Origin of the sequence: Oleiagrimonas sp. C23AA (assembly GCF_011759385.1) — a bacterium.
GTDB lineage: Bacteria > Pseudomonadota > Gammaproteobacteria > Xanthomonadales > Rhodanobacteraceae > Oleiagrimonas.
In genome coordinates this window covers 56,178-113,848 of record NZ_JAARLY010000004.1, presented here as the reverse complement: position 1 = coordinate 113,848, position 57,671 = coordinate 56,178, and the positions used below count along the sequence as shown (strand labels likewise).

Annotated in this window: 49 protein-coding genes and 2 pseudogenes (1 of these 51 only partly in view); 20 read left to right on the top strand and 31 right to left on the bottom strand. The window is 61.7% G+C overall.

Features of this window, described 5'->3' with window-relative positions:
- Positions 1-80: 80 nt before the first annotated feature.
- Together HBF24_RS08390 and HBF24_RS08385 are read right to left on the bottom strand one after the other, a co-directional pair.
- Positions 81-824, bottom strand: coding sequence for a pyridoxine 5'-phosphate synthase (locus HBF24_RS08390; protein ID WP_167171745.1), 744 nt, complete (start codon positions 822-824; stop codon positions 81-83).
- A 74-nt stretch (positions 825-898) separates the two neighbouring features.
- Positions 899-1,546 carry a 4'-phosphopantetheinyl transferase superfamily protein gene (locus HBF24_RS08385; RefSeq protein WP_167171742.1) on the bottom strand — a complete coding sequence of 216 codons (648 nt, stop codon included), beginning with the start codon at positions 1,544-1,546 and terminating at the stop codon, positions 899-901.
- Between the two features lie 115 nt (positions 1,547-1,661).
- Between HBF24_RS08385 and HBF24_RS08380 the strand changes: the two genes are divergently transcribed.
- On the top strand, positions 1,662-5,153 hold the full coding sequence (locus HBF24_RS08380) for a NahK/ErcS family hybrid sensor histidine kinase/response regulator (protein WP_167171739.1): 3,492 nt from the start codon (positions 1,662-1,664) through the stop codon (positions 5,151-5,153).
- Here HBF24_RS08380 and HBF24_RS08375 read toward each other — a convergent pair.
- The 3 genes from HBF24_RS08375 to acs all read right to left on the bottom strand — a co-directional run bounded on the left by HBF24_RS08375 (position 5,150) and on the right by acs (position 8,621).
- A complete protein-coding gene (locus HBF24_RS08375) occupies positions 5,150-5,938 on the bottom strand; it encodes a class I SAM-dependent methyltransferase (RefSeq protein ID WP_167171736.1) in 789 nt (262 codons plus the stop codon). The genes HBF24_RS08380 and HBF24_RS08375 overlap by 4 nt on opposite strands.
- Positions 5,922-6,596, bottom strand: a complete 675-nt coding sequence (locus HBF24_RS08370; protein WP_167171733.1) for a response regulator transcription factor — start codon at positions 6,594-6,596, stop codon at positions 5,922-5,924. Before HBF24_RS08370 ends, HBF24_RS08375 begins: the two co-directional genes overlap by 17 nt.
- Before the next feature lie 81 nt (positions 6,597-6,677).
- Positions 6,678-8,621: an acetate--CoA ligase gene (gene acs, locus HBF24_RS08365; protein ID WP_167171730.1), complete on the bottom strand. Its 1,944-nt coding sequence runs from the start codon at positions 8,619-8,621 to the stop codon at positions 6,678-6,680.
- A gap of 336 nt (positions 8,622-8,957) precedes the next feature.
- Here acs and HBF24_RS08360 point away from each other — a divergent pair, with 336 nt between their 5' ends.
- Complete coding sequence (locus HBF24_RS08360) at positions 8,958-9,530, top strand: acetate uptake transporter (protein ID WP_167171727.1); 573 nt, start codon at positions 8,958-8,960, stop codon at positions 9,528-9,530.
- Positions 9,531-9,624: 94 nt separating this feature from the next.
- Positions 9,625-11,043: a hypothetical protein gene (locus HBF24_RS08355; protein ID WP_167171725.1), complete on the top strand. Its 1,419-nt coding sequence runs from the start codon at positions 9,625-9,627 to the stop codon at positions 11,041-11,043.
- Positions 11,044-11,096: 53 nt separating this feature from the next.
- Here the strand turns inward: HBF24_RS08355 and HBF24_RS08350 are convergent, their stop codons facing one another.
- The gene (locus HBF24_RS08350; protein WP_167171722.1) at positions 11,097-11,327 is read right to left on the bottom strand and encodes a hypothetical protein; all 231 of its coding nucleotides are present in this window, start codon (positions 11,325-11,327) and stop codon (positions 11,097-11,099) included.
- A gap of 100 nt (positions 11,328-11,427) precedes the next feature.
- Here HBF24_RS08350 and HBF24_RS08345 point away from each other — a divergent pair, with 100 nt between their 5' ends.
- The 5 genes and pseudogenes from HBF24_RS08345 to HBF24_RS08325 all read left to right on the top strand — a co-directional run bounded on the left by HBF24_RS08345 (position 11,428) and on the right by HBF24_RS08325 (position 18,528).
- A complete protein-coding gene (locus HBF24_RS08345; protein WP_167171719.1) occupies positions 11,428-12,816 on the top strand; it encodes a coniferyl aldehyde dehydrogenase in 1,389 nt (462 codons plus the stop codon).
- Positions 12,817-12,859: 43 nt separating this feature from the next.
- Positions 12,860-13,111 (top strand): annotated as a pseudogene (locus tag HBF24_RS08340) (radical SAM protein); the annotation flags it as partial.
- A 458-nt stretch (positions 13,112-13,569) separates the two neighbouring features.
- Positions 13,570-14,490, top strand: a complete 921-nt coding sequence (locus HBF24_RS08335) for a tyrosine-type recombinase/integrase (RefSeq protein WP_167171715.1) — start codon at positions 13,570-13,572, stop codon at positions 14,488-14,490.
- Between the two features lie 523 nt (positions 14,491-15,013).
- Positions 15,014-16,384 (top strand): hypothetical protein, encoded by a 1,371-nt coding sequence (locus tag HBF24_RS08330; protein ID WP_167171712.1) that lies wholly within the window; start codon positions 15,014-15,016, stop codon positions 16,382-16,384.
- 29 nt (positions 16,385-16,413) lie between these two features.
- On the top strand, positions 16,414-18,528 hold the full coding sequence (locus HBF24_RS08325; RefSeq protein ID WP_167171709.1) for a hypothetical protein: 2,115 nt from the start codon (positions 16,414-16,416) through the stop codon (positions 18,526-18,528).
- 288 nt (positions 18,529-18,816) lie between these two features.
- On the opposite strand, the gene HBF24_RS08320 is transcribed toward HBF24_RS08325, so the two are convergent.
- The 7 genes from HBF24_RS08320 to umuD all read right to left on the bottom strand — a co-directional run bounded on the left by HBF24_RS08320 (position 18,817) and on the right by umuD (position 28,737).
- On the bottom strand, positions 18,817-19,005 hold the full coding sequence (locus tag HBF24_RS08320; protein ID WP_167171706.1) for a hypothetical protein: 189 nt from the start codon (positions 19,003-19,005) through the stop codon (positions 18,817-18,819).
- 164 nt (positions 19,006-19,169) lie between these two features.
- Positions 19,170-19,394 (bottom strand): helix-turn-helix transcriptional regulator, encoded by a 225-nt coding sequence (locus HBF24_RS08315; protein WP_167171703.1) that lies wholly within the window; start codon positions 19,392-19,394, stop codon positions 19,170-19,172.
- 760 nt (positions 19,395-20,154) lie between these two features.
- Positions 20,155-21,348 (bottom strand): GIY-YIG nuclease family protein, encoded by a 1,194-nt coding sequence (locus tag HBF24_RS08310; RefSeq protein WP_167171701.1) that lies wholly within the window; start codon positions 21,346-21,348, stop codon positions 20,155-20,157.
- The gene (locus HBF24_RS08305) at positions 21,341-23,446 is read right to left on the bottom strand and encodes a DEAD/DEAH box helicase (protein WP_206064247.1); all 2,106 of its coding nucleotides are present in this window, start codon (positions 23,444-23,446) and stop codon (positions 21,341-21,343) included. The genes HBF24_RS08310 and HBF24_RS08305 overlap by 8 nt, the downstream gene beginning before the upstream one ends.
- Positions 23,443-26,214 carry a class I SAM-dependent DNA methyltransferase gene (locus HBF24_RS08300; protein ID WP_167171698.1) on the bottom strand — a complete coding sequence of 924 codons (2,772 nt, stop codon included), beginning with the start codon at positions 26,212-26,214 and terminating at the stop codon, positions 23,443-23,445. Before HBF24_RS08300 ends, HBF24_RS08305 begins: the two co-directional genes overlap by 4 nt.
- 631 nt (positions 26,215-26,845) lie before the next feature.
- Positions 26,846-28,153, bottom strand: a complete 1,308-nt coding sequence (locus tag HBF24_RS08295; RefSeq protein ID WP_167171695.1) for a Y-family DNA polymerase — start codon at positions 28,151-28,153, stop codon at positions 26,846-26,848.
- Entirely contained in the window at positions 28,153-28,737 is a 585-nt protein-coding gene (gene umuD, locus HBF24_RS08290; protein ID WP_167171693.1) for a translesion error-prone DNA polymerase V autoproteolytic subunit, read from the bottom strand. The genes HBF24_RS08295 and umuD overlap by 1 nt, the downstream gene beginning before the upstream one ends.
- Positions 28,738-28,813: 76 nt before the next feature.
- Here umuD and HBF24_RS08285 point away from each other — a divergent pair, with 76 nt between their 5' ends.
- From HBF24_RS08285 to HBF24_RS08275, 3 genes are all read left to right on the top strand, one after another.
- The gene (locus HBF24_RS08285; protein WP_167171689.1) at positions 28,814-29,515 is read left to right on the top strand and encodes an SOS response-associated peptidase; all 702 of its coding nucleotides are present in this window, start codon (positions 28,814-28,816) and stop codon (positions 29,513-29,515) included.
- 141 nt (positions 29,516-29,656) lie between these two features.
- The gene (locus tag HBF24_RS08280; RefSeq protein WP_240922343.1) at positions 29,657-30,412 is read left to right on the top strand and encodes a DNA/RNA non-specific endonuclease; all 756 of its coding nucleotides are present in this window, start codon (positions 29,657-29,659) and stop codon (positions 30,410-30,412) included.
- Between the two features lie 189 nt (positions 30,413-30,601).
- Entirely contained in the window at positions 30,602-31,237 is a 636-nt protein-coding gene (locus tag HBF24_RS08275) for a hypothetical protein (RefSeq protein ID WP_167171684.1), read from the top strand.
- A gap of 162 nt (positions 31,238-31,399) precedes the next feature.
- On the opposite strand, the gene HBF24_RS08270 is transcribed toward HBF24_RS08275, so the two are convergent.
- The 3 genes and pseudogenes from HBF24_RS08270 to HBF24_RS08260 form a co-directional block, all read right to left on the bottom strand.
- Entirely contained in the window at positions 31,400-31,753 is a 354-nt protein-coding gene (locus HBF24_RS08270; protein ID WP_167171681.1) for an MbcA/ParS/Xre antitoxin family protein, read from the bottom strand.
- Between the two features lie 53 nt (positions 31,754-31,806).
- A pseudogene (locus tag HBF24_RS08265) lies at positions 31,807-32,614 on the bottom strand (IS3 family transposase); the annotation flags it as partial.
- Positions 32,615-33,021: 407 nt separating this feature from the next.
- The gene (locus HBF24_RS08260) at positions 33,022-35,622 is read right to left on the bottom strand and encodes an AAA family ATPase (protein WP_167171678.1); all 2,601 of its coding nucleotides are present in this window, start codon (positions 35,620-35,622) and stop codon (positions 33,022-33,024) included.
- Between the two features lie 404 nt (positions 35,623-36,026).
- On the opposite strand from HBF24_RS08260, the gene HBF24_RS08255 reads away from it, so the two are divergent.
- The gene (locus HBF24_RS08255; RefSeq protein WP_167171675.1) at positions 36,027-36,872 is read left to right on the top strand and encodes a PA0069 family radical SAM protein; all 846 of its coding nucleotides are present in this window, start codon (positions 36,027-36,029) and stop codon (positions 36,870-36,872) included.
- Positions 36,873-36,956: 84 nt separating this feature from the next.
- Here the strand turns inward: HBF24_RS08255 and HBF24_RS08250 are convergent, their stop codons facing one another.
- The 9 genes from HBF24_RS08250 to HBF24_RS08210 all read right to left on the bottom strand — a co-directional run bounded on the left by HBF24_RS08250 (position 36,957) and on the right by HBF24_RS08210 (position 44,745).
- Entirely contained in the window at positions 36,957-37,487 is a 531-nt protein-coding gene (locus HBF24_RS08250; protein ID WP_167171672.1) for a DUF4142 domain-containing protein, read from the bottom strand.
- Between the two features lie 237 nt (positions 37,488-37,724).
- A complete protein-coding gene (locus tag HBF24_RS08245; RefSeq protein ID WP_343162733.1) occupies positions 37,725-39,410 on the bottom strand; it encodes an AarF/UbiB family protein in 1,686 nt (561 codons plus the stop codon).
- Between the two features lie 76 nt (positions 39,411-39,486).
- Positions 39,487-39,777 carry a hypothetical protein gene (locus HBF24_RS08240; RefSeq protein WP_167171670.1) on the bottom strand — a complete coding sequence of 97 codons (291 nt, stop codon included), beginning with the start codon at positions 39,775-39,777 and terminating at the stop codon, positions 39,487-39,489.
- A gap of 29 nt (positions 39,778-39,806) precedes the next feature.
- Positions 39,807-40,130: a hypothetical protein gene (locus HBF24_RS08235; RefSeq protein ID WP_167171668.1), complete on the bottom strand. Its 324-nt coding sequence runs from the start codon at positions 40,128-40,130 to the stop codon at positions 39,807-39,809.
- Between the two features lie 92 nt (positions 40,131-40,222).
- Complete coding sequence (locus tag HBF24_RS08230; protein WP_167171665.1) at positions 40,223-41,695, bottom strand: hypothetical protein; 1,473 nt, start codon at positions 41,693-41,695, stop codon at positions 40,223-40,225.
- Positions 41,692-41,976 carry a hypothetical protein gene (locus HBF24_RS08225; RefSeq protein ID WP_167171661.1) on the bottom strand — a complete coding sequence of 95 codons (285 nt, stop codon included), beginning with the start codon at positions 41,974-41,976 and terminating at the stop codon, positions 41,692-41,694. The genes HBF24_RS08230 and HBF24_RS08225 overlap by 4 nt, the downstream gene beginning before the upstream one ends.
- Before the next feature lie 24 nt (positions 41,977-42,000).
- Complete coding sequence (locus HBF24_RS08220; RefSeq protein ID WP_167171659.1) at positions 42,001-43,458, bottom strand: hypothetical protein; 1,458 nt, start codon at positions 43,456-43,458, stop codon at positions 42,001-42,003.
- Positions 43,458-44,360 carry an ABC transporter ATP-binding protein gene (locus HBF24_RS08215; protein ID WP_167171656.1) on the bottom strand — a complete coding sequence of 301 codons (903 nt, stop codon included), beginning with the start codon at positions 44,358-44,360 and terminating at the stop codon, positions 43,458-43,460. Before HBF24_RS08215 ends, HBF24_RS08220 begins: the two co-directional genes overlap by 1 nt.
- A 1-nt stretch (position 44,361) precedes the next feature.
- Positions 44,362-44,745, bottom strand: a complete 384-nt coding sequence (locus tag HBF24_RS08210) for a GntR family transcriptional regulator (protein WP_167171654.1) — start codon at positions 44,743-44,745, stop codon at positions 44,362-44,364.
- 175 nt (positions 44,746-44,920) lie between these two features.
- Here HBF24_RS08210 and HBF24_RS08205 point away from each other — a divergent pair, with 175 nt between their 5' ends.
- The 3 genes from HBF24_RS08205 (at position 44,921) to HBF24_RS08195 (ending at position 46,760) form a co-directional block, all read left to right on the top strand.
- The gene (locus HBF24_RS08205; RefSeq protein WP_167171651.1) at positions 44,921-45,805 is read left to right on the top strand and encodes an aldo/keto reductase family oxidoreductase; all 885 of its coding nucleotides are present in this window, start codon (positions 44,921-44,923) and stop codon (positions 45,803-45,805) included.
- Positions 45,806-45,894: 89 nt separating this feature from the next.
- Complete coding sequence (locus HBF24_RS08200) at positions 45,895-46,503, top strand: hypothetical protein (RefSeq protein ID WP_167171649.1); 609 nt, start codon at positions 45,895-45,897, stop codon at positions 46,501-46,503.
- A gap of 74 nt (positions 46,504-46,577) precedes the next feature.
- Complete coding sequence (locus tag HBF24_RS08195; protein WP_167171646.1) at positions 46,578-46,760, top strand: hypothetical protein; 183 nt, start codon at positions 46,578-46,580, stop codon at positions 46,758-46,760.
- A 7-nt stretch (positions 46,761-46,767) separates the two neighbouring features.
- On the opposite strand, the gene HBF24_RS08190 is transcribed toward HBF24_RS08195, so the two are convergent.
- Positions 46,768-47,772: a class 1 fructose-bisphosphatase gene (locus HBF24_RS08190; protein WP_167171643.1), complete on the bottom strand. Its 1,005-nt coding sequence runs from the start codon at positions 47,770-47,772 to the stop codon at positions 46,768-46,770.
- A 162-nt stretch (positions 47,773-47,934) separates the two neighbouring features.
- On the opposite strand from HBF24_RS08190, the gene HBF24_RS08185 reads away from it, so the two are divergent.
- The 5 genes from HBF24_RS08185 to HBF24_RS08165 all read left to right on the top strand — a co-directional run bounded on the left by HBF24_RS08185 (position 47,935) and on the right by HBF24_RS08165 (position 52,536).
- Complete coding sequence (locus tag HBF24_RS08185) at positions 47,935-48,585, top strand: glutathione S-transferase family protein (protein WP_167171640.1); 651 nt, start codon at positions 47,935-47,937, stop codon at positions 48,583-48,585.
- Positions 48,586-48,644: 59 nt separating this feature from the next.
- A complete protein-coding gene (locus HBF24_RS08180; RefSeq protein WP_167171638.1) occupies positions 48,645-49,358 on the top strand; it encodes a YafY family protein in 714 nt (237 codons plus the stop codon).
- A gap of 90 nt (positions 49,359-49,448) precedes the next feature.
- Positions 49,449-51,221, top strand: coding sequence for a DUF885 family protein (locus tag HBF24_RS08175; protein ID WP_167171636.1), 1,773 nt, complete (start codon positions 49,449-49,451; stop codon positions 51,219-51,221).
- Positions 51,222-51,331: 110 nt separating this feature from the next.
- Positions 51,332-51,751, top strand: a complete 420-nt coding sequence (locus HBF24_RS08170) for an MbcA/ParS/Xre antitoxin family protein (RefSeq protein WP_167171634.1) — start codon at positions 51,332-51,334, stop codon at positions 51,749-51,751.
- A 77-nt stretch (positions 51,752-51,828) separates the two neighbouring features.
- The gene (locus HBF24_RS08165) at positions 51,829-52,536 is read left to right on the top strand and encodes an RES family NAD+ phosphorylase (RefSeq protein WP_167171631.1); all 708 of its coding nucleotides are present in this window, start codon (positions 51,829-51,831) and stop codon (positions 52,534-52,536) included.
- A 381-nt stretch (positions 52,537-52,917) separates the two neighbouring features.
- Here HBF24_RS08165 and HBF24_RS08160 read toward each other — a convergent pair whose 3' ends face one another.
- The 5 genes from HBF24_RS08160 to guaD all read right to left on the bottom strand — a co-directional run.
- A complete protein-coding gene (locus HBF24_RS08160; RefSeq protein WP_167171628.1) occupies positions 52,918-53,538 on the bottom strand; it encodes an OmpW family outer membrane protein in 621 nt (206 codons plus the stop codon).
- 141 nt (positions 53,539-53,679) lie between these two features.
- A complete protein-coding gene (locus HBF24_RS08155) occupies positions 53,680-54,267 on the bottom strand; it encodes an LUD domain-containing protein (RefSeq protein ID WP_167171625.1) in 588 nt (195 codons plus the stop codon).
- On the bottom strand, positions 54,264-55,646 hold the full coding sequence (locus tag HBF24_RS08150) for a lactate utilization protein B (RefSeq protein ID WP_167171622.1): 1,383 nt from the start codon (positions 55,644-55,646) through the stop codon (positions 54,264-54,266). The genes HBF24_RS08155 and HBF24_RS08150 overlap by 4 nt, the downstream gene beginning before the upstream one ends.
- Positions 55,643-56,386, bottom strand: a complete 744-nt coding sequence (locus HBF24_RS08145) for a (Fe-S)-binding protein (protein ID WP_167171620.1) — start codon at positions 56,384-56,386, stop codon at positions 55,643-55,645. Before HBF24_RS08145 ends, HBF24_RS08150 begins: the two co-directional genes overlap by 4 nt.
- Before the next feature lie 87 nt (positions 56,387-56,473).
- Positions 56,474-57,671 carry the 3' portion of a guanine deaminase gene (guaD, locus tag HBF24_RS08140; RefSeq protein WP_167171618.1) on the bottom strand. It continues 134 nt past the right edge of the window, so the window shows 1,198 of its 1,332 coding nt (coding positions 135-1,332); the start codon falls outside the window, past its right edge; the stop codon is at positions 56,474-56,476.

Below are 57,671 nucleotides of genomic sequence, written 5' to 3'. Positions count from 1 at the left end.
CGCCCCGGGCTCGAGTGCCTTCCGGCCAGAGGTCGCTTGTCGTCACCGCCTCAGACCCATCGAACCATGGTCGCCATTTTTCAGCTGAGAATGCGCAGATAGCGCTTCACGGTGGTCGCCAGTCCGTCGTACAGGGCTTCACCGATCAAGGCGTGACCGATGGACACCTCGGCGAGTCCGGGAATGGCACGCTTCAGCGCGCCAAGGTTGGCCTGGCTGAGGTCGTGACCGGCGTTGACGGCCAGTCCTGCCCGGTGGGCATGGCGCGCGGTTTCGGCGCACCGCTCCAGTTCGGCATCGGCCTTGTGCTCGGCGAAGGCCTTGGCATAGGGACCGGTATAGATCTCCACCCGCGACACGCCCGCGCTGGCGGCGGCCTCGAACTCGGTGCAACCGGCATCGACGAACAGGCTGATGCGGCAACCCAGCGCCTGGAGCTCTTTAAGGATGGGAGCCAGGCGTTCGATGTCGCGTGGCAGATCAAAGCCGTGATCGGAGGTAATCTGCGCATCACTGTCAGGCACCAGCGTAACCTGGGTGGGACGCACTTCCCGCACCAGCGCCATGAAGCCTGGGTAGCTGCCGCGCTCGCCGGCAAACGGGTTGCCTTCGATGTTGTACTCGACGCGACCACGGATCAGCGCGGCCAGCCGGCGTACGTCATCGGGTCGGATATGGCGCTGGTCGGGACGCGGGTGCACGGTAATGCCGCCACAGCCGGCTTCCATGCAGACATGTGCCGCACGGCACACATCCGGCTCACCTTCGCCGCGTGAGTTGCGCAACACCGCGATTTTGTTGACGTTGACGCTGAGTAGAGTCATTGCCCCTGAGATCTCATCCATGGGTCTGGGACTTTACTCCCAACTTGGCAAACACGGCCAGCGAAACGCAGCTGTTACCAGCCGTACACGTAATGCAGTTGGCGCGTGACGCCACGCCACGCCACATGGCCGGTCAGGCCGGGCGCATCCAGGGCAGCCAGTTGCCAGTCGGCAGACGGTCCAATGGCACCCTCGAAATTGCCAGGTATCAGGTCGCTCTCCGAAGGCGTGAAGCCGACCATGTTCAGCCCATAGGCCAGTCCTCGCCCATGCGCTTTGAGCACGGCTTCCTTGGCGGTCCATAACTGCTTGAAGCGCTGCTCGCGCCACTGGCTGTCTGCGCGGTCGATCCAGTCCGCCTCTTCCGGGCGGAAATAGCGTCTGGCCAGCTCGGCCGCACGTGGGCGAGGGCGTGGCGCTTCAATATCCACTCCCAGCACAGGCAGTTGGCGTGCCAGTGCGACTACGGCGTGATCGCCGCTGTGCGACCAGTTGAAATCCAGCCAGCGGTGCCGGCCGCCGAGCACGGGTCGGCCATAGGCCTGCTGCTCCAGCAATACCGAAGCTTCACCGAGGCCAAGATAGCGGGCCAGCACGGCATGCAGTCCCATGCGTCCCTCGCAGCGTTGATAGCGCAACCGCCACAGGTGGATGGCATCGGTGTCGAGTGCGGGTGCGGTGGGCAGCTCCATGCGCGTATGCTCGCGTTGTCGTCGGTCCATGGCAAGGGCGACCCGTGTGATGACTGGCGCCGTTGCCCGAGAGCGGTCACCATGCCTTCATGAATGTCGTTTCCTGTTCCCGTGCCAAGGGCGTCGCCATCGGGTGCGTGCGCGAATGATGCACGGCGCGCTGCTGTGGCTGGTGTCGCTGGCGTACGTCGGGCTGCTGTTCGCCATCGCCTGGTTCGGCGACCGTCGTCCGTTGTATCCGAGCCGGCCATTTCTGCGCCCACTGGTTTATGCCCTGGCGATGGCTGTGTATTGCTCGTCATGGACTTTCTACGGCGCCGTGGGCACCGCTGCACGCTCAGGCATAGCCTATTTGCCGATCTACCTGGGACCGGTACTGCTGTTTGTTTTCGGACGTGGTTTGATGCAACGGCTCGCCTTGATCGCGCGCAAGCGCTCGATCACCTCGATCGCCGACTTCCTGGCCGCGCGCTTTGGCAAATCACAAAAACTCGCGGCGCTGGTAACCCTGATCGCCGTGACGGCCTCGGTGCCTTATATCGCGCTGCAGTTCAAGGCGGTGGCCATCTCGGTGAATGCATTCAGTCACCATGGCGTGGCCAGCCCGGGTAGTCTGGGCGACGCCGCGTTGTGGTGTGCAGCCTTACTGGCCGCGTTTGCGATCCTGTTCGGCACGCGCGGCATCGATGCCACCGAGCATCACCATGGGCTGATGCTGGCGATTGCCGTCGAATCGGTCATCAAGTTGCTGGCGTTGGCGGCGGTAGCGGTGTTCGCCTTGCAGCACGGTCCGGGTCTGGCCGCCTCCGTGCAGCGGCCATGGCAGCAACTGGGTCATGGGCTGCCGTCCGGCTTCATGGTGCAGACGCTGCTCGCCTTCTGCGCGGTGTTCTGCCTGCCACGCATGTTTCAGGTCAGCTTTGTCGAATGCGAGGATCCGGGCGATCTGCGGCACGCGCGCTGGATTTTCCCCGCCTATCTGCTGCTGGTCAGCCTGCTGGTCTTGCCAATCGTCGCCGCCAGCGAACAGCTTCCACAGCTGGGGCAGGCCAGCCCTGACAGCTGGCTGCTGCGCATGCCGATGGCGCATGGCTCGCACGGTGTGGCCTTGCTGGCCTATTTGGGTGGATTCTCCGCCGCCACCGGTATGGTCATTGTCGCCACGGTGGCTTTGGCGACGATGGTGTCCAACGATCTGGTGATGCCAGCCCTGTTGCGTATCCGTCGTCTGCAGTTGGAGCGCCGTGAGGATCTTTCCACCATCGTGCTTGGCGTGCGTCGTGTTGCGATCATGGCGCTGGCCGCAGCCGCGTACGTCTACGATCGCGTTACCGCCAGCGTCGAGAATCTGGCCGCGATGGGACTGCTGGCGTTTGTCGCCGTGGTGCAGTTCGCGCCACCGATCCTGTGTGCGTTGTACTGGCGCGGTGCCAGCCGCCGTGGCGTGATCGCCGGCCTGGTGGTCGGATTTGCGCTGTGGACCTACACCCTGGTGTTGCCGACCATGGCCCAAGCCGGCTGGCTGCCAACGCTCTGGCTGGCACATGGCCCGCTGGCTATCGACTGGTTGGCTCCACAGGCGCTGTTCCATGTGCGCGGCTGGGATCCGGTGGTGCACGGAACGTTCTGGTCGTTGCTGGGCAATATCGCCACGCTGGTGTTTGTCTCGCTACGGTTCCGGCCCAGCGTCGACGAGCGTGTGAACGCCGCGGCATTTCTCGATCCCTTCGCCGACATTCCGCACGACGGTGCCGACTGGCGCGGCCGCATTACCGTGGCCGACCTGCGCGTCATTGCCGAGCGCATCGTTGGCGAGCGCGCAGCGCGGCGTGCCTTTGACGACTATGCACGCCGACGCCAGCGAGAACTGCAGCCGCAGCAATCAGCCGATCGCGCGCTGATCCAGCACACCGAGCGCCTGCTGGCCGCGGCTATTGGCGCGGCCAGCGCGCGGCGCATGCTGATGAGTGCGTTGTCCGGTACCGGTGTCGATGTCGCCGAAGCGATGGCCCTGCTCGACGAGGCCTCACAGGAACTGCGCTTCAATCGTGGCCTGTTGTCCACGGCGCTGGAGAACGTATCGCAGGGCATCAGCGTGGTCGATGCCGACATGCGTCTGGTGATGTGGAACCGACCCTATCTGACCATGTTCGACTACCCGGACGGCATGGTCTATGTGGGCCGGCCGGTGGCCGACCTGATCCGCTGGAATGCCGAACATGGCGAGTGTGGCCCCGGCGAGGTCGATGCCATCGTCGCCAAGCGGTTGGCGCACATGCGTGCCGGCACGCCTCACGTGTTCCAGCGCATTCGGCCCGATGGCAGCGTGCTGGAACTACGTGGCCGGGCTTTGCCGGAAGGCGGATATGTCACCACCTACACCGATGTCACCGCCTACAAGCACGCCGAGCTGGCATTGATCGACGCCAACGAGATGCTCGAACAACGCGTAACGCAGCGTACCGCCGAACTGTCACGGGCGTTGCATGCACAGGAGCAGGCCAAGCGCGAGGCCGAAGCCGCCAACGCATCCAAAACACGCTTTCTGGCGGCCGCCAGTCATGACCTGTTGCAACCGCTGAACGCGGCGCGGCTGTTTACCTCGGCGTTGCGGCAGCAACCACAGCTGGACGCCGAATCGGTACGCCTGGCCGAACGCATTGATCTGGCCTTCCGCACCGCCGAGGATCTTCTGGACATGCTGCTGGAGGCCTCGCGACTGGATGCAGGACGCTACCAGCCCGAGCAGATCGAGCTTTCACTGACCGAACTGTTCGAACCATTGCACGCGCAGTTTGCCGTACTGGCCACGCAGCGCGGCCTGTCGCTGCGCATCAAGCCCGGCCGTCTGGCGGTGCGCAGCGATCCGCAGCTGTTGCGGCGTATTTTGCAGAACTTCCTGTCCAATGCGCTGCGCTACACCCGTCACGGCGGTGTGTTGCTTGGCGCCCGAAAGCGCAGTGATCGCGTACGCATCGAGGTATGGGACAGTGGTCCGGGCATCGAGCCCGATCAGCAGCGCTTGATCTTCGATGAGTTCCAGCGTGCCGCCTCGCCTTCGCCCTGGGGTGAAAAAGGTCTGGGTCTGGGGCTTTCCATTTGCGAGCGCATGGCCAACATCCTGGGCCACCACCTGAGCCTGACTTCGCGTCCCGGCCACGGCAGCTGCTTTGCCGTGGAAGTGCCGCTGGCGGCACCACCGCATGAGGCGGTGCGCGAAGCGACCGAATCGGCCACTTGTACGCCGGGGCTGCCGGCCACGGTGCTTTGCATCGACAACGATGAATCCATTCTCGATGGCATGAGCGCGCTGCTGGCGCGCTGGGGCGTGCGCGGTGTGCCGGCTACCGGCCTGGAGCAGGCCGAGGCGGCGCTGCGCTCGCAAGCTATCGATGCGCTGTTGGTCGACTATCACTTAGATGACGGCATGGACGGCATGGCCGTGCTCGAGCAGTTGCGTCAGCGCCTGGGCACGCTGCCGGCCTGCGCGCTGATCACCGCCGACAACAGCGCTGAGCTCAAGCAGCAGGCCCGCATGCTGGATATCCCGATGCTGCGCAAACCGGTCAAGCCGGCGGCGCTACGCGCCCTGTTGGCGGCGCTGGCACGACGCAGCGGAAGCTCCGGCACCGCCTAGCGCGGGCCGATGCGGTAACAGTAAAGGCGGGTGTCGCGGTGATCTCCGACCACAAGCATCTGATCCGGTGCCCGATCGGGCACGATGAAACTGTTGCTGACCAGCCAGCTGCCTTCGCGCATCTGGGCACGTGCGCGCTGCCATAGCTCAGCCATGGGCACCGGTGAAAGGAAGGCGTAGACCAGATCGTAGTCGGTCAGCGATTGCTGCCAGAAGTTGCCCCGCTTCAGATAAGCGTGACGCAACCGGCGGCAGCGCCATCGCGAGACCAGCCAAGGTAGCCAGGCGATTTCGATGCCATCCACTTCCCAGTGCGGCCGTGCACACGCCAGGTGCCGCACCAGTGTGCCGGTACCCGAGCCGATATCCAGTACGCGGCTCTTACGGCGCTCGCCCCACCATTGCAGCAAGGTATCGGCTGTCACCGCGTTGGAGAGATAAAGCGGCACGCCGGTGCGAAACACCGCGCCGTAGATCGCCAGCAGCAGCGCCAGTGCCGCGGCGTACCACCAAGGTGAAAGCTCCAGTGTGCTGGCCATCACCACCGCCGGCACGAACAACAGCTCAAGCGGCCACCACCAGCGTGGCAGATGCATCCAGATCGCCAATATCAGCGCCAGCGCCCCCTCCACGCCTGCAATTCGCCATAGTGGCCAGGCGGCGAACAGGCCGTGGTGGCCGGCCACCATCACCGTGGCCAGCGCCAGTATCTGGGCCAGAATGGCGCGGATCGTAGCCAGGCTGTGCCGACCCGATCCACGTCGCGGGTCAGTCGACTTCCTCATCGGGCACATCCGGCACGCTTTCGGTATCCACCGCAAGGTGTGATGCGGCCAGCGCCACCTGGGTGCGGTTGTTGACACCCAACTTGCGCATGATCGCTGTCATGTGCGCCTTGATGGTGGCTTCGGAAACGCTCAGTTCGTAGGCTATCTGCTTGTTGAGCAGGCCTTCGGCGATCATCGACAGCACTCGGAATTGCTGCGGCGTCAGCTCAGCCACGCGCGAGGCCACTTCCGCCTCGTCATCCTGCAGGGCCTGACTGCCGCCGTGAAGATTGCGCGGCAGCCACAAGTCGCCATCGAGCACGGTATGGATGGCCTCGGTAATGGTTTGCACCGAGGCCGACTTGGGGATGTAGCCGAGTGCGCCATGCGCCAGCGCGCGCTGCGCGACTTGCACCTCCTCATGTGCCGAGACCACGATCACCGGCAGGCCGGGGTGGCGGCTACGCATGTGCACCAGCGCCGAATAGCCGCGCGCACCGGGCATGTGCAGGTCCAGTAACAGCAGATCGGCCTCGGCCTGCTCTTCGGCCAGCGCCATCAGGCTGGGCACGTCGTCGGCCAAATGCACGGTGGCATGCGGCACGGCGCTGGCCACGGCGCGTTGCAGAGCATCGCGGAACAGCGGGTGGTCGTCGGCGATCAGGATATCCGGCATAGGGGCGGGAGTGAGAAGTGAGAAGTGAGAAGCAGGCCGGCCTTGGTGCTGCCTGCTTCGTGTCCACGTCTGGGCGTGGGGTCAGTGCTTGCTCAGACGCTCGTCGACCAGGGTCTGGACCACCGAGGGATCGGCCAGCGTGGAGGTGTCGCCCAGCGCCTCGGGTTGGTTCTCGGCAATCTTGCGCAGGATGCGACGCATGATCTTGCCCGAACGTGTCTTGGGCAGGCCACCGGCCCATTGCAGGAAATCAGGCTTGGCGATCGGACCAATTTCGTTGCGTACCCAGGCCACCAGTTCGTCGCGCAGCGCATCGCTGGGTGATTCGCCGGCGATCAGGGTGACATACGCGTAAATGCCCTGACCCTTGATCTCGTGCGGACATCCCACCACCGCTGCCTCGGCCACCTTGGGATGGGCCACCAGCGCGCTTTCCACCTCGGCGGTGCCGATGCGGTGACCGGAAACGTTGATGACATCATCGACGCGGCCGGTGATCCAGTAGTAGCCGTCCTCGTCGCGCCGCGCGCCGTCGCCGGTGAAGTAGTTTCCCGGATAAGTGGAGAAGTAGGTATCGACGAAACGCTGGTGGTCGCCGTAGACGGTGCGCATCTGGCCGGGCCAGGAATCGGTGATCACCAGGTTGCCCTCGCAGGCACCTTCCTGCGGGTTGCCATTGGTATCGACAATCGCCGGCGCAATACCGAAGAACGGCTTGGTCGCCGAACCGGGTTTGGTTGCCGTGGCGCCGGGCAGCGGCGTGATCAGGATGCCGCCGGTCTCGGTCTGCCACCAGGTATCAACAATCGGGCAGCGTTCTTCGCCCACTACCTTGTGATACCACTCCCAGGCTTCCGGATTGATCGGCTCGCCGACGGTGCCCAATACGCGAAGGCTCTTGCGCGAAGTGCCCTTGACCGGCCCTTCGCCCTCGCGCATCAGGGCGCGGATGGCGGTGGGTGCGGTGTAGAACAGGCTTACCTTGTGCTTGTCCACCACCTGCCAGAAACGGCTGGCATCGGGATAGCTGGGCACGCCGTCGAACATTACGGTCGTCGCACCATTGCACAGCGGTCCGTAGACCACATAGCTGTGGCCGGTGATCCAGCCGACATCGGCGGTACACCAGTAGACGTCCTCCTCGCGCAGATCGAACACCGTCTCATGCGTGTAGCTGACATATACCAGGTAGCCACCGGTGGTGTGCAGCACGCCCTTGGGCTTGCCGGTAGAGCCGGAGGTGTACAGGATGAACAGTGGGTCCTCGGCGTCCATCACTGCCGGTTCACAGCTCGTCTCTTGGCCTTCGATCAGGGTGTGATACCAGCGATCGCGCGGCGATTGCATGTCGATGGACCCGCCGGTGCGTCGCACCACCACCACCGTCTCCACGCTGTTGGTACCCGGTTTGGAAAGGGCGCCATCGACATTGGCCTTCAAAGCGATCTTCTTGCCACCGCGCACGCCTTCGTCGGCGGTGATCACCAGCTTGCACTGGGAGTCGGCAATGCGCCCGGCCAGCGAGTCGGGCGAAAAGCCGCCGAACACCACCGAATGCACCGCGCCGATGCGCGCGCAGGCCAGCATGGCCACCGCCGCCTCGGGAATCATCGGCATGTAGATGGCGATGCGGTCGCCCTTCTCCACGCCCAGGTGGCGCAGCGCGTTGGCAAACTGGCAAACCTCGGCATGCAGCTGGCGGTAGGTGATGTGGCGCGATTCGGAGGGATCGTCACCTTCGAAGATGATCGCGGTCTTGTCGCCACGCGTTTGCAGATGCCGATCCAGGCAGTTGGCGGCGATGTTCAGCTGGCCATCCTGATACCAACGGATATGCACATCGTGCGGATCGTAGGAGACATCCTTGATGCGCGTGGGCTGGCGTATCCAGTCCAGTCGCTCGGCGATACGTTTCCAGAAGCCCTCCGGATCGCGGATCGACTCGGCGTAAAGCCGCTCGTAATCGGCTTCCTGGATGCGTGCATGCTTTGCCAGTTCAGGGTTGACAGGGTACAGCTTGGACATGACGAGCCTCCTGCGTTGATCGCCGGCGTGGCGTCCGCTCCGGACGCAACTTCGCCGGCTCGTATGTGAGCGTGCAGCTGAGTGTAACCGTGCGTTGCCAGGCGCGCCCACGCAATCACTACGACTTTGGTCCGATTTCGACCTAAGACGAATAGCGCGCCGCAGCGCAGCATGATCATGCTCGGTCGCGGGACGGACGAAGGAGGCCTGGTGTTGGCCGGTTGCGGTCACGATCAGGTCGATGCCAAAGCCCGATCACAGGGCAGCGCCGCGGACGCGGCTTCTTGCGGCACGGCGTTATGAGGGAACGTGCCGTCATGAGGGGAGGTAGCTATCGTGAGCAATGAACAGACGAAATTTTCCAATCCGGCGCCGCTGGGCCTAGCCGCGTTCGCCCTGACCACCTGGTTGCTGAGCATGATCAATGCCGGATGGTTCAGCGCTGACGGCATGCACATGGTGCTGGCGGTGGCACTTGCCTATGGTGGCACCGCGCAGGCGATCGCAGGCGTCATGGAGCTGCCGCGGGGCAACACCTTTGGCGCCACCGCGTTTGTCAGTTATGGGGCCTTCTGGTGGTCGTTCGCACTGTTTGTGCTGTTTCTCCACGACAAGGTGCCAGCAGCGTTCGTCGGCTGGTATCTGTTCATGTGGGGGGTCTTCACCCTTTACATGTGGATAGGCACGTTCAAATCACCGCGGGCCCTGCAGCTGGTGTTCCTTTTTCTTTGGATCACGTTTTTCCTGCTGGCCGCGGGCGAATGGACGGGCCTTTCGCTGTTGCACACGCTGGGAGGTTACGGGGGACTGCTGACCGCGCTGCTGGCCTTTTACCTATCGGCGGCCGAAATCATCAATGACAACCAGAAGCGGGTCGTGCTGCCTGTCGGTGCGCCCCCCGCGGCATGAAGCAGGTTTGACAGATATCATCGCCCTGTTCGCGCGACCGCTGGTGTCGTCGCCGCAGCCATGAGGCAGGAAAGCCGTTATGAATAGACATCCCATGTTTTGTGCACTTGCAGCCAGCCTGGCCTTGGCCGGCACTACTTCGGTGGTTGCGGCACCCATGCAGCAAGGCAGTGATATCAAGGCACTGCATTCGCTGATCGACCGCCAGCAGCAGCAGATCGACCAGCAGCAGAAGGAGATCCAGATGCTGCGCCAAAGCGTGATGAAGCTTGAGCATGCGCAAGCCACGCAGCAGCAGCCGTCACCAGCAGCAGCTGCGCCGTCTACACAGGTCGCCGCCGAAACGGCCAAGAGCCAGGTACCGTCATTCGTCACTTCACCGGGTGTCACGGTGGCCATGCACGGCATCATCAGCGCGACCGCTTTCCATCAGAGCCGCAACTTCTATTTCGGCAACGGCCAGAACGCCGAGATGCCGTTGCCCGGCGCCGCCAATGACGGTGCGCTCAGTGGTGTGGATGTGCGCAACACGCGCTTCTGGTTCGACATCACCGGACCGCGTGTGGGCTCAAGCAACTGGTTGGCGAGCGGGCGCATCGAGGCCGATTTCTTCGGGGGCTTCAATGGCAGCGGCGCCTACAGCCGCCAACAGGCCACGCCGCGACTGCGCCAGGCCTATGTCGACCTGACCAATCCCGACACCGGCACCACGGTGCGCATGGGCCAGCAGTGGGAGTTGATGTTCCCGATCTCAAACGTGCCTTCTTCGCTGGCGCACGTGGCCTTTCCATTGGGTTTTGGCGCCGGTTACATCGGCTGGCGTTATCCGGGTGTGGTGCTGATGCAGGACCTCAACCATGGCACCGACAGTGGCGCCAAATGGCGGCTTGACCTGGGCGCGTTCGACGGCAACTGGAGTGGCCCGGGCGACAACCTCAATTACCAGTCGGCTGGCAACGCCAATTTCCACCCGCAGCTGCAGGCGCGCATCAACGTCAAGGATGGCGATTGGCTCGGTTATGCGGCCGCCACCTGGAGCCGCATCGATCTTTCCGGTGTCGGCGGCAGCGCGCCCACACCGATCCAGTCGACCATTACCAGCACGGGTTATGAAGTCGGCGGCGCCTGGACACCGGGCCCGTGGATGTTCAAGGGTCAGGTGTACACCGGCAAGGGCCTGGGTCAGCTGTTTGGTGACCTGGTGCAGTTTGGTGACATCAGTGAGAAGGGCGGCTTTGTGCAGGCTGGCTACAAGTTCACGCCTAACTGGAGTGCCAACCTGTTCTATGCCTACAGCAAGCCTGATACCGGCGATGTCATCGATTGGCTGGGCTATGGTGCCAGCGGCCGTCTGAAGAACCGCCAGGCGGCGATCAATCTGGAATATAGCCAGGGGCCCTATGCACTGGGGCTGGAATGGCTGCGTGACACACTTGACACCACCACGGATGGTAGTGATCGCACCCGAACCTCCGGCAACCAGTTCAGTATCAGCGCCATGTACAAGTTCTAGGGTGGTATCTGCCGGCCCCATCTGGGGAGGGGCTGGCGTCGTGCTCGGGCGCGTCAGCGTAGCGGGTCATCTTCGCGCTTGGCCTGCCGACGTAGCTGATCCAATTCGTAGCTGTTCAGTTCCTCATCGCGCGCATGCGAGGCGATGCGACGGTGGGCGATGGCAAAGCCGGTGGCGATGCCGCCGCCCAGCAGCATGACTACTCCCAAGGCCACCCAGCCGGCCGAGTGGGCGAACAGCAGGGCGAAGCCGAGCAGCGTGATGCAGGCGAACACAAGGCGCATGGGCGTGGGCTGGGACGGTGGATCTTGATTCGATCATAATCGTGGCTGGCGACAAGCGCCACGCTAACGCCGCGCCCGTCCGGCCACTTACGATGCTCCCATGCGCAACCATCTGATTGTCACGCTCGATACCCTGCGCCAGGCCCATCACGCCAATCCGCTGCCGGACTGGGCTGTGCGGCGAGCCCGGCTCAAGGCCTTGCGCTGTTTGGTGATCGAGCAGGGGACAGCGCTTGCCGAGGCGATCGATGCCGACTTTCAGGGGCGTGCTGCCGAGGAAACCCAGTTGCTGGAGCTGGTCCCTACACTGACCGGCATCGATCACGCGCTGAAGCATGGCCGGCGCTGGATGCGTACGCAGCATGGGCGTGCCTCGCGCTGGTTCTGGCCGGCGCGTACCGAGCAACGGCCGCGGCCCAAGGGCGTGGTCGGCATCCTGGTGCCGTGGAACTACCCGCTGTACCTGGCGCTGGGGCCGCTCACCGATGCACTGGCGGCCGGCAATCGCGTCATGCTCAAGCTGTCCGAGCACACACCGCGCACCTCGGCACTGCTGGCTCGCCTGCTGCCCGAGTACCTGAAGGATGGCTCGGTGGCGGTGGTCGAGGGTGATGCCGAGGTGGCGCGCGCATTCGCCGCGTTGGCGTTCGACCATCTGCTGTTCACCGGCTCCACGCGGGTCGGTCATGCGGTGATGAAGGCGGCTGCCGAGCACCTGGTGCCGGTGACGCTGGAGCTGGGCGGCAAGTCGCCGGCCCTGATCGCGCCAGATGCCGATTTTGAGCGCGCCGTCGAGCGCATTGTCTATGGCAAGTCGGTCAACGCCGGACAGACCTGCATCGCCCCGGATTACGTGCTGCTGCCACGCGATCGTGTCGAGGATTTCATCGCTGCCGCGCGCCGTGCCTTCGGCCACCTGTACCCGCGCTTTGCCGAGAACGAGCAATACAGCGCCATCATCAACGACGGCCATCTGCAGCGTCTGATGAAACTGCGCGCCGAGGCCGAAGCCGGTGGCGCCAGGTCGCATCCGCTGGCACGTGTGGGTCGCGGTCGGCGCATGCCGTTGACTGTGCTGAGCGAGGTGGAACCGGGCTCGGCGCTGATGCGCGAGGAAATCTTCGGGCCGCTGCTGCCGCTGGTGCCCTACGACCACCTGGATGAGGCCATTGACTATATTCGCGCGCGCCCGCATCCGCTGGCGCTGTATGTCTTTACCAGCCGACGCGACAGTCTGGAACGGGTGCTGAGCACCTGCAGCGCCGGTGGTGTCACCGTCAACGACACGCTGTTCCACATCGCCCAGCACAGCCTGCCCTTCGGCGGCGTGGGCGCCTCGGGCATGGGTGCCTATCACGGCCGCGCCGGCTTCGAGACGTTCTCGCATACGTTGCCGATACTGCGCCAGTCACGGCGTACGGGTACGGCGTTGTTGCGACCGCCGTACGGGCGCGGATTCAGTGTCATGCGGCGTTTGCTGCTGCGCTAGTCCATCGCGTCAGCTGAGACGCGCGCGGCGTAGGCTTGCGCCTATGCCTGCGTTCGATCCGCCATCCATCATCAAGGGCCGTGGCGCTGCTTCCAATCCGGAGGGGCGCTTCGAGTCGGTGCGCCATCACGCCGAGGACGATGGCTGGCAGCTTGCCGGCACGCCGGAGGATGAGCCGTCTGCGCGGCCGCGCACCCAGGTCAGCATCGAGCGCGCGCGCAGCGTGATTACGCGTAACGACTCGCCCGATATCGGCTTTGATCAGGCCATCAATCCCTACCGTGGCTGCGAGCACGTAATGTGTACCCAGTTGCGTTAAGTTCACGAGCCTCAGGAGCTTGCTTGGCCTTGTGCAAGGCTCGTGAACCTCGGCACCGAAACTTATGGCCAGAGGCCACATGAGCGAGTCGATCAGGTGAGATTGTGACAACGCACGAGTACCGAGTTCACCGCGTAGATACCCCAAAACGAGGAAGGCTCGCGTACCTACTTGTTGAGCATCCAGCGATGCGGGTAGACCCAGATGTGACGCGATACCTCGCCGTGAAGGTTTCCAGGTCGTCGCATAACCAACAGCGCAATGTCGTTTATAGACTCTCTCACTGGACAAACTTTCTTCTGGCCAAGGGTAAGGAAATACGACGTGCCACCCACGACGATCTCCTCGACTACCTAGACGCGCTGTGTAACGCAACAAACCCCGTGACGAACCGACCATACGCCCCAGGCACCATCCGGCAACGACTGATCGCCGTGTCCAACTTTTACGAAATTGGGAAGCGGCTGGGCTGGAATCTTCCTTATCAAGAGCAGCAGCGCGTTCCTAAAAACATCCGCTTCTCAAATGGATTTTCCATTCGCCCGATCGGAACTGAGAGCGCCAAGATGAGTCTGGTCCCCCGTCGCGCACTTGATCGAGTCCGAGTACTTGAACCACAGTTGGTGAAGCAACTACTGAATGAGCTTGGACCAGACGACGGAAAGGAAGGCTTCCAGGCCGAAAGCCGCTCGCGCAATCGACTGATCGCCGAATGGCTCCTTTACTGCGGCTTGCGCATCGAGGAAGTTCTTGGGCGAGACCTTGATCTCACCACTGATCGCCATCCGGGCTTAACCGTCAGTCAGTTTCACACGTTGCCGACGAACCCAAAAAAGCCATTTGACCACTCCCCGATCAGCGTAATCGGTAAGTACAACAAGGCTAGAATAATAGCTGTTCCAAATTGGCTTGTCCTTGCTACAAAAGAATACATACAAGGCGAGCGCACGCAATCAACGTGCCATCTGCCAAGGAATCACGAGTTTGTTTTTGTAAACGGCATCAAGGCACATCGGTCTCACCGGGGCAAGAAGCTATCCATACGCCGATATCAAGCTATCTTCTCACAAGCATGTATCCGCGCGGGGCTTTGCAGGAAAAATGACGACTGTAAGAACAGTCTCGCCACCCACAGTCCTCATGACTTGCGACACACTTATGCCGTAATGACCTACTTCGCGCAGAGGTCGATTGGCAATGTCGAGCCATGGAAGCTAATTCAGAGCCAGCTAGGACATTCAAATCTGCGCACAACAACAGATACCTACCTACAATTCGTCAGTGCTTATTCAAAGTGGGAATTCGCCTACCAAACGAGTAGCACCCGAATCCTTGCTGGTTTAATCGATGGCTAGCCGACGACCAAACGCCGGCAGGCTACTTGCGGAGCAGGCGTCAGACCTCACATCCAAGGTCCCCGCCACAAACCTCACTGACACCATAAGATCAACGCGTGATCACCGCCCGTCGAGTGTTGATAGTTCATACCTTGGTTCTTCTAATGCAACCTATATCCAGTTCCGAGATGCATTCGGTACTAGTCATCAAATGGATATTTCCTATCTCACGGCGTTGCCGAATCTGGCTAAGCCACTGGCGTGGGCATTGAAGGCGTGGCTCCGAGAATTGTCGCCTCGAAGCCGCCAAATGTCTGCAAATAACCTAAAGCTTGGGTTGGTTGAGTTTTTGAAAGTCCACCTACCGACCGTAAAGCTACGCGATCTCAGTCGTCCGCTGCTAATACGCTACGTGAAGTGGCAAGACTCGCCTAATGCTGCAAGCACAGGTAGCGCAGCGCTAAGCCCAAATTCCGCAAGAAAGAGAGTCAACGCGGCAAGAGCAGTCATTGAGCGGCTCTGCTCCAATCCAGAGTGGTCCATGGAAGCGAAAAACGTGCTGCGCGACTTCCCGAGGAACACGCATTCCGGAGCGCATCGCTTCGCTTCTAGGAAAGTGCTCCTAAATGCCGACATGCTCAAAGAAATTATGAGGTGCGCTCATGAGGAGGTCCACGAAATCCGAGAGAGATTTGCGGAAGGGCGCCGCCTAATCCGAAGCGGAATGGCGAAGCTGCATGCAGGAAGTACCAATTACTTTGAGCTCGACGTGGCTCTCGCAGCTGCTGTGCAGAAATATAAAGAGACGCTGCCGAGCGGTGAGCAACTTGTGCGGGACTGGCCTGAATTGGCAAAAGCCGTGTATCGCACACCACCACACCTACGAAGACGTGGCCTAAAACCGCACGGTCTAACAACGCTTTGCAAGTACCGATATGCAACAGCGCGTGACATGGTTCCATTCGTGCTGTTGCTTGCGATCGAAGGAGGATTTAACCCAGAAGCCCTGCTCAATCTATCCTTGGACGACATACATCAAGAGACTATCCTCGGCGAAAGGCGGGTAAGAATTTCAGCACGGAAAGGTCGCGCCCACAATGAAAACTATACAAAGGTGCTTGACTATGAAGTCGTAGGTCCATTGATCGATCTGATTCTTGATATAACCAAGCACATTCGCAAGGTTACGCCGCCGACGATATCTCGACAACTCTTCCTGTATCGGCCTGTTTGGGGAAGCTCCCTTAAGGGCACCATATTCAAGTCTTCGAGTGGCCCATCACACTCGGGTTCCTTGACTCACGCATTGGACGATTTCGTGCGGCGCTGGTCGCTATCGCGCTTCTGCCTTGCCCAAATTCGGCCGACTCTTGCGGATCTCATTTCGCTCCAACATGGCTCACTAATCGCAAGCCAAGCCCTCAGGCATCAAAGTTACAACACGACCGAAGGGCATTACGTAGGGTCAGCCACGAGACAGCGTGAAGAGGAAATCCTTGGCACAGCCGTAGAGCACCTGGAGCGTTACGTTGCCACCGTTGGCACTATTGATGTTAGGCCACGTGCAAGGGCCCCTTATCACGACAAGGGTGCCTCAACGCCCGGCTTCGTTTGCCTCGATCCCTATGACTCCCCGATATCGGGACAACGCAAATACCGGCTCTGTAGAGCGTATGGCCACTGCCCTGGCTGCCAGCACGCCGTGGCTGACCCGAGTGACCCTCTGGCGGTAGCATTTTGGCTCTCGCTTGACCGGCGAATAAATGAAGCGCAAGAGATGCTGGACGCAAGAGCTTGGCTGGACGTCTGGAGTCCAATTAGCACAAGTCTTTCTGGCCTGCTAGCGGTGGTCCCCGAGGAGGTTATCGAGGCCGCCCGAGAACTTGACGTCACAGTGCCCCAAGTCGGTTAGCGAAGCGGGCAAATGGAAACGAACGAGAAATGACAAAAGCGATCGAGCGTCCAAGTACCAATAAAGCGCACTCAATCAGCGACCACGATAACGCGATTGCGGACATCTTAGTAACTGAGAGAAGTAGGTGGAGCGATGTGCGTTGGCAATTTGAGCCCAAGAAGGTCGGGGGTCATTCGTATTCTTGTCGACTGAATTGGTCTATCGAGCTCGATGACGGTTCTAAATTGACGGACGAAGCCAATCTCGAAGTCTTGGCATGGCTAAAACATCTTGTATACGGTTTGGTGAATGATCCAGGCGACGGGGCAAGCGCGCTTTCAGGCAGTACGATGGGTCAAGTGCAAGCGTCGATGAGGATCGCTGTGCCCTGGCTTGTGTCAAATGGCCTCACCCTCCCAAAACAGATAACAGAAGAGGCAACAGATAGGTTCTTAGAGGATCTGCCATTTCGAATTGCTTTGGGAAAGGACCACGACGAATCGACGTGCAGGAAGGGGTCTGCGCGGGATCTCGATGAAGAAAGCGTTCTGTTAGGTTCGGCCTCGGCGGGCATACGCTTTTTTAAATATCTCTGGCGTCAGCGCCTCAGCCTACTGAAGGCGGGATTTGAACCCATGCCCACCGAGCCTTGGCCGCGGCAGGGCTATGAGTCGTTAGGGAAGCACGTATCTGCGAAGGCCCGCGGATGGATAAGTCCTCTTCCAGAGGAGGTCTTGGTGCCTCTGCTTAACGCTGCTCTTGGCTATATCGGTTCGCGTGGCAATGACATCCTCAATGTGAGAGATCAATGTGAAGAGGCATACCGACTTCCCGACCTTAAGGGTCGATCAGTAAGGTTACTGGCCCAGAGGAAAGCGGCAACCCAGTTCTCGTTCTCCAAAATAGACGGTGCCGACCAGCCTTGGCGACCACCGTTAGGTCGCCTTGACTCTACAACGCCGATGGCAGATCTCAAAAATGCGGCCAAGGACTTAGGTGCAGCGTGCTGCCTCATTGTTCAAGCGACGACAGGAATTCGGGTTAGCGAGCTCTGTAGTATCCAAGCGGGATCAAATGCGAAGACTGGCCTCCCGCAATGCATTGAGCAGAGGGTGAGCCCGACGGGTCATCATGACCAATTCTTTCTGAAAGGTGCGGTGTCAAAGGGTGTTTCATATCCCACGCGTACCACTTGGCTTGCCGGACAACGGCGGAGGGGAGACTCCGAACTTCCGCTATGCGTACAAGCGCTAGCTCTGTTGGACAGGCTGTTTGGTCCGTATCGGGAGTTGCTGGGATCGAATGCCTTGCTGGTCTCGATTATGGGTAGAAACGGTCTTCCAAAGAAGGCTGGTGGCGTCAATCACTCGTCAGTGACTCAAATCAACAGGCAATACAAATTCTTCGCAAAAAGAAAAGTGGATTGGGATGCTTTGCCAAATGAATCTGCATACGCGACAGAATTAAATGACCTTCTCAGGTGGAAAGATTCCCGTGGCGCAGTACTTCGCGGACATAGCATTAGAAAGAACTATGCTCTTTGGGTTCACGCAGTAAATCCTTCCCTGCTTCCTGCGCTGCAAAGACAATTTAAGCACGTAAATATGCAGATTACCGAGCTAGGGTACTGGGGTTCAAGTGCACCGCAACTTGAACATTTTGAGTCTGCTTCAAGGCGGCTAGTGGCCCGCATGATTCGCGATAAGGTGAACGGCGAGATAGCGGTGCATGGGCGTCGATCCAGCGTATTCACGTCAGAACTCGAAAAGTTGAGAGCGAGGTTGAATGGTTTGAGCCTTATCGGCCAGTGGACGGAAATCGGGCGCTGGGTGGAGCAGAGCAGACTCGACACTTTCCATACCGAATATGGAATTTGTATGCCCGTGAGTTCAGCTCACATGGAGTGCTGGGCTCGCGTTGGACAGCGTCCAGTCGGGCGGCTCTACCCCAACTATGGCGCCCGCGAAGCCGGCACTTGCGTCGGGTGCAAGTCGTTCCTCATGCACAGTTCCCACAAGGCCTTTTGGCAGAAGCGTCTGCGCGACTGCGAGGATTCACTTGCCCGTGCGATGAGGGAGGAGGTTGATGCCTCGTCTCTACGCGAAATTAACCGGCGTGCAAAACAAGCGCGGCGCATTGTAGAAGGTCTAGGAAAGGCATGAATTGCCAGCGTAGCCCGGTTTCAATGCAACCGGAATGCTTTGAGGGGGCGGATCTTGGCCAGGCGTGATCTATCCGAAATAGAGCATGCACTGGAGGCGGCTCTTGATCGACTGGTGGCAGGCAACCCTTTGCGTGATGACCTAAAAAGGGCTCTGGATCGGGGGAAGCTTAGGATTACGGCTAAGACCGTTGCGCTCGAAGCTGGATGCTCGCGAACATTGTTCTCGATGGCAGATTGTCGCCTTCCGCAATTCCGCGCACGGCTGTTGCAGACGCGGGCGCGCATTTCAGAAGCGAAGGACCGTGGTGTTCGAGAAGACCTTGTCCGCCTGCAGAGCGACAATGCGGAATTGAAGTCCCAGTTGGCAGCGTCGCTTCGGATTCAAGCTGAGCTTGTTCTTGAACGCGATCGTGCCGCTAGGGACGCTGCTCATTGGCGAGCCGCTTTTGAGGGAAAGCGCGACGAGCTGGACCATTTGAGCGTGGTGCCTGATGTATCGCGCAGCAAGCCCGGTTGCACGGATTGATCTAGAGAAGGGGGCGGTGCAAGACGGTTTGATCAATTCGTTCCGAGCCGATCGGCGGGGTCTGGAGACCGCTTTAGCACAGTTGCTCCGTGTGGATCGCCGATGGGGCGAAGCTACAAGTCAGCATCGATTGCCAACGCGGCTAGGCTGCACCCCAGCCCTGCTGTAATCCGACCGAGTGTCAGGAGGGTAAGGTTCTTCTCGCCCCGCTCGATCGCCGAGTAGTAGGCTCGATGCATACCTATGCGATCGGCGAACTGGTCTTGACTAACCCCTGCGGCTGTTCGGCGGGCGCGGATCGCTTGCCCAATCGCGTGGGCTGGGTCGTCTTGTTTCATGCCCGCAAGCTTGTGGGCACGATACTTTCAGCTCTACGCCCTTATAGGTAGACTACATATAGATATCATCCAAGGAACCGCTTCGGTATGCTTCGGATCGTTGATCTTGAGACAGAGCTGAGTGTGGACATACCGTTGCCTCAAAGCATCGAAGATGCGTTCAGGATCCAGCTTAGTCGCGCGCAGGACGCAGACAAGCTGACCAAATTATCCACCGTCATGTCAGCTTGGTTCGCGGTGGTTGCCTTCCAAACAGTCGATCGTGACCTGTGGCCACCAACTGAACGCCAACGGAAGTACGCAATAGACATCGGTACGACGTTGGGCGTCGACGTGCCCGACGAGGTCCTTACGTTCCGAGGCTCAATGCACACGTTTTTGTCGTACTTTGGGCCGATTCTGGCAGGCCAGGCCCGGGTACGCGGTTAGAAAGGTGCACACATACATTAGCGCGCCACCGCCCCAGGCCGAAGATGGCATGACGGCCTTCGAATGAAGCTTGGGGGTTAGGTGTACGCGGCAGCCACTGATGGCGTTCGGATCGTGACCTGCCCCGATATCAGGCCTACCGGACCACAAGTGCGTCACCAACGCGCGGCGTCGGTGACGACTTACAGATCTCGATTCGCAAGTGCCGGACGCTTAACTTGTCCCGCGAGTTAGGCGTTAGCCGACACAAACACCCCCTGAGCCTGTCAGGCGGAGCCGATGACCGGGACACTCATGATCGCCGAAGACACGGCGGCTGCCACGTTGAGATTCACTTCCGTGAGCGCTCCAGTGTCGCGGTCTTCGCATCGTAGACCATATCCACAATTGACCCATCTACGATCCGCCGGACTGCCTCGTCAATGACCGGCAGTGGCACCAAGAACCATTCTCGCGGGCGCACTTCCTTGCCGAAACGGTCAGAGATCGTCAGATCGATCTGAGCTGACGAGAACAGTCGATGGAAGATGTTTTCCAACTTCGTCCGGTTGATATTGGAGAGCCTATAGCTCGCAACAACTTCGACTTCCGCGAGCAGGTAGGTCGCGTCGTTGACCGCGTTGGCGATCCGCTTCTCCACCTTGCCCCCGGTCACTCCGATCTTGTGAATAAGCTCTCGGTGCTCCGCTACAAACGGGATGTCTGACTGGCTTCTGAGCACGTAGATCGTGCCGCTCTCGATATCGTCGGGCTCCGATTCTTCACTGAACAGCGGCCCTGCACCAGGATCGGTCAGGCGGCGGCCTGTCTCGTCCTTGTAGAGCGCGCGCTGCAGCGAGCGCATCAGTAGGTTGCTCTCGGTGCCGTTGGAATAGATCACGCGCAAGCGCGCATCTGTATCGCCGTTGGGTGCGGCGAACGGCTCGCTCATTTCAGCGACATAGACCATCTGCCCGCCAAGGATGAAGAAGTTGTCTTCAGCAACACTGGCATCCCGACCGAATCGGAGCGTTTTTCGTTCGCCGGAGTTCAGGTCGATCTCGGCTTTCTCGAACAGCGGCTGGAAGTGTGCGAAATCCTCGCACTTGATCCGGTTCGCAATCTCTTCCGCAGCCTTACGTTCCTCGTAGGAACGGACGTGACGGAGGTGGGTTATGTCACTCTCGTCGGCATCCGAAGCCACACCGAGCTGTGAAAGGAGCGCCTGATCGTCTAATGCGTCGGCTGCTTCAGAGGTGGTATGGCTGGGGGCGGAGCTCAGCAGCCCAAGCGGATCCATTGGCGACAGCAGGGGGTGCGTCGACTTCAATGCACGCAGTCGATCCAGACGGACGGCATAGATGCGCTCGAAAATATCCCGATCCTCGCCGTGCTGGGGGGGGCGACCGTGGGCTTCGACGAAGCGAAGGATATCTTCAAAGCCCGCAATGATGCGCTGCTCCTCTGGGGTATGGGAGCTTGCCTTGACAGGAGTGACGTCAACGCCAAGAGCGGCCAGCAGGCCTTCGTCATCCATCTCAGACATTGGCGCCTCCCTTGGCTTCGGAAGCTTTCTGTTGGGCCAGGTGACGCTTAAGGGCCTCTACGCCCTCCGCCATGCGTCGCTCCCAGGCATCCGTTGCAGTGATCTCCGGTGGCCGACCGCGTTCGTTCTTGAACACCAGTGCGCGCTTGGCCAAGTCTCGCGCCTGCTCAATCGAAATGGCGACTCGCTTCGCCGCGATGCTGGCTTGGACTTGCCGCAGGATCTTTTCATCCATCGCCTTGGCGAGCACCGCGTAAGCGGCGTCGAACGGATTGATCCGGTCAATGAGGTCGATGTCCAGATCCCGGACGTTGACGAATTTGCGCACCCCATCAATCAGCGAGGTGTTGCCCTGTTCACCCTTGGCGTCGGTGTCCGCCAATTTTTGCTTCGCCTGCTGGGTAACGTTCAACACGGCGATAGCGTGCTGGCGCACGGCCTCCTGATCTTCTTCACTGAGTTCGGGGTAGCGGTCGCGGACAATCTTGCCAAGCCGCACCTGGGTCAGCTCTTCTGGAAGGGTGTTTTCCTTGTCGAACAACCCCTTCTCCAGAGTGGGCTTGTCCTGGATGAACGAGGTGATGACCTCGTTCAGGTCCTCCTTGCAGATCCTCGCCGCTTCATCGGATTTGGGCATCGCCAGGCCATTGATCTCGACATGCACCGCTCCGGTCTTGGTGTTGATGCCAACGTTGGGCTTACCTTCCTGGTAGCCGCCCTGGCCGTAATCGAAGTCATCCTTGGGGCCCTGGTTCTTGGGCGTGAACTCGAAGCGAGGCGCCAAAACCTGCTCCATCAGCAGGCTGGCGGCAATCGCCTTGAGGGTGTCATTGACCGCGTCCACCACCACGTCTTCGTCCGCGGCGGGTTCAGCAATCAGATTGGTGAATGCGGCCCGCTCCTTGCCTGGCGCGTCACGGGTGGCGCGTCCGATGATCTGCACAATCTCGGTCAAGCTGCTGCGGTAACCAATCGTCAGGGCGTGCTCACACCAAATCCAGTCGAAGCCTTCCTTCGCCATCCCCAGCGCAATGATGACGTCGACGTTGTCCCGGTTTTCTTTCTGGCTTGGATCCTTCAACGCAGCAAGGATCTTCGAACGCTGGGCTGGGTCGCTGTCATCGACGAGGTCGGCCACCTTAAGCGTCCGTCCATCCTTCAGTTTGATCAGATGGAAGCCGGTGGTTTCATCCCGGCCCATCCACTCGCCCAGCGCTTCAAGGATTTCATCCACCTCTTTGTGCTTGTCCTTGAGGCTCTCTCGAGCGTTGACGTTCGGGATGTGGACGATGGTCTTCTTCGACGGATCCAACACCTTCATGATCGCGTCGAGGTAGCGCCCGGTGTAGAAGAAGTAACCGATGTCCAGAGACTTGAGATACGTGTAGCCGTTGAGCTGCTCGTAGTAGGTATAGGACACGGTCTCGAACCGGGCCTCATCCTCGGGGGAGAGCACAGTGACCGTGTCGCCACGGAAGTAGGAGCCGGTCATCGCGACCACGTGGACCTGGTCACGCGCGATAAGCTGACCCAGTTGGCTACCGAGCTTGTTGTCCGGGTTGCTGCTGACATGGTGGAATTCGTCGACCGCGATGAGCCGTCCGTCGAACGCGTCGATCCCAAATTCGTCCACAGCGAAGCGGAAAGTCGCATGGGTGCAAACGAGCACCTGGTCCGAACTTGCCAAGAATTCACCGACGGCCCTGACCTTGGACGGGGCGACCTTGCCGTTGTCGTCGCCCGGGGCGTTACAGAGGTTGCGCTGAGGCGGCACCACCCAGTCTGCCCAGAACCCGTGATCCGTCAGCTTTTCGTCAGCGAAACTCCCGCCAATTGAGCGCTCGGGCACCACGATGATCGCCTGCTTGAGTCCCTGGTTGTGGAGCTTGTCCAAGGCGATGAACATCAGCGCTCGCGACTTACCCGAGGCAGGCGGGGACTTGATCAATAGATACTGTTCACCCCGCTTGGCGTAGGCGCGCTCCTGCATCGGACGCATGCCCAACGCGTTGAGCTTGCTGGATGCGCCCGTGCGCGCCGTGGCGATCGACACCGAGGGGACGGTGTAGTGGTTGGTCGGGTTGCTGTCCATGCTCATTTGGCTTTCGCCCCCTTCTTCGGCATTGCCTTTGCCGCCGTCATCTTGGTGTAGAGATCGAACAACTTCTCAAGCCGCTCGGTGTCGTTGCGGAAGCGTCGTCCGATGTAGATGCGCTCCAGCACTTCGTCATTCCTCTCATGAGCCCGTTTCAAATTCTGAGGCATTTCATCGGGGTCATAGAGATCCGCAATGGTCGCGGGGAAGTGCGCTTCGCGGGCCATGAGGATGTCCTCGGCACAGCGCGTTAGATCAGCCTTGTTTTGCTCGGTGAGCGTGGGAACAGGGAAGGTGTTCCAGCCTAGGGTATTGGAATATCTGTAGCGCGTCTCCAGCTTTCCGCACACCGCGGCAATCCAAGCCATGTGTAACCGCGACACAATCAGTGCCATGTTCCAAAGCGGGGCATCGAATAATGCAAAAGCCAGATTAGAGACTACGCTTCCATTAGTAATGTATCCGCACGGCAAGTATTCGCGAGACTCGGAAGAGACGCTGGGAACAATTAGGGTAGATTTAAGGCCACAAAACATTCTTTGGAATTGGTGTGATCTATTTGAAATACCTCTAGCAGTCTTCCCACCCTTCACTCGAAGGTCGCGAACATTCTTAATTCGATTTGCGATCGAAGGAATGGATTGCGCTTCCTCAAGATGTTTATCTTCAATCCATAGGCAGTAACGCTCTAGTCCTCGGATGAACTCAGCAGATCCATAAATGCGCCTTACAAATTTTGCCTGCTGTTCATTGCTGAGATTCAACTCATCCAACTCCCCCCGAGACATCAATAGATGTCCCCCATCAATCGGAGTGTTGCCAAAAGTCATGTCGCTCTGTGAGCACAAGACCTTTGAGGATTTTTCGACGATGACACTTTCACCAGCAGAAAGATACGGATTGATCTCTGAACACTGCCTCTCAATCACGTTTCCTTCGTCATCAAGGGAAAACAGTCGCTTCAGATTTCGCGCATTATTTTCTAACCCTACGATAACGACGGTTACACCTGCATTGCGCTTGGCCAAATTTGACCATCTGAAAGATGTATGAGCGAATTCGATATGGCAGCCAGATCTGAGAATCTCAGGCCATAGGATGGGAACCTGCAATCCTTGGCATATTGAGTTCGTAGAGACAAATGCTGCCGTCGACTTTGTGCAGGAAATATAATCAGCTGCTTTCATGAACCAGCCAGAAACATAGTCAAGAGATTTCCAATTCTTAATCCTCTTTTCAAGAATTAAAGACAAGTCTGACTTTTGTGCGTCCTTTTGATCCCGTGACCCAAGGTAGGGAGGGTTGCCGCAGATAAACGTCTCCCCACCTTCATTTTCGAAATCGATCTCAGCTTGATCCAGAGGCTTTTCAAAAAGATCGTTTGCAGCCATCTTCACCCCACTGCCCGTGGGCGGGCACAGCGAGAGCCAATCCAACCGCAAAGCATTGCCACAGGTGATCCAGTTCTGCGCGTCGAGCGGGAGCATGGCAGCCAGTGCCTCCTTCTGCCCTCGGTAGAGCACATCGCACTGGAATTCGGCGATGATGAGCGCCAGGCGCGCAATCTCGGCAGGGAAGTCGTGTAGCTCGATGCCCCGGAAGTTTGTCAGCGGAATCTCGCTCCTAAGGTTGGGCTCGCCCCGCCGATTGTTGATCTCCCACTCGATCTCCCGCATCTGCTTGTAGGCGATGACCAAGAAGTTGCCGCTCCCGCACGCTGGATCGAAGACTCGGATGCGTGACATCCGCTTGCGAAGGTTAAGCAGCTTGATCTTGTTGTCACCGGCCGCTTCCAGCTGGGCGCGCAAGTCGTCAAGGAAGAGTGGGTTGAGCACCTTCAGAATGTTCGGCACGCTGGTGTAGTGCATGCCCAGTGAACCACGCTCCTCGTCGTCGGCGACGGCCTGGATCATCGAACCGAAGATGTCGGGATTGATCTCCTTCCAGTCGAGTTCACCGGCTCGGATCAGATACGAGCGTGCGGTTCGAGTGAACAGGGGGACTGCGGTACTTCCCGAAAAGAGCCCGCCATTGACGTAGGGGAATGTGGCGGCCCAGCTCGGGATCGCGGCTGCTTCGCGCTCGCCGTGTTTCACGTTCATCGCGCGGAAGATGATTTCCAACACCTCGTCTGTGTTGGAGCCATCGGGCTCGGTCATCTGGCTGATGGTGCGGGTGAAGAGACCGGCACCAGGGAAAATGTCCGTGTCCTCGGCAAAGAAGCAGAACACGAGGCGCGCCATGAAGTGGTTCATGTCGTGGCGGCGCTCGGCCTTGGCCCAGGCCTTGTTGTTCTGGAGCAACTCGACGTAGAGCTTGTTCAGGCGCCCTGTCGCGCGCACATCGATCGGGTTGTCCTTGATCTCCTTGACCGTGGAGATGCCGGCCAACGGCAGGAAGAAGCCGAAATGCTCTGCGAACTTGTCGAACTCACTCGCCAGGGGCTCTCCGCTGGTGAGATCTTCCGCTTCGAGGGTCACACCATCAGTCGCCAGAATAAACTTGGCCTTGGCTTGACTGGTCTTGGGGCTATTTCGAAGCAATTGGAGGGTCTGTGGAACCTCACCTTTCGGGCATACCGCCAGATGGATCTTATTGCGCTGCAGAACGCCACCCGGGACATCCGAGGCGTTGGTATCCCCTTTCCGCAGGCGTTTGAGGGTAACTTCCTTGTTGTCCAGCGCCGCCAGAAATGAATAGGGAAACTCAACCGGGTCAAAGGGTTGGATAGCCAGTTCTGACAGAGCTTCTTCGATCTCAACTGCGTTCATGCGTGCCTATGGTCTTGGCGGTCTATAAACCTCGCCATTATGCGGATTTGCCCCACCAAGTGCCGACTTTGCGGGGTGATTGAGTCTCAGGTCGCGAAGCGACGAAGCTAAGCCATACCTTTCAGGTCAAGGGCACGACCTCCTCAGCCAGAACGGTCGCCTGACTTCTATGCGCGGTGCGCCCCCGAGCGACGGGAGCCGCCGATTGCCATGTACCTAGGCGTGCTGCACCGCGGGGGCGGTCGAAACGTGATCGTAGGGTAGATGCGAGTGAATTAGCTTGAGCTTGGCAGGACACGGAGCGGCCTCACGAGCCGGGTATTCCAGATCTGATCGTCGCTCAGCACGTTCGCCGAACAGATCATGAAAAATTGATCTGAGTATTCGGGATTGATTCGTTCCATTTTTAAGACCTCTCGGTGTCCTCGATCAACTCAGCACGCGTCTAATTCCTGATGCATCTTGTCGGTTGAAGAGGGCTGGCACATCGGACGCTGGCCTTCGTCCTTTGTCAGCCCACGCTGACAGAACTGCCACCTCGTTAGTACGACAATGTGATCACCCGCCGCCGGGCATGCCGACGGAACCGCTTTGGCCAGGTATGGACCAGTCCTGGCGGCACGGCGGCGGGTTACTCCACGGCTCTTAGCTCTGACCAAGCTGTTGTATAGCGCGGGCTCATCATGCCTCGCTGCATATCCCAGCTACGTGCAGCGCGCACGCCGGCGTGCCCAATGCCCATCGCATTGCGGCCCCATTTGTCGTTCACCTTGTCTAGCAGCTCCATAAGCTCACCTCGGCTTGAGTCGAGCCCTGCCGGGGCTGGGTCGAACAATGTGCCTTGTGCCATGCCTGCCGGCCGCAATTCGTCCAGCATGACCCCAGCTTTCACATAGCGGTACCCATCTCGCCAGATGCTCTTCAGCACGTGCGACGCCCAGGCCGCAATGTCTGCACTGTCTGCTGTCGCCGTGGGCAGCCGAACGGAGCGAGTAGGGGAGTATTGCGCGTCTTGAGCGCGGAAGCGGTTGGTTTCTATCCACACCCCGACCCTTCCAGCGACTGATCCTTGTGCCCGCAACTTTTCCGCCGCGCGTCCAGCATGCATATGGATGGGCTCGCGCAGCTCATCAAGCGTGTAGAGCGGCGCACCGAAGCTACGGGACGCGATGATCTGCTGCTTAGCCGGCGGCTCCGTCTCCCATGCCAAGCAGGGAATCCCCTGTAGCTCAGCCACTGTTCGCTCGACAACGACATTGAAACGCTCACGGATACGCCTGGCATCCGCCTGGCGCAGTTGCTCCGCGGTAGTGATCCCACCACGGATAAGTGACTCGGCCAATTTACGGCCAATGCCCCAGACATCCTGCACCTTAACGCTGGCCAGCACGGCGGACAGTTCAGCGTTGGAAAGTCCCGTGAGATCACAGATACCAGACCACTGCGGCTGTTTTTTCGCGCAATGGTTGGCGAGCTTGGCCAGCGTCTTCGTGGCGCCATAACCCACACACACCGGCAGGCCTGTCCATTGCTTGACGCGATCACGGATTTGGCGGCCGGTAGCGGCGAGGTCGACGCGGTGGTGAGTAAAGTCCAGAAAGCACTCGTCGATGGAGTATTGCTCGACGTCCTGCGGCGCCACAAACTGCGCAAGAACCGACATGAAGCGTGCCGACATGTCTCCATAAAGCGTGTAGTTACTGGAAAAGGCCACTACAGGCCAGCGCTTCCTTCGCGCCTCATCACGCAGCATGTACCACGGTTGACCCATAGGGATGCCTAGCGATTTGGCTTCCGCTGATCGGGCCACCACGCAGCCGTCGTTGTTGGACAGCACTACGACGGCGGCGCCGCGATCAAGGTCAGGCCGAAACACTCGCTCGCAAGAGCAGTAGAAGCTGTTGGCATCGACCAGCGCAATGCGTCGAGAGGCAGACATCAGCCACCTCGTTTGAACGTGCGCAGGCTGCTGACCACAACACCCCATATTTCCATCGTGTCACCTTCATCCAGCACCAGGGGCTGGAAGTGCGGATTTTCGGGGATGAGGGCGAGCTTGCCCTCGACGCGGCCAAGACGCTTGATGGTGAGCTCGTTGTTGACGATGGCCACCACGATGTCGCCATGCTGAGGATTGAGCGCTCGGTCAACAACGATGCGATCACCGTCCAGAATGCCGGCGCCCATCATGGACCAGCCACTGACGCGCAGCACAAACGTGGCCGCTTCGTGGCCCTGCAGCACCATCTCGCGATTCAGGTCGATTTCGTCATCGCGGTAATCGTCGGCTGGGGACGGGAAGCCCGCTGGCACATTGTGTGCGAAGGCCGGCAGCGCCAAGGTGGTTGGGCTCGACGAGACAGGTACGGGGTCACCGGCGCGTGTGGGCTGCCGGTAGGCATCGAGATATGCCAGCACCGTTGGCACTTGGCTTTCCGGGACGCTGATGCGTTTGGAGGGTTCCTGCTTGGGCCGGCCGGCTCCGGGTCTGGCGCCGCCGTGCGATGATGAGCTCTGGGACATAAGGCAATCTTGATATTAAGGCAGATAATCAAGATACGCCGCTCCCGTCTCATGGCAAGAGATACCGGAGGACTCCATGTGCGGCCGGTTTGCACGCTACGCACCTATCGATCTATCGCCCGAGGCCGAAGCCGCGTTGCGCGACATGGATCCGCAGCTTGACCTGGCCGAAGCACTCAACCAGCGCGAGCCACAGTACAACATCGCGCCGACCATGACGGCTGCCGTCATGGCGCGCAACGCGGATGCCAGGCTCGAAGTCAAAGGCCTCCGTTGGGGGTTGGTGCCAAGCTGGGCCAAGGACACCAAGATCGCCAGCGCAGGCATCAATGCCCGCATGGAGACGGTGGCCGAAAAGCCGATGTTCCGCGCTGCCTTCAAAAAGCGCCGGTGCATCGTGCCCATGTCCGGCTACTTCGAATGGAAGCAGCTCGACAATGGAAAGCAGCCGTACTTCATCCATGCACCTGACCGAACCGTGCTCCTGTGCGCCGGTATCTGGGAAGCCTGGCGACCGAAGGGTGATGAGAGTGCCGAGGGGGTGCGCACATTCGCCGTGCTTACTGGCGCCGCCGGCGTAGTCTCTGGAAACATCCACGACCGGCAGCCAGTCATCCTGCCTCCCGATCGCCTGTGCGCATGGATCGATGGAACACCCGACGACGCACGCGCACTGCTCCAGCAGTTGCCTGAAGCCTCGCTTGAGTACTACCCGGTGAGCAAGAAGATAGGGGCGCCACGGAACCAAGGGCAGGAGTTGGTCGCTCCAATAAGTTGAGAGGCACGCTGGCTCGCGAGGTGAGAACGGCGTCGCAGTTATGATGCCGCCCCATTTGAGATGCCTAAATTGAGCAGTGACCCATCCCCGTTGTCATGGATTCCACGGATCATCCAAGGCGATCGTTGGATGGGGAAAAACATGAAAGTGAGGAATTGCCTTCTCGTCGGGCTCATGGCCCTAGGTTCGATTCACGTCGCCCTAGCCGCTACGGCGTGTCCACAATTTTTCGTCGGAGGGCAGCCGCCGACTCTACCCGCAAACCTGACAGCGCGAACGACCCAAGTCTGCTACACCGACTATGTGCTCGAGGCGTCAGGGCAAACAATGGGTGACCTGTATTCAGCCGAGTACCTGACCGCAGCCAATGTGGAGGCGAACGAGGCGTTTTCCCGGACCGGCTCTTGGCACCAGGATCACAACATCCCGGATGCGGACAGGGGATCAAGCGCTGACTACACCAACAGCGGTTACGACCGAGGGCACATGGCACCGGCGGCGGACCCGGGTAGTCCTGCGGCTGAGAAGGAGACGTTCTCGATGGAAAACGTCGTCCCGCAGACCCCCACGCTCAACCGTGGAGAGTGGGAGAAGATCGAAGTGCACACCCGGGATATGGCCAAGCAGTATGGTTCTGTTTACGTGGTCAGTGGGCCGATGTTCGCATCCTCCAATCCAAAGACGATTGGTACGGACCATGTCATCGTTCCTGACTACACTTGGAAAGCCGTTTACGAGCCCGGCGTAGGGGCTGCCGCCTGGGTGTGCTCAGATGATAATGCCGCAATCTGCCAAGTGGTCTCCATCTCGCAGCTCACCGAGTGGACCGGCGTAGATCCTTTCCCTGCGCTTAGCCAAATGATCAAGTCAACGCCCATCTCACTGCCGATACCATGACGCACACAGCGCAACGCGCATCACCTCTACACTGATGCACGCTGCGCTGCTTCATGGGCGGCTTCTGGTAACCGGTCTGATTATGGGCCTTCCGCTCGGCACCCTATCCAGGGTCCCACTGGTGGTGGAGTTTCCAGGCTCCATGGCATTAGGCTCGTGCCATTAATGGACTAATGGCGAAGGGTGAGCATGGCCTGGAAAGTTCCAACGGGTGCCTCGGCGCATCTAGTACCGCGTGACATCAAAGCAACGTGGATCGGCAACGTACTGCTGACCCTGTCAGCTGGGTGCCTTTCAAGGCTATTGGTGGAGGGAGCACCACATGACGGCGTTCTGTCCATCACCGCATGGATTGCTGCGGCTGCCGGAACATCGATTGCCATTGCAATCATTCCTCTCATCATCGCCGCCGTGGGAAAATTTCGATCTCCGGGGGTCTACTTGATCCTCCTTCAGGTCATGTTCTTCGTTCTTCTTCGCGGGCAAGGACTAAGTGGAAATACTCACGAAACTCAATCTGGCGTGGTGAGCAAGGCCTACTCATCAGCTGCTGTCTCCACGCCGCCAAAAATCCCAGCCTTCGGGCGAGAGATTGACGCCGAACCGACACTTCCCGCTTACCAAATCGCTAAGGGAAGAGCCAACTGGAAGCGGGACGAAGCCAATTTTGAGTATCTCCATCCAGACATAGAGGTGGGCAACAACCTCAAGCTTGTGCAGCAGCAGATCAACCGACTACCCGTGGACAGCATGACCAATACTGAGCTGTTGAGCAGCGCCTACGCGAAAGCACAAGCCGATCCCCAGTGGAAACTAAAGCACTAAGGCCCCGACGTACACTGCCCTTCAACAGTCAGCAAAAAGTGGAAGAATCGGGACGTGCCTTAGACTCAGCCGACTCATAGGTCAGACGTGTGTCGAAAGAGGAGGTAACTACCGACCTCGAGTGAGCAGCTATTCGAGGAAACGGAGAGAAAACCTGCGCGGCTATCCGACGAAGCCGCCTGAGACCGACTCCAAGTAGAACACCACGTCTTCTGCACGTCCTTCTAGCACGAGATCGAGCGCGGTCTTGTGCCGGAACGCCGGCACAGGCTCGTTGCGTATCCAGGTTAGCGCAATGTCCTGATCGCCGAACACTTCCGTGGTAGCAGACACCACGCGCAGGATGGACCTGAGGAGTGCCTGGACTTTTGGTGAATGCGGCCGAGCGGCCAAGGCATTTCGATGGACATGGGCGCTGTCAGCCAAGTCCTGCAACTGAAGAGACAGGGTGGTTGCGACCTTCAGCGGAGACAGGAACGGCGACTCGGGCGTGTCTAGGTAATGGCTGACGAGCATTGCACTCACTTTGGTAAGCTGGAGTTCCTAGGATTCCGTGGGCACACAAATCACTATTGCTGTGCCGCCGCCTCGAACTGCTCGGGACTGACACCAGCCAGGTGCTGATGCCGACGCGTCCGATTGTAAAAGTTCTCGATATAGTCGCCGATATCGTCGGTGGCTTGCTGGCGCGTGTTGTAAATGCGCTTCTTAACGAGCTCCTTCTTCAGGCTCGAGAAGAAGGACTCTGCCACAGCATTGTCCCAGCAGTTTCCTCGTCGGCTCATGCTTGGTCGCAGGCCATTCGACCGAAAGAAGCGCCGCCAGTCGTCGATGCCATACTGTGATCCTTGATCTGAGTGCACGATGGTGTCGTCCGGCTGGCGCTGGCGAACTGCCATCAACATAGCGTCCAGCACGAGTTCACGATTGATGGTCTGACGGGTAGCCCAACCGATCACCTTTCGTGAGAAGAGCTCCAGCACAACGGCCAAGTAGAGCCAGCCTTGCCAGGTCCGGATATACGTGATGTCGGTGACCCAGATGCGATTGGGCTGTGAGACATCAAAGTTGCGCTTGAAGAGGTTCGGGATCAGCTCGACTGACTTCCCTCCTGCGACATAACGACGAGTGCGATAGCCGCGCTTCGCGCGCAAATTGTTTTCGCGCATCAATCGTGCGACACGATGCTTGCTGCATGTCTCGCCAGCTTCCCGAAGATCAAGAAAGACGCGCGGTGCACCGTAAACACCCTGGCTCGCATTGAATGATGCTCGGATCAGACGGAGCAGGCGCTTGTCCTCCCGAGCCCCGTCGGAGAGCGGATTGTTGAGGCATGCGTAGTATCCGCTGGGGGGCCACACCCAGCAAACGGCACATCATCCTGACGTTATGCTCTTTCTGCTTCGATTTGATGAACTCGTACTTTCGCCGAACGACGCTGCTTCCAGAGCGCTTGGCCACTTGTCACCTCCAGCGATTTCGTTACTTTCTCCAAAAGTGTCCACGCAATCCTGGGAACTCCACTTGGCCGTAGATCTATCACACCATTATGGGGATTAGCTCAGCCAAATTTCTACCTTCGTGACACTGGCAACTAGCAAGCCACCGGGCGCCAAGTCCACCCTGGGCCTGCCGGTGGGGCGATGGAATACATCCACCTGCATCGAAGCCAGGCCGCATCTAACCCTTAGAGCCCAGACCGGTCCTACTGTGGCGCCTAGCTTTGGCGTGTCGACATCCGTGCCCAGTCAAACACGACCACGGCAACCGATCCACTGGAGCAGCTACTTCGCAGGAAATGCCCCCTTAACCCGCTGTTCGAAGCCATCGAGCCACGTCTTGACGCGCAGCACGTCTTCCTTAAGGCCCTGAGCGCTCGGAACTTCTGATGGCGCCTCTTGGGCTTGCGAGTGCACGAACCCAGAATACTTCGACATCATCTCGTCTATAAGTTGGCAATCTTCAGGCGTCACCAAAGCGAGCTTGGCAATTTTGTTCTTGGTCTGAACATCTCTCCTATATCGAGCGATAACGTCCGCACATAGGTGATATTCAACGATCTTTTCCAAGAAGAGACGGAAGGTGCTGCAAAGTCCAGCGCGCGCATACGGATCTACATTCGCCGGGACTTTCGCCAGACCATCGATCCCTTGTATCAAGTTGTTGAGGCCAGCTTTCGGTTTTTGAGAAAAGATATCGATCTCCGACGGTACACCTGCGCCCGACTCAGTTCGGGCGATCACCTGGACTACTACGCCCACAGGCTGACCGAATTCCACCATCTTTTTCGCGGCATCTTGCAGCAGCGTCATCATCGATAGACGATGCGTGAACACGATGACTTGGCGAGCTTGGCTAAGCTCCACAAGTCGTGCAGCGACCTTTTCCTCAAAGTCTTGATCGAGGGATGAAATCGGATCGTCAAAGATGACCGGCGCTGCTCGGGATGCCCCCGTGACATCTGCAAGAAAGGAAGCTAGCGCCACAGCTCTTTGCTCGCCTTCACTGAGCACCGTACGAGGTTGGACTTTGGCCTTTACATCGCGGAGCTCAAGAGCAAAGCTGAAGTGCCCCTTACCCTCCGGCTTGGCGGTCAACTGCACGCGAACGGTTCCTCCGCCCAGTCGCGTGAGTTCCTCGTTGAAGCGTTCCAAGTAACCGCCTACCAAGTGATCTTTGGCGATTTCACCGACCTTCCTGGTAAGTGCATGAGTGGAGGCAAGACTTATTGCGCTTTCAAGCGACTTGAGGGCAGTTTGACGCGCACACTCCTCTAGTAAAGAGGGCTCAATGCCGGCGAGCCACTTGTGTGCCTTCAGCACTCTCAAACGGGCAGCTTTTTGCTCCCGACCTTGTGCGCCAGCAACTGCAACCAGCGCTTCTCTATCACGCTTAAGTTGCTCATCCGCCTTCGCGAGCGCATTCACGATCGGCGCAAAGTCCATTGCAGGAAGGCCTGCAGGTTCGTCAGATTTCTCAGCCGCGCCGAAGCGGGCCTTCAAGGCATCCTGAACAGGCTTCAGGACGTCTTCGGCGAGCCCGGTTGCTGCCTCAACTAACGGCCAGAAGTTCGCATCTGGGGCCTTCACGAAGGCGGTTACCGCATCGTCCAGTGCAAGCTCTGCGGTCTTCGCCGCAGTCTCAAGCTCGCACTCGAGATATTGATAGAAGCTGGTCATACGAGATCTCGCTTCGTCGCTGAGCTCTTGCTGACACAAGACGCAACGAGCTTGATCGACCAGCACAGGGTACTCCCGCCCTATATACGCGACCTTTTCTGAATAGTCCTTCGCGTGTCTCCAAAGCTCGCGCCAGACTGCATCACCTACCCCCGCGAGGGGCACGCCCTCGAAGAGCTCACTGGCAAAGGCAGTGGCAGCCGCTCGCTTCGTGATCGCATCTCTGCGAACCCTTGCCAATACAACAATCGCGGCATCGGTTAGCCCTGCCGCCAATTCAGCGCATGTCGTACGGATTCCCTCATTGCGCAGGAGGGCGGTCGCTAGGCCCGCGATCCTTCCTGCCGGATCCTCAGCAGAAAGCGCTCCTTCCAGTTCGGCGATCTCTTCATCGATGTTCTCAGGGAGCGTGCATGCTTCGCTAATTTGCTCGGGCGTCGCCTTAGACGAATTCTGAAAGAACTCGACCGCAGGTGTATCCGCATGCTCCCCGGGCATGGCCGGCAACTTCGATGTTAATTGCTCTTTCCGCTGGCGTAGCGAATCGGCTACACGATCTGAGATCGCAATTAGCCCAGAGACGAACCGCATCGATCTCGGCTCATGCGTCGCTTTGTTTGATTTATCAGTAAAGAGCGATGCTGCCGATGTATCGAATACTTGTGCGGCTGATACCAAACTACGAATTGGCCCAGCGCCTAGCGTCCACGGGATCGGAGGGCGATCCTTACCATCTATCGCGACGACAATATTCGCCGCGGGCTCTGTCTGCTCTCCGCTAAACACATTTCCGTAGAGTTGATCGTCTTTCGCTCTAGCCCCGCAAAGTTCTTTGATCAATCGCGCGTAACCCGTCTTGCCACTACCATTGGTACCGTAGATTACGGTGACGTTCCCTCGATCAATATCTAGAGTCGTGTCAGAGTGAAGCGCGTTAACGCCCTTGACCCGTGAAACCGACCGCAATCGGATCTCATCACCGGCTGGAACTGTCTCAATGGCGCCGTCCTCAAGGGGCGCAGACTTCACTTCCAATCTCTGTTCGACTTCCGCCAGACAATGAGCCGCCAATGCTGTGATTTCCCCAGGCGTTGGCATTCGACGATTCGCGAGAAACTCTGAAGCAGCTCGACGCAACCAGTCACTGCGATCATTGATCCACGCTTCAATGGTCTGCGCTGTCTTCTTGTCTTCTGAGGCCGGCATGTTCACGTCCTTGGAAATGGCTGTCCGCGAGACAGACTATCGCACCAAAGGCTAGTTCCGGCTCAAAAGACTCCCAACCTCAGGGGCGAGGGATAGTTACGACTCCAATCTGTTACACCCATTGGGGTCCAAGACCTAGGTAAAAGAGTGCTTTGGAGCATCAGTGTGTTGAAGTAGTGGCTGCGCGGATGGCGTCGTCGCAGATGGCGTCGTCGCAAGAACATTAGTCGGAGGCGGGGCATTGGCTGGTTTTCGCTTCGTTGATCTATTCGAGGTGACCTTCTCGGCCAGCTGTCGAAGTTGTCCGGTCGGAAAGATGTTCATGAACACGGTACCGCAGAACGCTAAAATTGATCGAAAAATCCGATACATACGGATGAACACTTGACGCTGTACGTATTAGCATGGGCTGCATTTATTGCTACGCGCGACCCTCGCATGCGTATCTGAATCTTTCGCCGGGGCTGGATTTCGAGACCAAGCTGTTTGCCAAGACCAATGCGGCCCAGGTGCTGCGCGCGCAGCTGGCGCGGCCCGGCTATCGGTGCAGCGCCATCAACATCGGCTCCAATACCGACCCCTACCAGCCGCTGGAAAAGCGCCTGACGCTGACCCGCCAGCTGCTGGAAGTGATGGTGCAGACGCGCCACCCTTGCACGCTGGTGACCAAGAATGCCCTGGTCGAGCGCGATATCGACCTGCTGGCCGACCTGGCGCGCGACGGCCTGGTACTAGTGCTGGTTTCCTGCGCCAGTCTGGATAACCGGCTGGCCGCCGCGCTGGAACCGCGCGCCAGCGCGCCGCACCGGCGCCTGAAGGCCATCGAGCGCCTGAGCGCGGCCGGCATCCCCACCGGCGTGCTTACCGCGCCGATGATTCCGGCACTCAACGACACCGACATGGAGCGGATTATCGAGCGAGCCGCGGCGGCCGGTGCGCGCTCGGCCGGATACACCGTGTTGCGCCTGCCGCATGAGCTGAAGGCGCTGTTTGCCGAGTGGCTTCAGCTGCACGCGCCGCAGCGCAAGGCGCATGTGCTCAGCGTGCTGTCGCAGATGCACGGCGGGCGCACCTACGACGCTCGCTTCGGCCAGCGCATGCGCGGCGCCGGCCCGTTTGCCCAATTGTTGCGCCAGCGCTTTGCCGTGGCCTGTCGCCGCCATGGCATGAGCCGCGCGCGCGAAACCCGGCTGCGCTGCGATTTGTTCCAGCCACCGCGGCCGCCGTCACCGCAGGGTGAGCTTTTCTGAGGGTGACGACTCCAGACACAGCAAGGCCCGGCGCGGCGCCGGGCCTTGTGGATAAGTCTGGGGATGACGCCTGGGGCGCTAGCCTTAGCCGTGCGCTTTTTCCAGCTTCCTGGCCATGGCCAGGTGCTGCTTAAGCGTCGGCAGGGTGTGCGCGGCGAAATTGCGCACCGGCTTGTCACCCACGCCGCGCGAGGCTTTTTCGAACAGTTTCACGGCCTTCTTGTGGTCTTTCAGCATGGCGCTGGCATAGGCCTTGTCGAACGCCTTGCCGTGCAGACCCTGCAAGCGGTTGATCAGGTTCTCCGCCTGGGCGTTGGGCGGCGGTGTGGACAAGTTGCGCTGCGCCGCGAGCGCGGCAAGCTTTTGGTTGGCCGCGCTGTGATCATCGATCATGCGCTGGGCGAACGCGCGCACATCGGGCGCTTGCGTATTGCGCAGGGCAATCTGTGCCAACTCCACCTCGGCGGTGCCATCGGCGCTGGCCTTGCGTACGAAGCTGGCGGTGGCCAGGCCGTTGGTGGCATCGGCGGCAATCACGCTGCCGATGGTGAATGCGGTGCCTGCGAAAGCCACCAGCACCAGCAGGGCGATGATGAGACTCTTGCGTGTGAACATGGGTGTCTCCCTTGGATCCCTTGCGTGCCACGGTCCCCCCGTGGCCAGTGACCCCATGCTGGGCCGCGCCGGCCAACCAAGGGTGAATGCTCATGTTTTTCGCGGAATTTGCGTCACCCCCGGGTGGGCTTTGTGCACAGCCTGTGCATAAGTAAACGTGCGGACACCACAGGTGCGACACACCCGGCTCACATCACGGCCACACGATCGCCGGGCAAAGCGGCCAGGCGGGTGACATCAAGGTCGCCGCCGGCGCGCCAGCTGGCGTACATCGCGATCGCGGCGCAGTGAGCTGATCACCAGCGCCACGCCCAGCAAGGCGGCCACAATCAGGAAGATCACTGCCAGCGCCGGATAGCCGAACCAGGTCGGTCCATGCACATGGCTTCCCATCAGCGCCGCGCCGATCACCAGCGCCGCCACGATCACGCCGGCGGCGATACGGTTGGCGATCTTCTGCAGGTTTTCCATCATGCGCGATTCTTCCAGGCCGTCGATGCGCACGCGCATGCGATTTTCGGCCAGGGTGCGCAAGATGGCGGCCACGTGCTGCGGCGTGTGCCGGGCCAGTTCCTGCATGTCCAGCATTTCGCTGGCCAGATTCGGCGGCGACATGGCGTGCAAAGCCTGGCGTCGCAGCACCTTTTGCAGATGCCGCTCGACCACCCCGCGCGCGTTCAGCGCCGGCTCCAGCGCATCGACCACCGATTCCAGGTTCAGCAGCGTCTTGCCGAGCAGACTCAACTCCGGCGGCGGACGCAGGCCACAAGCGGCGCCGACACGGGTCAGCTCCAGCATCATGCGGCCTTCCGAATAGGCGTGCGCGCCGCGGTGCATGCCGGCATAACCGGAGACCAGCTGTGCCACTTCGCGGCGGTAGTCCTCGGCGCGGAAATCCTCCAGCACCGTGCCCAGCGATTCGCTGATCTCGCAGACCTGCTCGCCGTTGCCGTCGATGGCGCCCAGCATCAGCTTGAGCACCTGTCCACGGGTGCGCGGCGGCAGCCGGGCGACCATGCCAAGATCGATCAGCGCCAGCTGATCGGCATCGTTCAGCAGCACGTTGCCCGGGTGCGGATCGGCGTGCACCAGACCATGCACGAAGACCTGGTCCAGATACGCGCGCAGCAGTTCGCTGGCGTGCTCGGTCAGCGATTTTTCCAGCCGTTGCACGGGCGGAATCTGCGTCACCTTGACGCCGCGCACGCGCTCCATGGTCAGCACGCGCGAGGTGGTCAGATCGGCAAACGGCGTCGGCACGCACAAACGCGGATACGGCCGCAGACGTTCGGCAAAGGTACGCAGGTTCTCCGCCTCCATCTCGAAGTCGATCTCGTTGGCCAGACTGCGGCGCAGCTCGTGCACCCAGTCGGAAAATCCATAGCGGCGGCCCATTTCGGTGAGGCGGTCGGCGGCGCCGGCCAGGCGCGAAAGAATGCCCAGATCCTCGCGGATGGTCTCGGCAATACCGGGCCGCTGTACCTTGATCGCCACCTCGGTGCCATCGCGCAGCACCGCTGTGTGCACCTGCGCCATGGAACCGGCGGCAAGCGGTACATCGTCGAACGAGGCAAAGGCACGGTTGATGCGCACGCCCAGCTCGTCCTCGATCACCTTGCGGATCTGCTCCACCGGCACCGGCGCCACGCTGTCCTGCATGCGCTCGAGCGCGCTCAGGTACGGCGCCGGCACCATGTCCGGTCGTGTCGACAGCACCTGGCCAATCTTGATGAAGGTGGGGCCGAGCGCCTCCAGATCGTCGACAAACTGCTCAGGCTTACCCGGTGGCACCGAGCCGTGCTCGGCGCCCAGCAGGGTGTCCTCGATCTCAAGGTCCAGCCCGTCGAACAGGCCGGCCTTGCGGTACTTGATCATGAAATGGGCGATGTGCGCGTAACGCGACCAGGTCCGGGATGCGGGCACGTAGGACTCCCTCCGACTGCGAAGGCATTCACTTTAAGGGCACACTTGGCAATAGCGCGTAAACGCCGGTGCCGGGTCAGCGTGCGTCCGAGGTGCCCCGGACGGACGCCGCCTCGCGCCAGATGTCCTCGGCGCAGGCCAGGCGCGGCACGAACGTCAACCCGACCATGGCCGCCAAAGGCAGCAGCTGCAAGGCAAGCCATAGGCCGCGGGTCAGGGCATCGTGCAACAGGTCAATGACGATGGGCGCCACCGGTAAACAAAGCAGCCAGGCCAGTTGCCAGCCGCGCCGCTGACGCCGATAGCGCCAAGCATGGCGCTCGATCAAGGCCTCGGCCTGCGCGCATGGCAGGCCATAGGTATGCATCAGTTCGGATACGGTGGGGTAGCGGCGGCTTATGAAGCGTTACCCGCCAGGCCGGCGCTGGCGCCTTTTGCCCTCGGTCCGGCCTGTCGGGCCGCTTCGGCGTGAATGCCCTGAAAGGCCAGCAGTCGTGGCGCACATAGCGCAACCGTGTTCAGCAGCACCAGCCCCAGTGCCAGGAATCGTCCATGCAGCACGAACATCGCCACCAGAAGCAGCGCGATGCAGGGCACACATAGCAGCAGGGTGACGCGCTGCACCCGGCGCTGGGCCACCTGCTGGCGTACGATCGCCTCGGCTTGCACCCAGGTCAGGTCGTAGCGGTCGCACAGCGTGCGTTTGGATACAAAGCTCATTTTCATCCTTGAGTTTCTCGCTGCGTTTAAGGCGCCAGCCATCGGCCCCGGAGCTGCCTGCGCCGCGCAGCTTGAGCGTGAAGCCAAAAACCTTACACCTGTGCAAAAGACGACGCCAAGGCGATGGTCCACGGGTTGGGCAGGGCGTTGAAACACCGCCAGCCGTGTCGGATCAGATGCATGCACATGGCGACGAACAGCAGCCAGCCGGCACCAAGGCCGAGGATGATCCAGCGGTCAGTGGCGCTCGCAACGCCGGTAAAGCTCATCGGCAGAAAGCTGCTGAGCGAGGTCAATACGCAGCCCAGGTTGATCCATACCAAGGTCATCCAGCGCGATGGCCTGCACTGGCCCAGCACACTCATCACAGCGGCCAGCAAAGCCAGCGCGATGGCCGCCTGGGTGATCACGCCAGCCACCAACACCCGTGTATTGCCCGCCAGCAGAGCGGCCATCACTTGAGCGATGGCGATCAGAGCGATCGTTGCGTAGGGGGTGCGCAGTGTGGCGACCAGCAGGTGGCGCCGCGTGCTGGGCGGCGGCGACAGCGACGGCGTCAATGCCATCAATGGCCGTTCGGGGTTGCCTGGCTTCCAGCGCTGGTGCAGCTGACTGGCGACAACCAGCGCGATGAACAGGCTGATCAGGCCGGCAAACCACAGCGCAATGAATGAGACGAGGGTGCCTACCCCACGCCAGGTGTGCGGCGCCAGCACAACCCACAGGTAAAGCACCGCCCCACTGATGATGCCCAGCGAACGCAGCTTGAAGCGTTGCGTGAAGCTGACCGGCATGGAGGCGGGACCGAGCAGCAGACAGAGGTTGCCGACAGGCTGCGATGGGCCGGTACGGGAGAGCTGCGGGTGGGCGCGTCGCCGTGTGGCCAGCGCCGACTGCTGGCGCAGCCGTTGCGTGGTCAGGGACGAGCTCGATGTTCCCATCGAGAAGTCGACGCCGACCGCCATTAAGGTGGGTGGACCCAGCCAGGCCAGCACGGGCCGGTCGCGCACCACGCCGCGCCAGGCAGCCACGGACAACGCAAGCAGGCTCAGCGCCAGCACCGTCAGCACGATCCCAAGCTGCATGGAAGATAGGGCGGGCAGCCAGCGCAGCTGATGCAGGGCGATAACGAGCATCGGAGCAAAGCTCATAGTCAGGGTGATGCCACGCGGTGCCAGTGCCCAGCTTGCGCCCACGATCAGGCCGGCGGCCACCAGGCTCGCTGCTAGCCACGCGGGCAAGCCCAGCGCCGCCCACAGCACCGCCGTCAATATCGGCAGCGCGATGACGGTGACCACGATGCCGTGCTCGATGGCACGCACCGTGCCCGGCAAACGCAGGCGCCAGGCATCGCGTGCCATGCTGGCCGCTCCCGCCCAGGTCAGCATGCCGCTGAAGAGCAGCCCCATGGCCAGTATCACCGCGGCGCCGCTGGCGGCGTCCTTCGCGCTGAAGAACAGCGTGAGTGCGGCGCCGACGATACTCAGTGCCATCACGATGCCGGTGAATGCGCGTGCGCCCGGTGCCACGCAGCGCCATGGTGCACAAAGGTAAGGTGGTTTCATGGGCGACTCCTGCAACGCGAGCGTGGCGGCGAGGGTGGTTCGTGGTTGGCGCTCTCGCCGGTGTCAGCCACGCCACGGCCAAGTGCGCCCAGGCCGATCATCAAGCCCAGCCAGATGCCGCCGGTTTCACCGCGCAACTGAAGCGCCCAGGCGCTGACCATGGCTGCCGCCAGTCCGATGGCGCCCGGCCAGCGCAGCGGACGATGTCCCATCGCCGCGCGCAAGGGTCGCGAAACGCCAGGCTTGGGCGTCATCCACATACTTATCCACAGGCGGTTCATCCATGGGCCCTCGTTGATGTCGTGTCAGTCCGTGATGCACGGATGCGGCAGGCGCTGATAGGCTTTCCAGCCGCGCCAGCTAAGGACAGCAAGCCACGTCGCCAGCACGGCCCAGGCCAGCGCCAGCAGGGCATGGCCGAGCAGCGTGTGATCAGGCGTCATATGGCGTGTGAATAGCGGCATCATCAGGCTGGCCAACACCAGGCCCAGGCCGACGATACCCATCACCGCCAACGTCCACGGGCCGACACGGCGACCACTGAAAATCGTCAGCACACCGGCCAGCAGCGCCAGTGCGGTGCCGGCCTGGATGGTGAGAATGAAGGGCAGGGCGATGCGCTCGGACGCGGTCAGCTGATCGATGATCACCGGCACCACGCTCAGGCCGACCAGAAACCGCAGCGGTGGACGCAGCGCCGCGCGCAGCATGGCCCGCTTGAGCGCCGGTGCGTCGCCCATGCCGGGCAACAGGGCCAGCAAACTGCGTTCGGCATTGCGACGGGCCCAGCGCCCGTAAAGCAGCGAAAGCACGCTGAAGGCCAGCATGAACGGCACAAAGCTGCCGAACCAGACCACGAACATCACGCCCATATAGGTCCATGACTCGCCATGGCCCTCATGCAGGTGGCTCAGCCCCATCACCACCACGAACACCAGCGCGCTACCGAGCAGCGGCAGCAGCTGCTTGCAGCGATCGCCCAGACGCATCGGCACATACCACTGACCCAACAGCACACGCACGCTGCGCTCGGCATGGGGCGGGCCGGTGCGGCGCAAATCCGGTGCCGCGCGCAGCCAGTCCGGCGTGCGTCGCAACTGGCGGGCCTGATTCTGGTTGTCGAACTGGCCGGCCCAGCCAGGGGTTCGGCTATTGAAGTTTTCCACCATCGGCGTGCCGAAGCGGCGCAGCGGTGGGTGATCGTGGACGAAGCCGCGCCACATTGCGGTAACCGCCGCCAGCAGCGCCATCACGGCCAGCGCTGAGGCCGCTTGCGGATGGACCAGAGCCCAGGCCGGCGTCAGCCGATGCCACAGGCCGCTACTGATGAGGATCGGCAGGAAGCAAAACAGCAAGCCCAACTGGCGCGGCAGCAGCGCCCAGGCCAGGCCAATGGCCAGACCGGCCAATACACCGACGCCGGCATGGATGGCATCGGCGCCCGCCAGCCCCCAGACCAACGCCGCCAGCAGCGCCAGTGCGGCAACCAGCGCAGCCATGCTCAACCCCACACTGCGCGCCATCTGCGGTATCCGCAGTCGGGCCGCGTCGCGGGCCATCAAGGCCGCCGGCGCCAGCGCGAAAGCGCTGAGGAATGTCAGGCCACCGGCGATAATCGCCACTGGCACCGGCCGTTTGTCGGCGGGTGTCCAGATGGCCAGGCCTGCGGTAATCAGCACGCACAGCAGCGGAATGATCGAGCCGATGATCGCGGTGGCGCGATGCGTGCCGCGCCAGGGCGCTATCCAGGTAACGCCGTGCATTACTCGGCCACCTCGACAAACAGGTCTTCCAGGCCCAGTGCATCCACCCGTGCACCGGGCAGCGAAGCGGCGGCCGGCCAGGCGTCGCCCTCGCGCTGCACCACCAGGCTCAGCGAACCATCGGCATGGCGACGATGGCTCAGGGCTGTTTCTGGTGCCGCGGCCGACTGGTTGGCCGGCAACCACAGCCGGGCATAGCGCTCCTTGGTGTCATCCACCGGGCAGTGCATCAGCAGCCGGCCCTGGTGCATGAAGGCAATGTCCGAGGCCACCCGCTCCAGGTCGGAGACAATATGCGTGGAAAACAACACCGTGGCGCCGGCTTCACCGGCACGCAGCGCCACCTCGCGCAGCAGTTCGCGGCGTGCCACCGGGTCCAGTGCGGCGGCCGGCTCGTCCAGCACCAGCAGCTGCGGTTGCGAGGCCAACGCGCGGATCAGATCGACGCGCTGGCGCTCGCCGGGCGACAGCTTGGCCATCACCCGCTTCGGCGCGATGCCCCAGCGCTCCAGCGTGCGTTTGGCGAAATCGCCGTCCCAGCGTGGATAAAAGCGCGACAGGAACTCGAACATTTCCGCCGCGCTCAGCCACGACAGCGCCTCGGGCTGCTGCGGCACGTAGGAAAGACGCGCCTTGGCCGCATCCGACAGCTGCAGCGCCGGCTCGCCGAACACGCGGGCCTGGCCCGACAGCGGCTCAAGCAGGCCCAGCAGGGCGCGGATCAGGGTCGACTTGCCGGCGCCGTTGCGCCCGATCAGGCCCAGCACGCTGCCGGCGGGCAGCGCCAGGTTGATGTCGAGCAGGGCGTTGGTGCCGCTGAAGGCGTGGCTTAGCGCGCGCGCTTCAAGTGGTGTGTTGACGGTAGATGGGTGGCTTGGTTGTGCGGCGTAAGCGGCGTGCATGTCATCCCTCCCACAAGGACGTAATCCGTTTCAGTACCGATTCGATCGGCAGTTCCAGTTCGCGTGCCTGACGCACCAGTTCCCGCGCGGCCGGCTCCAGCAGCGCCATGCGCGCCTGATCCCCGGCGGCGGGCGCGGCCTGCGTGGCCACCACCATGCCGACACCGCGGCGGCGTTCGAGCAGGCCTTCGCTTTCGGCCAGCCCGTAGGCGCGCGACACCGTCATCGGGTTGATGGCGTGATGGCCGGCCACTTCACGCACCGAGGGCAGGCGTTCGCCCGGCGCCAGCTGGCCGCCGGCGATCATGCGCCCCAGCTGTCCCAGCAGCTGGCGGTAGATCGGCTCGGCCGCATTCGGCTGAATGGTGAAGATCGAGGCATCCATGTGTATCAATACAACAATACACTTGGGGTGCGCGTCAAGCGTTTTCCTCCTGGGCCGCAGCCGTAGCGTCGATGGCTGTTCGATATTGCGCACAACCCGTGCGACAAAACCTGGCTTATCGCACAGCCAGCAGGCGCGTAAGGTGGCTTCCATCACTCACCTGCGGAGCACATACATGAGCGACCTGAACCAGACCGGCACCTTTGACATGGGCACGCGCCGGGTCAAGCGCATGGGCTACGGCGCCATGCAGCTGGCCGGCCCCGGCGTGTTCGGTCCGCCCAAGGACCCGGACACAGCGCGCGCGGTATTGCGCGCAGCGGTGGAGGCCGGCGTCGACCATATCGACACCAGCGATTTCTACGGCCCGCATGTCACCAACCAGCTGATCCGCGAGGCGCTGCACCCTTACGGTGATGCCTTGACCCTGGTCACCAAGGTCGGCGCACGCCGCGATGAGAAGGGCGCCTGGTTACCGGCGCAGCAGCCGCAGGAACTGGTCAGCGCCGTGCACGACAACCTGCGCCGCCTGGGCGTGGACGTGCTCGATGTGGTCAACCTGCGGCTGATGGGCGATGGCGACAATCACGGCCAGCCGTCGGAAGATTCGCTGGAGGCGCGCTTCACCGCCCTGGCCGAACTCAAGGCACGCGGCTTGATCCGGCATCTGGGCATTTCCAATGCCACGGCCACGCAATGGCGCGAGGCGCGCGCCATTGACGAGGTGGTCTGCGTGCAGAACTACTACAACCTGGCGCACCGCAGCGACGATGCCTTCATCGACGCGCTGGCCGACGCCGGCACCGCCTATGTGCCGTTCTTCCCGCTCGGGGGATTCTCGCCCTTGCAGTCGAACACGCTGAGTGACGTGGCGGCATCGCTTGAGGCCACGCCGATGCAGGTGGCGTTGGCCTGGCTGTTGGCGCGCTCGCCGAACATTCTGCTGATTCCCGGCACCTCGTCGCTGGCGCACCTTGAGGAAAACCTGGCAGCCGCGTCGCTGCGCTTGCCGGACGATGCGCTGGCCCAGCTCGACGGTATCGCCGCGCAGGCCGGTTGATGGGTGCGCCGCTGGCGATCTGGGCATAAGTCATCGCCAGCGGCCATTTCCAGCGCGCCCGAGCGCTGCGCCATGCTCGGGCCATGTGCGTGATCTTTCATCAACCGGCCGGTGGCCATATTCCCTCTGCGCTGATTGCCGATGCGGCGCGGCTGAACAGTGACGGCTGGGGCCTGATGGCCGTGATGCCGGACGGGCGCGTCATTGTCGAGCGGCATCGTCAGGTAGATGTCGCGGCCATTGCACAGCGTCTGGCGCAGCTGGCAGGCGCCGAGTTGTGCCTGCATCTGCGCCAGCGCACCCGCGGTGCCTGTTCGCTGGACAACACGCACCCGATCCGCATCGATGATCGCTTCGAGATGATGCACAACGGCACGGTGCGCCTGCCGAGCGATGCCCACGGTCGCTCCGATAGCTGGCAATTGGCCAACACCTTGTTGGCACCGCTGCTGGCCACGCAGCCGCAACTGGCCGGCGAGGCGGCGTTCGTGGCTCTGGTCGAGGCCGGGCTGACACCGCGCAACCGTCTGGTGTTGCTTGATCGTGATCAGCGTCGGTTTGTATTCTTCAACCGCGCCCACGGCACCGACGTGGATGGCCTGTGGATAAGTGGCTGGCACTGGATCGAGCGGGCCCGTGCGCAGGCCGCCGCGCCACGTTCGCGCCCGCCCAAAGCCAGCGTGCGGCGGGTAGCCTGAATCGCGCACTTGCCGCCCGTTCAGGCAAGACCACTAGCATGAACTGCCATCGTCCAACACGGAGAGAGCGGCCCATGAGTTCATTTGCCATCTATCTGTTCGGCATGCTGGTGGTTACCGCCGGCCTGGCGTACGGCGCTTACCTTGCCCATGTCCCTGCGCAGTGGATTGTGGTGGGTGTGGTGGTGCTGATCGGTATCGGCATTCTGGGTGGCGTCACCAAGACGCTGCGCCGTCAGAAGGTCGACGACGCCTGAGCGAGATTCAGTCCGCCTGGTGATAGCGCACCGCCGTCTCCACCTCGTCCTTGGAGCCCAGGAACACTGGCACGCGCTGATGCAGTGCCGTGGGCGCGACATCGAGCATGCGCTGGCGACCGGTGCTGGCCGCGCCGCCGGCCTGCTCGACAATGAAAGCCATCGGGTTGGCTTCGTACATCAGCCGCAGCTTGCCGCCCTTGGATGTGGTCTTGGCATCCAGCGGATAGCTGAAAATGCCACCACGGGTGAGGATGCGATGCACGTCGGCCACCATCGAGCCGACCCAGCGCATGTTGAAATCGCGCTCACGCGGGCCGTCCTTGCCGGCCAGGAGATCACCGATGTAACGCTGCATCGGCGCCTCCCAGTGGCGCTGGTTGGACATGTTGACGGCAAATTCCGAGGTGCTCTCGGGGATGCGCACATCGCGCTCGGTCAGCAGGAATGAACCCACCTCGCGGTCCAGCGTGAACACATGCGTGCCGTGGCCGACGGTAAGCACCAGTTCGGTGCTGGGGCCGTACACCACGTAGCCGGCGGCGACCTGACAAGAACCTGGTTGCAGGAATTCCTCGGTCGCCACGTTCTCGCCATGCTCGGCCGGGCGCTGCAATACCGAGAAGATGGTGCCGACGGAAATGTTCACGTCGATATTGGAGCTGCCATCCAGCGGATCGAACAACAGCAGGTGGCCGCCTTTGGGGTAGGCATCGGGGATCGGCTGCGGATCTTCCATTTCTTCCGAGGCACAGGCGGCCAGGTGGCCACCCCAGGCATTGGCCTCCAGCAGAATTTCATTGGAAATGACATCCAGCTTCTTCTGCGCCTCGCCTTGCACATTGTCGGTGCCGGCCTCGCCCAGCACCCCGCCCAGCGCGCCCTTGCCGGTGGCCACCGCAATGCGCTTGCAGGCGCGCGCCACCACCTCGATCAACAGGCTAAGCTCGGCATTGATGCGTCCGGCCCGGCGTTCCTCGATCAGCAACTGGATCAGGGTGATCGGCTTCATGCAGCGCTCCACGTTGGCAGGTAGGCGCGCATTGTCGTCGACGCCGAGGGGGCAAACCAAGCCCGCGATGCGCGCATACTGCTGACAACACGCTGTCAGCAGCACCGGCGCACACTCCACGGCACCGCATCACTGCACGGGCCCGGCCCCGAGGACGACACCATGAGCGACAACGCACGCATCACCTTTTTCCACTCGCCGCACACCCGTTCCAGCGGCACCTTCGCACTGCTGGAAGAACTGGGCGCCGATTACGATCTGCACCTGATCAACATGAAGCGCGGCGAGCAACGCCAGCCGGACTATCTGGCGGTGAACCCGATGGGCAAGGTGCCGGCCATCCGTCACGGCGAGGCGCTGATTACCGAGCAGCCGGCGGTGATGATCTACCTGGCCGACCTGTATCCGCAGGCCGGTCTGGCGCCGGCCATCGGCGATCCGCTGCGTGGACCGTACCTGCGCTGGCTGGTGTTCTACGGGTCCAGCTTCGAGCCGGCGGTGGTCGATCGCGCCATGCAGCGCGAGCCCGGCAAGGCGGCGATGTCGCCCTACGGGACGTTCGAGCAGGTGCTGGCCACGCTGGAAGCACAACTGGCGCCGGGACCGTGGCTGCTGGGCGAGCGCTTCACCGCCGCCGATGTACTGTGGGGCACCGCACTGGGCTGGACCACGCAATTTGGTCTGGTGCCGGCCACGCGGCTGATCCAGGGCTATGTCGAGCGCGTGGCTGCACGCGAGGCCATGCAGCGCGCCGCGGCTCGTGACGCCGAACTGGCTGCCCAGCACGAAGCCGAGGCCGAAGCGGCCAGCTAAAAGACACGCCGGCAGCGTCGCACTCGCCGCCGCTGCCGGCTTCGGCGATCATGTCATCCATGCGTCGTGCCGATCGCCTGTTTCTCATCATCCATGCCCTGCGCGGGCGCCGCACCGCCTTGCCGGCGCGGCAGCTGGCGCAGACGCTGGAGGTATCGCTGCGCACGGTGTATCGCGATGTGGCCGATCTGCAACGCTCAGGGGTACCCATCGAAGGCGAAGCCGGGGTCGGCTACGTGCTGCGCAAGGGCGCGGACATGCCGCCACTGATGTTCAGCGCCGACGAGCTGGAAGCGCTGGTGGTAAGCACGCGGTTCGCGCGTGCCTTTGCCGGTGCGCGGCTGGCCGCCGGCGCGCAATCGGCGATGCTGAAGATCCAGGCGGTGATGCCGGCCGAGCTTCGCGAGCGCGCCGAGCGCACGCGCATCTTCGCGCCAACATGGAGCGATGACTGGCAGCGCCGTTACCAGGCCATGATCGATACCCTGCATGGCGCCATCGAGGCGCGCGCCGTGATTGCCTTTGACTACGCCGACCAGCAAGGCGCCACCAGCACGCGCGAGATCGAGCCGCTGTGCCTGGCGTTCTGGGGTGGCAAGTGGACGCTGGGCGGCTGGTGCCGTCTGCGCGCGGCCTTTCGCAATTTCCGCCCCGACCGCATCACCGGCGTGCAGCTGACCGGCGCCACTTACGATGAATGTCCCGGGCGTGATCTGGCGGCCTATCTGGCGCATGTCACCGCGCGGCCGGAGATTCCGCCGCCACGCTTGTAGGCTTGCGCCCAAGGGTGCCGAACGGCCCTGTGGCAGGCGCGAGGGCTTCTGCGATGATGCGCCAGAGCATTTTTCAGCGGAGAGCATTGCATGAAGTCGATTCTTGGCGCCTGCCTGGTGGTGGCCCTGGGCGTAGCGCCGCTGGCACACGCTGGCAACGCCGACCAGACCTTCAAGCGCATCTACACGCGCGAGTGGGCCTGGCGTACCGGGCAGTCGTCGGTCAGCACCAATGGCGAGGCGCAACCGAACAATGGCCGCCTGGACAACGTCGGCGCCAAGCAGCAGCACGAGCGCCTGGTGTACTGGCAGCAGGTGATGGCCAACCTCAAGCGCATCGACCCGGCCAAGCTCGATCAGGCCGACCAGGTCAATTACGCCATCTACCGCGAGCAGATCCGCAACTTCATCGCCGACCAGCAGTTCAAGACCTGGCAGATGCCGTTCAACAGCGACTCGGCGTTCTGGTCCGATATCGACTATCAGCTGGGCGAAAGCTCGCTCAAGACCGCGGCCGATTACCGCAACTATCTGGCCAAGCTGAAGCAGTTTCCGGCCTATTTCGATCAGCAGATCGCCAACATGCGGGCCGGCCTGAAGCGCGGCTTCAGCGTGCCGCGCGCGGTGCTGAAGGGCCGCGACAAGTCCATCGCCTCGGTGGCCGACCAGAACGATCCGACCCAGGTGCGCTTCTACAAGCCGTTCGAGCACATGGGTGACAGCATCGATCCGGCCACGGCGCGCCAGTTGCGCGCTCAGGCCAAGCAGGTGATCGCTGCGGACGTGGTGCCGGCCTACGCCAAGCTGCTGGCGTTTTTCGACAACGTCTACGTGCCGCACGCGCGCACCACGTTGGCCGCCGAGGACCTGCCTGATGGCAAGGCGTTCTATCGTCAGCAGATTCGCGAGTACACCACGCTGGACCTGTCGCCCGATGCCATCCACCAGATTGGATTGAAGCAGGTCGCCAAGATTCACAAGCAGATGGTGGCGACCATGCGCCACACCGGCTTCAAGGGCAGTTTTGCCGACTTCCTGCATTTCCTGCGCACCGATCCGCGCTTCTACGCCAAGACGCCGCAGGAGCTTCTGGACAAGACCGCCTGGGTCGCCAAGGAAGTGGATGGCCAGCTGAGCAAGTTCTTCGACCACCTGCCGCGCGAGCGCTTCACCATCAAGCCGGTGCCGGCCTCGATTGCGCCGTACTACACCTCCGGCCGTGGCGGCCCGGATGTGTACCTGGTCAATACCTACGATCTGAAGGCGCGCCCGCTGTATTCGATGCCGGCGCTGACCCTGCACGAGTCCTACCCCGGTCATGCCCTGCAACTGGAACTGGCCGATGAAGCCAAGGGCCAGCCGGCGTTTCGCAGCAACAGCTACATCTCCGCCTACGGCGAGGGCTGGGCGCTGTACTGCGAATATCTGGGCAACGAGATGGGTATCTACCAGACCGACTATCAGAAGTTCGGCTTCCTGAGCTATCAGATGTGGCGTGCCGTGCGCCTGGTGGTCGATACCGGCATCCACCACATGGGCTGGACGCGTCAGCAGGCGGTCAACTACATGCTGGAAAACACCGCGCTGTCGAAGCCGGAAATCGAGAACGAGGTCGACCGCTACATCAGCTGGCCGGGACAGGCGCTATCCTACGAGCTTGGTTACCTGACCATCCGCCAGCTGCGCGACCAGGCGCACAAGGCGCTGGGTGACAAGTTCGATCTGGCGCATTTTCACGACACCATTCTGTCGATGGGCTCGGTGCCGCTGCCGGTGCTGAAAAAGCGCATCCAGCGCTTTATCGCCGAAGGTGGGCCGGAACCCAAATGGCCGAGCGATAGCGGCGCTCAAGCCAGTCACTAGGCATTTGTCCACCAAGTTATCCACAGGGCCTGCCGTCTCATCCGCGGTGGGCCCTGTGCCGTTATGGCGCTAGAATCGGAGCATCTTCGGCCAACGACGAAGGCGGCGCGATGAGTGGTGTATCGGTACAAACGGCCAGTGCGCCCCTGGGTGACATGGCGCCCGCCGCGCTGCGCACCTTCTTTGCCCTGGCCGAGCGTTGGCAACTGGACGAGGCCCAGCAACGCCGTCTTCTCGGCGAGCCGTCGGTGGCCGCGTTCAAGCGCTGGAAACGGCGCAGTGACGGGCTTTCCGGCGCCGATGCGCCGTCCCGCGACACGCTCGAACGCATCAGCTATCTGTTGGGCATCTACAAGGATCTGCAGATTCTCTTCCCCGAGGCCGAGCGCGCCGATGCCTGGGTGCACAAGCCCAATCAGGCCGCGCCATTCGGTGGCCAGAGCGCGCTCGATCGCATGCTTTCAGGGCACGTGGTCGACCTTTACGAAGTGCGCCGCTACCTGGATGCGCAGCGTGGTGGCTGGGGCTGAGCCGGACGTCGCAGCCGGCGATATCCACAAGCGCCACGCTGCCGGCCATGTTCCGTTGATCTGCACCTGATGCCGCGATGAGTGAGCTTCCGCCGCGCAAACGCCTGGCCTGGGATCAGGCCTATCGCCTGGTGCCCAGCCGTTTTCCCACCGCTGGCCTGTTCGACCGCATTGCCGATCCGGCCGACCTGGAAGCGGTGTTCGAACTGGAGGCGATGACCAACCCGCGCCTGCGCGAAGAACAGGGCGCGCTGCGCCTGATTGCTCCGGAGCGGCGCATCAGTGGCCCCGGCACCACGCCGGTGATGGCCGCGTTCACGCATATCAATCCGTTGGGCAGTCGCTTCGCCGGTGGCGAGGAAGGCGTGTTGTACGCCGCGCACGGCCGCCCAACGGCGATCGAAGAAACCATCTACCACCGTCAGCGTTTTCTCGCCGCGACCGCCGAGCCGCCCATCGACATCGGCATGCGCTGCTATCGCATGAGCATTCGCGCGCGCCTGCACGATGTGCGCAGCGGCTGGCCCGAAGTGCACGCGCCCGACAGCTACGATGCCAGCCGGTCGTTGGCAAAGGCGCTGCGCCAGTCCGGCAGTGACGGCATCGTTTATGACAGCGTGCGTCGCCAGGGTGGCGTCTGCGTGGCGCTGTTCTATCCAGACCTGGTGACATCCTGTCGAGACGTCGGCCACCTGGTCTACCGATGGGACGGCGAGCGCATCGCCCAGGTGCTGGAAAACGGCCGACGGGTGCGTCGACAAGGCGTGTCGGGAGATCGCTCCTGAGTTTCCTATGATCTTATCCACATCACCCAAGGTGATATCCACCCGGCCCTCTGAGGCCCCCGAGCCATCCGCGCGGACGTATTTATCCACTTGGGGGTTGTTATTCAAGGCATTGATAAAAATAAATTTTATTGAAAGTGTCCACAGCCTGTACCGCTTTGGCGCGACCCTGGCATGGCCACCATGTCCACGGATGGACCGCCATGCGCTGGAGTTGATCCACACCCTTTACGGCCCATTTCAAACCACGTTCCGCCGCAAAGGCGCCTGCATGTGTGTGGATGCCTCTGTGGATAAAAGAGCGGGCGCCGCCGGCTGCTCACCCCGGCGACGCCCGTCACGCGGCATGGGCCGCATGAACTCAAGCGCGATATATGCGCTTTAGAAGCGATAACCGAACGCTACGCCATAGACCATCGGATCGACGTGCACGGTACCCACCGAGGCGCCATTGACCTTGGCCTTGGCATCGATATTCATCCAGCGCGCGTCGACCGTGAACAGCCAGCGCGGTGCGAAGTTGTAGTCCAGACCCACGTGCAGCGCCTCGCCCCAGGAATCGCCCACCGAGAGTTTGGTGCCGGCCAGTGGACCGGTGGTCTTTTCGTCGAACACGGTGGTGTAGTTCAGGCCCACGCCGACAAACGGTGAAATCTGGCCGTTGGGGTTGAAGTGATACTGCACGCTGACTGTCGGCGGCAGGTGTTTGAAGGTGCCGGCCTTGGCGCCATTGAGCTTGAGTTCATGCTTGAACGGCAGTGCACCCAGCACTTCCACCCCCCAGTTCGGCGTGAACATGTATTCCAGCGACAACGTCGGCTTGGTGTCGTTGCCGACGTCGGCTTTCAATGCGCCACCAGCGAGGCGGCCGTTGTCGGACTTGGGCTGCACGGTGTGTACGCCAAACTTGAACACCCACGGATTGGCATCGGCCGCGTGCGACACGGTGCTCGCGCCCAGCGCCAGCACACCGGCCACGGCGACGGAAAGAACTTTCAACATGGTGGTACTCCTCGAACGATCTATGAGTCGATGAAATCGCGGAGAGGAGCATCTACCTGCGGCGCTGCAGCGTGGTTGACGCCAGTCAATTGCAAGCAAATATGCGACGTCTTGCCGCGTCGCAGCAGTCGTCAAGTCGCGCTAACTGGCCTGGCTTGTCGGGCACCAGCACACGCTGAGCGAACGCGGGCCCTGGGCGCCGCGCACGAGCACGCCTTCGATGTCGGCGGTAGCCGAGGGGCCGGTGATCAGCGCGGCATAGCGGGTGCCGGAAAACTCGTCCCGGGCATAGGCGTCGTGGATGCTGGCCACCAGTTGGGCCGGGTCCAGCAGCACCAGCAGGTGCTGGGCGTAGTAGGCCAGCGCGTTGCACACCAATACTTTCTCGCTGACGAATACCGAGCCGGTTTCGGCCACGCCGAAGGGGGCGCGCAGCACCGCGACCTCGACATCTTCCAGCGAACGCGGATCGGTGTTCGTGGTGATCTTGCGCTGGCCGCGTACTTCCGGTGTCACCGAGACCACCCGCGCTGCCTGCGGGAACAAGGTGTCCAATGCTTGCTGCGGTGGCATGGGGCCGATGCATTGTCCGTTCATGGCCTCCAGCGCCTTGGCGAATGCCTGCATGCTCGCGTCTTGATCGCTGGCAAACGCGGCCGGTTCCGGCAGCGTGCCGCGCTGGCGGCCGCTGTCACGCAGTGCGGCGAGGATGGATTGGCGTGCATTCATGGCTTATCCCTGCCGCGCTCGCGGCGGTACCACTCTTGAAAGGTTTCCTTGGGCATTGGCGGCAGTTCGCGGCCGCGGCCCCAGGTATTGAGCGGCAGGTACAGCAATAGACGCGGCAGGCGGCGGCGCAGCGCACCGCCGATGCGCACCGCGGCACGAAAGCGTGCCGGGTCGCCAAGGGTGCGCCCGAGCACGCGCATCAGGCGGCGTCGCGCCGGCGGCAGCTCATCGGCTTCGGCGATCACCTGGCGCCAGGCGTAGATCTGTTCGTGCAGGTTGATCTTCACCGGACACACCTGCGTGCAGCTGCCGTTGAGCGTGGAGGCGTAGGGCAGCTGGCTGTAGCGGTGCAGGTTGAAGGTCGGATCGATGACCGCGCCGATCGGCCCCGGGTACACCGCGCCGTAGCTGAGGCCGCCGCTGCGCCGGTACACCGGGCAGGTGTTCATGCAGGCACCACAGCGGATGCATTTGAGCGAGGACCAGAACCTGTCCTGCTTCAGGCGCGTGCTGCGGCCGTTGTCGACCAGCACGATATGCATGGCGCCACCCTCGCGCGGAGCGCGGAAATGGCTGGTGTACTGGGTGATCGGCGAGCCCAGCGCGCTGCGCGAGAGCAGGCGCACGAACAGGCCCAGGTCGGCCTGGCGCGGGATCAGTTTCTCGATGCCGGCCGAAACAATATGCAGCGGCGGCACGTTGGCCGAAAGATCCGCGTTGCCCTCGTTGGTGCACACCACCACCGCGCCGGTCTCGGCGACCAGGAAGTTGGCACCGGTCATGCCGGCCTGGGCGCGGGCGTAGAAGGGCCGGGTATGCTCGCGCTGCGCGCGCGCCAGCGTCGGCACATCCTCGCAGCCGGCCTCGGTGCCCAGTGTGTGATGAAATACCTCGGAGACATCACCGCGCAGCTTGTGCACGGCGGGGACTACCACGTGGCTGGGTGGTTGCTTGTCCAACTGCTGGATGCGCTCACCGAGATCGGTTTCCATCACCGTGATGCCGCGTGCTTCCAGGAACGGGCGCAGCTCGCATTCCTCCATCAGCATCGATTTGGATTTGACCAAGGTATCGACGCCGGCCGCGGCCAGCAGGCGGTGCACGATGGCGTTGTGCTCGGTGCCATCGCGTGCCCAGTGCACGGTGACGCCGTTGGCGCGCGCGGCCGCTTCGAACTGTTCCAGATAGTCGGCCAGCTGCGACAGCGTGTGCGTCTTGATCGCCGAAGCCGCCTCGCGCAGGCGCTCCCACTCGGGTACCGCGCGTGACTGCGCGTCGCGCTTTTCGCGCAGTTCCCACAGGCGCTGGTCGTGGAATTGCCGGTGCGCCTCGTCGCGAAGAAATTCGCGCGCATGGCCGGCGTGATCGACGCGGCTCATGACAGGTCTCCGTTGAGCACCTGGGCAATATGTGCAAAGCCGATGCTGCGTCCCTGGCGTTGTGCGCAGCCTTGCTGGTGCATCAGGCACGATGTGTCAGCCGAGACGATCAGCTCGGCACCGGCCTGGGCGTGGTCGGCGACCTTGTCCTGGCCCATGCGCACCGAGACGGCCTCCTCGAAAACGGAAAACACGCCGCCGAAGCCGCAGCATTCGTCGGGCCGCTTGGGCTCGGCAAAACGGATACCGGCCACGCCTTCCAGCAGGGTGCGCGCCTTGGACACGCGCTGTTCGGGCAGCTCGCTGGTGGCGGCCTGATCCAGGCTGCGCAGCGCGCTGCAGCTGTTGTGCAGGCCAATGAGCTTGTCCAGTCTGGCCCACGGAAAATCACGCACGGCGAGGATATCGTGGACAAATTCGACCAGCTCGAACGTGTGCGCACGCACGTGTTTGACGGCATCGGTCTGTGCGATGGCGAACAAGTGTTTGCGAATGTGCTGCACACAGCTGGCTGATGGGCCGATGATCGCCTCGAAGCCGGCAAAGTTATCCACAAACAGCGCCTCGGCGGCGGCCGCATCGTCATGGCAGCCGGCGGTGGCCATGGGCTGGCCGCAGCAGGTCTGGTCCGGCGGCACCACCACCTCGCAGCCCAGTTTTTCCAGCAGCTCCAGCGTGGCAATACCCACCTTCGGGTACAGCACGTTGATGAAGCAGGGTACGAACAGGGCGACCTTCATGGCATGCAGGCTGACGGCGCCGGCCGCTTCCGGCGGAAGTCGCTGATGCTAGCACTGCAGGCGGTGGGCCCCGAATGAGGCTGCGACCTAAGTCGGGGTGCGTGTGTAGCGCTTCTCGCCGGCGACCCAGGTCGCGGCCACGGCGCGGTCATCGCCCATGGTCATCTGCACGAACAGCGCTTCGTCCAGGTCGCGTGCGTAGCGCATGCGGTGCTCGATGATCGGCGTGGAGTGAAGGTCCAGCGCGATCAGGTCGGCTTCCATGCCCACCGCGATGGAACCGACGGTGTCCTCCAGATGCAGCGCCTGCGCGCCGCCGCGCGTGGCCAGGTAGAAAGCGTGCCCGGCCGACAGCGGTTGGCCTTGCAGCTGCGCCACCTTGTAGGCCTCGTTGAGGGTCACCAGCATGGAGAAGCTGGTGCCCGCGCCCAGGTCCGTGCCCAGGCCCACGCGTAGCGCGCGGTCGGCGCGCTTGGCCTGATGCATGGGAAACAGCCCGCTGCCCAGGAACAGGTTGGAGGTCGGGCAATGGGCCAGGGCGGTGTGGCTGGCGTGGCAGCGGCACAGTTCGCCCTCGGACAAGTGGATGCCGTGGCCGTACACCGCGCGCGGTCCCACTAGGCCGAAGCGGTCGTACACGTCCAGATAGTTGGCCGCCTGTGGGAACAGCTGCGCCACCCAGTCGCATTCGGCCAGGTTTTCCGAAAGATGCGATTGCACGTAGCAGTCCGGGCGCTCGCGCCACAGTGCGCCGGCCGTTTCCAGTTGCTCGGGCGAGCAGCTGGGCGCGAAGCGCGGGGTGATCGCATAGAGCTGGCGGCCGCGACCATGCCAGCGATCGATCAGTGCCTTGGAGTCGTCGTAGCCACTCTGCGCGGTGTCGCAAAGCTCCGGCGGCGCGTGGCGATCCATCAGCACCTTGCCGGCGATGGTGCGCAGGTTGTGCGCCTCGGATACCTCCAGCAGCGCGTCCACCGACTGCGGATGCACGGTGCCGTAGACGGCAGCGGTGGTAATGCCGTTGCGAAGGTTCTCGGCAAAATAGGTGTGCGCCACGGCGCGCGCGTGCTCGATGTTGGCGTAGGCGGCCTCGGCGGGGAAGGTGTACTGGTTCAACCAGTCCAGCAACTGCTCGCCGTAGGCGCCGATGATCGGCAGCTGCGGGTAGTGCACGTGGGTATCGATAAAGCCGGCGCTGAGCAGCTGATGGGGTGGCAGTTGTTCTATCGGCGTGCCCGCCGGCAACTGCGGTGCCACCTCACCGGCCGGGCCAAAGGCAACGATG

Coding starts and splice junctions, on each gene's coding strand:
- HBF24_RS08390 (WP_167171745.1), bottom strand. CDS start 824: ATGACTCTACTCAGCGTCAACGTCAACAAAATCGCGGTGTTGCGCAAC.
- HBF24_RS08385 (WP_167171742.1), bottom strand. CDS start 1,546: ATGGACCGACGACAACGCGAGCATACGCGCATGGAGCTGCCCACCGCA.
- HBF24_RS08380 (WP_167171739.1), top strand. CDS start 1,662: ATGATGCACGGCGCGCTGCTGTGGCTGGTGTCGCTGGCGTACGTCGGG.
- HBF24_RS08375 (WP_167171736.1), bottom strand. CDS start 5,938: ATGAGGAAGTCGACTGACCCGCGACGTGGATCGGGTCGGCACAGCCTG.
- HBF24_RS08370 (WP_167171733.1), bottom strand. CDS start 6,596: ATGCCGGATATCCTGATCGCCGACGACCACCCGCTGTTCCGCGATGCT.
- acs (WP_167171730.1), bottom strand. CDS start 8,621: ATGTCCAAGCTGTACCCTGTCAACCCTGAACTGGCAAAGCATGCACGC.
- HBF24_RS08355 (WP_167171725.1), top strand. CDS start 9,625: ATGTTTTGTGCACTTGCAGCCAGCCTGGCCTTGGCCGGCACTACTTCG.
- HBF24_RS08350 (WP_167171722.1), bottom strand. CDS start 11,327: ATGCGCCTTGTGTTCGCCTGCATCACGCTGCTCGGCTTCGCCCTGCTG.
- HBF24_RS08345 (WP_167171719.1), top strand. CDS start 11,428: ATGCGCAACCATCTGATTGTCACGCTCGATACCCTGCGCCAGGCCCAT.
- HBF24_RS08330 (WP_167171712.1), top strand. CDS start 15,014: ATGGAAGCGAAAAACGTGCTGCGCGACTTCCCGAGGAACACGCATTCC.
- HBF24_RS08325 (WP_167171709.1), top strand. CDS start 16,414: ATGACAAAAGCGATCGAGCGTCCAAGTACCAATAAAGCGCACTCAATC.
- HBF24_RS08320 (WP_167171706.1), bottom strand. CDS start 19,005: ATGGTCCAGCTCGTCGCGCTTTCCCTCAAAAGCGGCTCGCCAATGAGC.
- HBF24_RS08315 (WP_167171703.1), bottom strand. CDS start 19,394: ATGAAACAAGACGACCCAGCCCACGCGATTGGGCAAGCGATCCGCGCC.
- HBF24_RS08310 (WP_167171701.1), bottom strand. CDS start 21,348: ATGTCTGAGATGGATGACGAAGGCCTGCTGGCCGCTCTTGGCGTTGAC.
- HBF24_RS08305 (WP_206064247.1), bottom strand. CDS start 23,446: ATGAGCATGGACAGCAACCCGACCAACCACTACACCGTCCCCTCGGTG.
- HBF24_RS08300 (WP_167171698.1), bottom strand. CDS start 26,214: ATGAACGCAGTTGAGATCGAAGAAGCTCTGTCAGAACTGGCTATCCAA.
- HBF24_RS08295 (WP_167171695.1), bottom strand. CDS start 28,153: ATGTCTGCCTCTCGACGCATTGCGCTGGTCGATGCCAACAGCTTCTAC.
- umuD (WP_167171693.1), bottom strand. CDS start 28,737: ATGTCCCAGAGCTCATCATCGCACGGCGGCGCCAGACCCGGAGCCGGC.
- HBF24_RS08285 (WP_167171689.1), top strand. CDS start 28,814: ATGTGCGGCCGGTTTGCACGCTACGCACCTATCGATCTATCGCCCGAG.
- HBF24_RS08280 (WP_240922343.1), top strand. CDS start 29,657: ATGAAAGTGAGGAATTGCCTTCTCGTCGGGCTCATGGCCCTAGGTTCG.
- HBF24_RS08275 (WP_167171684.1), top strand. CDS start 30,602: ATGGCCTGGAAAGTTCCAACGGGTGCCTCGGCGCATCTAGTACCGCGT.
- HBF24_RS08270 (WP_167171681.1), bottom strand. CDS start 31,753: ATGCTCGTCAGCCATTACCTAGACACGCCCGAGTCGCCGTTCCTGTCT.
- HBF24_RS08260 (WP_167171678.1), bottom strand. CDS start 35,622: ATGCCGGCCTCAGAAGACAAGAAGACAGCGCAGACCATTGAAGCGTGG.
- HBF24_RS08255 (WP_167171675.1), top strand. CDS start 36,027: ATGGGCTGCATTTATTGCTACGCGCGACCCTCGCATGCGTATCTGAAT.
- HBF24_RS08250 (WP_167171672.1), bottom strand. CDS start 37,487: ATGTTCACACGCAAGAGTCTCATCATCGCCCTGCTGGTGCTGGTGGCT.
- HBF24_RS08240 (WP_167171670.1), bottom strand. CDS start 39,777: ATGCATACCTATGGCCTGCCATGCGCGCAGGCCGAGGCCTTGATCGAG.
- HBF24_RS08235 (WP_167171668.1), bottom strand. CDS start 40,130: ATGAGCTTTGTATCCAAACGCACGCTGTGCGACCGCTACGACCTGACC.
- HBF24_RS08230 (WP_167171665.1), bottom strand. CDS start 41,695: ATGAAACCACCTTACCTTTGTGCACCATGGCGCTGCGTGGCACCGGGC.
- HBF24_RS08225 (WP_167171661.1), bottom strand. CDS start 41,976: ATGAACCGCCTGTGGATAAGTATGTGGATGACGCCCAAGCCTGGCGTT.
- HBF24_RS08220 (WP_167171659.1), bottom strand. CDS start 43,458: ATGCACGGCGTTACCTGGATAGCGCCCTGGCGCGGCACGCATCGCGCC.
- HBF24_RS08215 (WP_167171656.1), bottom strand. CDS start 44,360: ATGCACGCCGCTTACGCCGCACAACCAAGCCACCCATCTACCGTCAAC.
- HBF24_RS08210 (WP_167171654.1), bottom strand. CDS start 44,745: ATGGATGCCTCGATCTTCACCATTCAGCCGAATGCGGCCGAGCCGATC.
- HBF24_RS08205 (WP_167171651.1), top strand. CDS start 44,921: ATGAGCGACCTGAACCAGACCGGCACCTTTGACATGGGCACGCGCCGG.
- HBF24_RS08195 (WP_167171646.1), top strand. CDS start 46,578: ATGAGTTCATTTGCCATCTATCTGTTCGGCATGCTGGTGGTTACCGCC.
- HBF24_RS08190 (WP_167171643.1), bottom strand. CDS start 47,772: ATGAAGCCGATCACCCTGATCCAGTTGCTGATCGAGGAACGCCGGGCC.
- HBF24_RS08185 (WP_167171640.1), top strand. CDS start 47,935: ATGAGCGACAACGCACGCATCACCTTTTTCCACTCGCCGCACACCCGT.
- HBF24_RS08180 (WP_167171638.1), top strand. CDS start 48,645: ATGCGTCGTGCCGATCGCCTGTTTCTCATCATCCATGCCCTGCGCGGG.
- HBF24_RS08175 (WP_167171636.1), top strand. CDS start 49,449: ATGAAGTCGATTCTTGGCGCCTGCCTGGTGGTGGCCCTGGGCGTAGCG.
- HBF24_RS08170 (WP_167171634.1), top strand. CDS start 51,332: ATGAGTGGTGTATCGGTACAAACGGCCAGTGCGCCCCTGGGTGACATG.
- HBF24_RS08165 (WP_167171631.1), top strand. CDS start 51,829: ATGAGTGAGCTTCCGCCGCGCAAACGCCTGGCCTGGGATCAGGCCTAT.
- HBF24_RS08160 (WP_167171628.1), bottom strand. CDS start 53,538: ATGTTGAAAGTTCTTTCCGTCGCCGTGGCCGGTGTGCTGGCGCTGGGC.
- HBF24_RS08155 (WP_167171625.1), bottom strand. CDS start 54,267: ATGAATGCACGCCAATCCATCCTCGCCGCACTGCGTGACAGCGGCCGC.
- HBF24_RS08150 (WP_167171622.1), bottom strand. CDS start 55,646: ATGAGCCGCGTCGATCACGCCGGCCATGCGCGCGAATTTCTTCGCGAC.
- HBF24_RS08145 (WP_167171620.1), bottom strand. CDS start 56,386: ATGAAGGTCGCCCTGTTCGTACCCTGCTTCATCAACGTGCTGTACCCG.